The 57671-nt window shown below is 39.2% G+C and carries 51 protein-coding genes and 3 pseudogenes (1 of these 54 only partly in view); 24 read left to right on the forward strand and 30 right to left on the reverse strand.

What is annotated here, in order from left to right; all coding sequences use genetic code 11:
* Positions 1-238 precede the first annotated feature (238 nt).
* Positions 239-562, reverse strand: coding sequence for a hypothetical protein (locus PNIG_RS18065; RefSeq protein ID WP_089369175.1), 324 nt, complete (start codon positions 560-562; stop codon positions 239-241).
* A 323-nt stretch (positions 563-885) separates the two neighbouring features.
* On the reverse strand, positions 886-1884 hold the full coding sequence (locus tag PNIG_RS18070) for an AraC family transcriptional regulator (protein WP_089369176.1): 999 nt from the start codon (positions 1882-1884) through the stop codon (positions 886-888).
* A 104-nt stretch (positions 1885-1988) separates the two neighbouring features.
* On the opposite strand from PNIG_RS18070, the gene PNIG_RS18075 reads away from it, so the two are divergent.
* A complete protein-coding gene (locus tag PNIG_RS18075) occupies positions 1989-3590 on the forward strand; it encodes a GMC family oxidoreductase (protein ID WP_089369177.1) in 1602 nt (533 codons plus the stop codon).
* 8 nt (positions 3591-3598) lie between these two features.
* On the opposite strand, the gene PNIG_RS18080 is transcribed toward PNIG_RS18075, so the two are convergent.
* From PNIG_RS18080 to PNIG_RS18090, 3 genes are all read right to left on the reverse strand, one after another.
* Positions 3599-4402 carry a class I SAM-dependent methyltransferase gene (locus PNIG_RS18080; RefSeq protein WP_089369178.1) on the reverse strand — a complete coding sequence of 268 codons (804 nt, stop codon included), beginning with the start codon at positions 4400-4402 and terminating at the stop codon, positions 3599-3601.
* Between the two features lie 183 nt (positions 4403-4585).
* Complete coding sequence (locus tag PNIG_RS18085) at positions 4586-4990, reverse strand: hypothetical protein (RefSeq protein WP_011329893.1); 405 nt, start codon at positions 4988-4990, stop codon at positions 4586-4588.
* Between the two features lie 28 nt (positions 4991-5018).
* Positions 5019-5438 (reverse strand): DUF3429 domain-containing protein, encoded by a 420-nt coding sequence (locus tag PNIG_RS18090; RefSeq protein ID WP_011329894.1) that lies wholly within the window; start codon positions 5436-5438, stop codon positions 5019-5021.
* A 256-nt stretch (positions 5439-5694) separates the two neighbouring features.
* Here PNIG_RS18090 and ahpC point away from each other — a divergent pair, with 256 nt between their 5' ends.
* On the forward strand, positions 5695-6264 hold the full coding sequence (gene ahpC / locus PNIG_RS18095; RefSeq protein WP_011329895.1) for an alkyl hydroperoxide reductase subunit C: 570 nt from the start codon (positions 5695-5697) through the stop codon (positions 6262-6264).
* Between the two features lie 150 nt (positions 6265-6414).
* Positions 6415-7986: an alkyl hydroperoxide reductase subunit F gene (gene ahpF / locus PNIG_RS18100; RefSeq protein ID WP_089369179.1), complete on the forward strand. Its 1572-nt coding sequence runs from the start codon at positions 6415-6417 to the stop codon at positions 7984-7986.
* Positions 7987-8170: 184 nt separating this feature from the next.
* On the opposite strand, the gene PNIG_RS18105 is transcribed toward ahpF, so the two are convergent.
* The 7 genes from PNIG_RS18105 to PNIG_RS18135 form a co-directional block, all read right to left on the reverse strand.
* Complete coding sequence (locus tag PNIG_RS18105; RefSeq protein WP_011329897.1) at positions 8171-8362, reverse strand: DUF3185 family protein; 192 nt, start codon at positions 8360-8362, stop codon at positions 8171-8173.
* 93 nt (positions 8363-8455) lie between these two features.
* Positions 8456-8677, reverse strand: coding sequence for a hypothetical protein (locus tag PNIG_RS18110; RefSeq protein WP_011329898.1), 222 nt, complete (start codon positions 8675-8677; stop codon positions 8456-8458).
* Positions 8678-8699: 22 nt separating this feature from the next.
* Entirely contained in the window at positions 8700-9470 is a 771-nt protein-coding gene (locus tag PNIG_RS18115; protein WP_011329899.1) for an undecaprenyl-diphosphate phosphatase, read from the reverse strand.
* Positions 9471-9668: 198 nt separating this feature from the next.
* Positions 9669-10502 (reverse strand): patatin-like phospholipase family protein, encoded by an 834-nt coding sequence (locus tag PNIG_RS18120; protein ID WP_089369180.1) that lies wholly within the window; start codon positions 10500-10502, stop codon positions 9669-9671.
* Between the two features lie 171 nt (positions 10503-10673).
* Entirely contained in the window at positions 10674-11126 is a 453-nt protein-coding gene (locus PNIG_RS18125; RefSeq protein ID WP_011329901.1) for an NfeD family protein, read from the reverse strand.
* A 21-nt stretch (positions 11127-11147) separates the two neighbouring features.
* Positions 11148-12101: an SPFH domain-containing protein gene (locus tag PNIG_RS18130; protein WP_011329902.1), complete on the reverse strand. Its 954-nt coding sequence runs from the start codon at positions 12099-12101 to the stop codon at positions 11148-11150.
* Positions 12102-12491: 390 nt separating this feature from the next.
* Positions 12492-13931: a sensor domain-containing diguanylate cyclase gene (locus PNIG_RS18135; RefSeq protein WP_089369181.1), complete on the reverse strand. Its 1440-nt coding sequence runs from the start codon at positions 13929-13931 to the stop codon at positions 12492-12494.
* A 219-nt stretch (positions 13932-14150) separates the two neighbouring features.
* Between PNIG_RS18135 and PNIG_RS18140 the strand changes: the two genes are divergently transcribed.
* The 6 genes from PNIG_RS18140 to PNIG_RS18165 all read left to right on the forward strand — a co-directional run bounded on the left by PNIG_RS18140 (position 14151) and on the right by PNIG_RS18165 (position 23033).
* Entirely contained in the window at positions 14151-15041 is an 891-nt protein-coding gene (locus PNIG_RS18140; protein ID WP_011329904.1) for a cation diffusion facilitator family transporter, read from the forward strand.
* Between the two features lie 99 nt (positions 15042-15140).
* Positions 15141-17924: a response regulator gene (locus PNIG_RS18145; RefSeq protein WP_089369182.1), complete on the forward strand. Its 2784-nt coding sequence runs from the start codon at positions 15141-15143 to the stop codon at positions 17922-17924.
* Positions 17925-18021: 97 nt separating this feature from the next.
* Positions 18022-18576 carry an isochorismatase family protein gene (locus tag PNIG_RS18150; RefSeq protein ID WP_011329906.1) on the forward strand — a complete coding sequence of 185 codons (555 nt, stop codon included), beginning with the start codon at positions 18022-18024 and terminating at the stop codon, positions 18574-18576.
* A 217-nt stretch (positions 18577-18793) separates the two neighbouring features.
* Complete coding sequence (locus PNIG_RS18155) at positions 18794-20260, forward strand: methyl-accepting chemotaxis protein (protein WP_089369183.1); 1467 nt, start codon at positions 18794-18796, stop codon at positions 20258-20260.
* A complete protein-coding gene (locus PNIG_RS18160) occupies positions 20244-20765 on the forward strand; it encodes a DUF6436 domain-containing protein (RefSeq protein WP_011329908.1) in 522 nt (173 codons plus the stop codon). The genes PNIG_RS18155 and PNIG_RS18160 overlap by 17 nt, the downstream gene beginning before the upstream one ends.
* Positions 20766-20855: 90 nt before the next feature.
* On the forward strand, positions 20856-23033 hold the full coding sequence (locus PNIG_RS18165; protein ID WP_089369184.1) for a TonB-dependent siderophore receptor: 2178 nt from the start codon (positions 20856-20858) through the stop codon (positions 23031-23033).
* Positions 23034-23111: 78 nt separating this feature from the next.
* Here PNIG_RS18165 and PNIG_RS18170 read toward each other — a convergent pair whose 3' ends face one another.
* Complete coding sequence (locus PNIG_RS18170; RefSeq protein WP_086994541.1) at positions 23112-23669, reverse strand: TMEM165/GDT1 family protein; 558 nt, start codon at positions 23667-23669, stop codon at positions 23112-23114.
* A 570-nt stretch (positions 23670-24239) separates the two neighbouring features.
* Between PNIG_RS18170 and PNIG_RS18175 the strand changes: the two genes are divergently transcribed.
* Positions 24240-24434 (forward strand): (2Fe-2S)-binding protein, encoded by a 195-nt coding sequence (locus PNIG_RS18175; RefSeq protein WP_011329912.1) that lies wholly within the window; start codon positions 24240-24242, stop codon positions 24432-24434.
* Positions 24435-24514: 80 nt separating this feature from the next.
* Here PNIG_RS18175 and bfr (PNIG_RS18180) read toward each other — a convergent pair whose 3' ends face one another.
* The 5 genes from bfr (PNIG_RS18180) to PNIG_RS18200 all read right to left on the reverse strand — a co-directional run bounded on the left by bfr (PNIG_RS18180) (position 24515) and on the right by PNIG_RS18200 (position 29952).
* The gene (gene bfr / locus PNIG_RS18180) at positions 24515-24979 is read right to left on the reverse strand and encodes a bacterioferritin (protein ID WP_011329913.1); all 465 of its coding nucleotides are present in this window, start codon (positions 24977-24979) and stop codon (positions 24515-24517) included.
* A gap of 14 nt (positions 24980-24993) precedes the next feature.
* Positions 24994-25464 carry a bacterioferritin gene (bfr, locus tag PNIG_RS18185; protein ID WP_011329914.1) on the reverse strand — a complete coding sequence of 157 codons (471 nt, stop codon included), beginning with the start codon at positions 25462-25464 and terminating at the stop codon, positions 24994-24996.
* Between the two features lie 253 nt (positions 25465-25717).
* A complete protein-coding gene (locus PNIG_RS18190; protein WP_089369185.1) occupies positions 25718-27853 on the reverse strand; it encodes a TonB-dependent receptor in 2136 nt (711 codons plus the stop codon).
* A 72-nt stretch (positions 27854-27925) separates the two neighbouring features.
* A complete protein-coding gene (locus tag PNIG_RS18195) occupies positions 27926-28996 on the reverse strand; it encodes a PepSY-associated TM helix domain-containing protein (RefSeq protein ID WP_089369330.1) in 1071 nt (356 codons plus the stop codon).
* Positions 28997-29088: 92 nt separating this feature from the next.
* Positions 29089-29952: a cation diffusion facilitator family transporter gene (locus tag PNIG_RS18200; protein WP_089369186.1), complete on the reverse strand. Its 864-nt coding sequence runs from the start codon at positions 29950-29952 to the stop codon at positions 29089-29091.
* Positions 29953-30205: 253 nt separating this feature from the next.
* Between PNIG_RS18200 and PNIG_RS18205 the strand changes: the two genes are divergently transcribed.
* Together PNIG_RS18205 and PNIG_RS18210 are read left to right on the forward strand one after the other, a co-directional pair.
* Positions 30206-34963 (forward strand): PAS domain-containing protein, encoded by a 4758-nt coding sequence (locus tag PNIG_RS18205; protein ID WP_089369187.1) that lies wholly within the window; start codon positions 30206-30208, stop codon positions 34961-34963.
* A 12-nt stretch (positions 34964-34975) separates the two neighbouring features.
* Positions 34976-35191 (forward strand): annotated as a pseudogene (locus PNIG_RS18210) (GNAT family N-acetyltransferase); the annotation flags it as partial.
* 64 nt (positions 35192-35255) lie between these two features.
* Here the strand turns inward: PNIG_RS18210 and tnpA are convergent.
* A pseudogene (gene tnpA, locus PNIG_RS20430) lies at positions 35256-35650 on the reverse strand (IS200/IS605 family transposase).
* Positions 35651-35688: 38 nt separating this feature from the next.
* Here tnpA and PNIG_RS18220 point away from each other — a divergent pair.
* The 4 genes from PNIG_RS18220 (at position 35689) to PNIG_RS18235 (ending at position 39205) form a co-directional block, all read left to right on the forward strand.
* The gene (locus PNIG_RS18220) at positions 35689-36915 is read left to right on the forward strand and encodes an RNA-guided endonuclease InsQ/TnpB family protein (protein ID WP_089369188.1); all 1227 of its coding nucleotides are present in this window, start codon (positions 35689-35691) and stop codon (positions 36913-36915) included.
* Between the two features lie 106 nt (positions 36916-37021).
* Complete coding sequence (iscB, locus tag PNIG_RS18225) at positions 37022-38062, forward strand: RNA-guided endonuclease IscB (RefSeq protein ID WP_255319066.1); 1041 nt, start codon at positions 37022-37024, stop codon at positions 38060-38062.
* Positions 38062-38529: a methylated-DNA--[protein]-cysteine S-methyltransferase gene (locus tag PNIG_RS18230; protein ID WP_089369189.1), complete on the forward strand. Its 468-nt coding sequence runs from the start codon at positions 38062-38064 to the stop codon at positions 38527-38529. Before iscB ends, PNIG_RS18230 begins: the two co-directional genes overlap by 1 nt.
* 91 nt (positions 38530-38620) lie before the next feature.
* A complete protein-coding gene (locus PNIG_RS18235) occupies positions 38621-39205 on the forward strand; it encodes a thymidine kinase (protein WP_011329924.1) in 585 nt (194 codons plus the stop codon).
* Here the strand turns inward: PNIG_RS18235 and ltaE are convergent.
* On the reverse strand, positions 39188-40192 hold the full coding sequence (gene ltaE, locus PNIG_RS18240) for a low-specificity L-threonine aldolase (protein WP_086994525.1): 1005 nt from the start codon (positions 40190-40192) through the stop codon (positions 39188-39190). The two genes, PNIG_RS18235 and ltaE, sit on opposite strands and share 18 nt — an antisense overlap.
* Positions 40193-40214: 22 nt before the next feature.
* On the reverse strand, positions 40215-41147 hold the full coding sequence (rlmF, locus tag PNIG_RS18245) for a 23S rRNA (adenine(1618)-N(6))-methyltransferase RlmF (RefSeq protein WP_041454980.1): 933 nt from the start codon (positions 41145-41147) through the stop codon (positions 40215-40217).
* 130 nt (positions 41148-41277) lie between these two features.
* On the opposite strand from rlmF, the gene PNIG_RS18250 reads away from it, so the two are divergent.
* Positions 41278-42186 carry an alpha/beta fold hydrolase gene (locus PNIG_RS18250; RefSeq protein ID WP_011329927.1) on the forward strand — a complete coding sequence of 303 codons (909 nt, stop codon included), beginning with the start codon at positions 41278-41280 and terminating at the stop codon, positions 42184-42186.
* Here PNIG_RS18250 and PNIG_RS18255 read toward each other — a convergent pair.
* From PNIG_RS18255 to PNIG_RS18265, 3 genes and pseudogenes are all read right to left on the reverse strand, one after another.
* Complete coding sequence (locus tag PNIG_RS18255) at positions 42155-43597, reverse strand: tetratricopeptide repeat-containing sulfotransferase family protein (protein ID WP_089369190.1); 1443 nt, start codon at positions 43595-43597, stop codon at positions 42155-42157. The genes PNIG_RS18250 and PNIG_RS18255 overlap by 32 nt on opposite strands.
* Before the next feature lie 100 nt (positions 43598-43697).
* Positions 43698-46279: pseudogene (locus tag PNIG_RS18260) on the reverse strand (TonB-dependent receptor plug domain-containing protein).
* Between the two features lie 326 nt (positions 46280-46605).
* A complete protein-coding gene (locus tag PNIG_RS18265) occupies positions 46606-46767 on the reverse strand; it encodes an oxidoreductase-like domain-containing protein (protein ID WP_089369191.1) in 162 nt (53 codons plus the stop codon).
* Positions 46768-46870: 103 nt separating this feature from the next.
* Here PNIG_RS18265 and PNIG_RS18270 point away from each other — a divergent pair, with 103 nt between their 5' ends.
* Together PNIG_RS18270 and PNIG_RS18275 are read left to right on the forward strand one after the other, a co-directional pair.
* Positions 46871-47293, forward strand: coding sequence for a hypothetical protein (locus PNIG_RS18270; RefSeq protein ID WP_041454912.1), 423 nt, complete (start codon positions 46871-46873; stop codon positions 47291-47293).
* A gap of 83 nt (positions 47294-47376) precedes the next feature.
* Complete coding sequence (locus PNIG_RS18275) at positions 47377-48738, forward strand: leucyl aminopeptidase family protein (protein ID WP_089369331.1); 1362 nt, start codon at positions 47377-47379, stop codon at positions 48736-48738.
* 24 nt (positions 48739-48762) lie between these two features.
* Here PNIG_RS18275 and gloA2 read toward each other — a convergent pair whose 3' ends face one another.
* Positions 48763-49149, reverse strand: coding sequence for an SMU1112c/YaeR family gloxylase I-like metalloprotein (gene gloA2, locus PNIG_RS18280; RefSeq protein WP_089369192.1), 387 nt, complete (start codon positions 49147-49149; stop codon positions 48763-48765).
* An 87-nt stretch (positions 49150-49236) separates the two neighbouring features.
* Complete coding sequence (locus tag PNIG_RS18285; protein WP_011329933.1) at positions 49237-50316, reverse strand: ketoacyl-ACP synthase III; 1080 nt, start codon at positions 50314-50316, stop codon at positions 49237-49239.
* A gap of 186 nt (positions 50317-50502) precedes the next feature.
* On the opposite strand from PNIG_RS18285, the gene PNIG_RS18290 reads away from it, so the two are divergent.
* The 4 genes from PNIG_RS18290 (at position 50503) to PNIG_RS18305 (ending at position 54218) form a co-directional block, all read left to right on the forward strand.
* Positions 50503-51810: a metal-dependent hydrolase family protein gene (locus PNIG_RS18290; protein ID WP_089369193.1), complete on the forward strand. Its 1308-nt coding sequence runs from the start codon at positions 50503-50505 to the stop codon at positions 51808-51810.
* 189 nt (positions 51811-51999) lie between these two features.
* A complete protein-coding gene (locus PNIG_RS18295; RefSeq protein WP_089369194.1) occupies positions 52000-53259 on the forward strand; it encodes an ATP-binding protein in 1260 nt (419 codons plus the stop codon).
* Positions 53256-53783 carry a response regulator transcription factor gene (locus tag PNIG_RS18300; protein WP_011329936.1) on the forward strand — a complete coding sequence of 176 codons (528 nt, stop codon included), beginning with the start codon at positions 53256-53258 and terminating at the stop codon, positions 53781-53783. Before PNIG_RS18295 ends, PNIG_RS18300 begins: the two co-directional genes overlap by 4 nt.
* A 156-nt stretch (positions 53784-53939) precedes the next feature.
* A complete protein-coding gene (locus PNIG_RS18305) occupies positions 53940-54218 on the forward strand; it encodes a peptidylprolyl isomerase (RefSeq protein ID WP_011329937.1) in 279 nt (92 codons plus the stop codon).
* Positions 54219-54326: 108 nt separating this feature from the next.
* On the opposite strand, the gene PNIG_RS18310 is transcribed toward PNIG_RS18305, so the two are convergent.
* From PNIG_RS18310 to PNIG_RS18325, 4 genes are all read right to left on the reverse strand, one after another.
* Positions 54327-54989 (reverse strand): DsbA family oxidoreductase, encoded by a 663-nt coding sequence (locus PNIG_RS18310; RefSeq protein WP_086995654.1) that lies wholly within the window; start codon positions 54987-54989, stop codon positions 54327-54329.
* 123 nt (positions 54990-55112) lie between these two features.
* Positions 55113-55721, reverse strand: a complete 609-nt coding sequence (locus PNIG_RS18315; protein ID WP_089369195.1) for a flavin reductase family protein — start codon at positions 55719-55721, stop codon at positions 55113-55115.
* Between the two features lie 24 nt (positions 55722-55745).
* Positions 55746-56480, reverse strand: coding sequence for an SDR family oxidoreductase (locus PNIG_RS18320; RefSeq protein ID WP_089369196.1), 735 nt, complete (start codon positions 56478-56480; stop codon positions 55746-55748).
* The gene (locus tag PNIG_RS18325) at positions 56477-56875 is read right to left on the reverse strand and encodes a thiol-disulfide oxidoreductase DCC family protein (RefSeq protein WP_089369197.1); all 399 of its coding nucleotides are present in this window, start codon (positions 56873-56875) and stop codon (positions 56477-56479) included. The genes PNIG_RS18320 and PNIG_RS18325 overlap by 4 nt, the downstream gene beginning before the upstream one ends.
* 120 nt (positions 56876-56995) lie before the next feature.
* On the opposite strand from PNIG_RS18325, the gene ppc reads away from it, so the two are divergent.
* Positions 56996-57671, forward strand: partial view of a phosphoenolpyruvate carboxylase gene (ppc, locus tag PNIG_RS18330; RefSeq protein WP_089369198.1) — the beginning only. Its footprint extends 1970 nt past the window's final position; 676 of the gene's 2646 nt are visible here — the first part of the coding sequence; the start codon lies at positions 56996-56998; the stop codon falls past the right edge of the window.

Raw genomic sequence — 57671 nt, forward strand, 5'->3', positions numbered from 1 at the left:
AGTTATTCACTGTCTTTTCGCACCATTGTAGTGCATCACCTTGGCTTTCATAACCGTTACCAGAGGCGTTCCAGCATTGCTTTAAGTCATTATCTCTATTTGAGGCAAGTATTGCGTTGGATTGAGTTATCTTACAAGAAGAGTAAGTTGACTTACTTGACCCATCTGAATTTGAGCCACAACCAACAAGAGTTAATGTAAGTGCTAATAATATATACTTTTTCACTTTGATACTCCGTTAGTATTTGTTTTGGTAACGTTCGTTAATTACGACACGGCTTTGACAAGGAACTTCAAAAAAATCATGAACATTATTTTTAAATAATAATTCCAAGCTGTAATAAGAGTTACACTCAAACGAAACACCAGAAGCTGGAAGCACTGTAAATATTTCACCATAAATATCAACTTTAACAGTATCAATAGATAGATTTTGAATTGAGAGATAGTTAGAGTCAGTATGATAAACATCTACATTTTTAATTGGAGATGGTAGATCTCCAGCATTTGCAAGTGCTGAAAACAAAAGCCCTGCAGCTAAGGGGAACTTATAAAGTTTCATAGTCGTCCTTTATGACATTATGGATAATATACTACTAAATCGACATTAGGATGAATGTTGATATTAGAGGCTGTATTGATGTATGGACAGCATATGATAGGAGTATTGATAAGTTACTGCTTTAGCCATCCATAGCATAACAATATCTGTATTATAAATGCAATATAATAAATATCAATAACTAATTGTTTTTATAGATAAAAACTGAACTTAGAAGAAGTTAATTCAGAGTGCTTTTAAACAAATAAAATCATCTGTAATTAGTGCTAATAAATTAGATTAGGGATAGAGAAAATAAAGGGAAACTAAAATGAATTAGCAGATCATTTTTTACTGCGCATTACGCGAGGAGAACAGCCAAACCAGCGTTTAACACTGGTGCTTAATGTGGCTTGCTCTTGATAACCCAATAATTCTGATATGGTTGATATAGTAAGTTGCCCTTGTGTTAGGTAGTGCTGTGCAAGTGCACGGCGCGTGGTATCTTTGAGTTTTACAAAGCTGGTATTATGCTTAGCTAGTTTGCGATGCAAAGTACGTGGATGCATATTAAGCGCCGCAGCAATCGTGTGATTAGAGCACTGATAAATAGGCAGCATGGGGCGCATTAACGCGCTTACTTGAATGGGTAATGGGCTGTTGTATTGACTATTTTTAGCTAAAAAGTTTCGTGCAGCCTCTACGTTTGTCAGCTCCCCTTGTTCAAGTGCTATGCTTAAGTCTTGTTTCGCAATCACAATACCCGCGCTGTTACGGTGCTCTATTACTTTACAGTCAAAATAGCTGTTATAAGCATACTTACTGGTGGTGAGCTTTTGTGGTAAAAAAACCGTGATAGGTTTGCATTGGTTATTACTAAGCTTTTTAATCGCTCCCATTGCTAAGCCAATCGTTAGTTCGGTAGCTTGGTTAATGTTAGGTAGCGGGTTGAGGTTAATTTCGAACGATAAAAATAAGCTTTTATCGTCCTCTAATGGATGAGCCGTAAGCCGAAGAGCAGGGCTGTGCAAATGTAAGTATTTAACCACCCAATCGAGTGCATCACTTAAATAGGTACCGCTTTTAGCGGCAATAGAAATATAACCCAAAATATCAAAACTTTGTCGGCTGGCGAGCTTTAAGCCAAAGCTGGGGCAATTAAATTGTTGTGCGCAGTATTCTAATAATGCTGCATAGCAACGATAGCTTACATATTGGTTTTCGAGCTGAGTAAAATCAACGTTAATATTACACGCTTGCATAATGGCAGTTACATTTGCGCCAAATTCTAAAATTAGCGTATCAATACCTTGTAAAGACGTGGCTCTTATTAAGCTGCTCATAGTTAACCTTTGCTGTTGAGTGTCTAAAAATATCAAGTTTTTATGTTTTTATCTATGCAATATTATGGTTATGGGCAATTTGTGAAAATTATAAAAGGCATGCTATGAATACAACATTTGACTACATTGTAGTAGGCGCGGGCAGTGCAGGGTGTGTTATTGCCTCGCGGCTATCAGAAAATGCCAATGTAAGTGTGTGCTTAATTGAAGCAGGCTCTAGCGATAATACTGCTTTTGTACAAATGCCTGCAGGGGTTGCTGCAAGTGTGCCTTATGGTATTAATAGCTGGCATTACAATACAGTAGCGCAAAAAGAGCTGAATAATCGCTGTGGTTTTATGCCACGAGGTAAGGTATTGGGTGGCTCAAGCTCTATTAATGCCATGGTGTATATTAGAGGCAATAAATACGATTACGATCAGTGGGCGGCCAATGGCAATAGTGGCTGGGATTATGACAGTTTATTACCCTACTTTATAAAAGCCGAAAACAATAAAACATTTACCAATAGTGAGTTACATGGCACACAAGGGCCACTTCACGTACAAGAATTGAATGAGCCAAGCCCAGTAAATCAATGTTTTTTAAATGCCTGCGTTGAGCAAGGGGTGAGTTTAAATAACGATATAAATGCAACCGAGCAGCAAGGTGCTAGGCTTTCACAGGTTACGCAACATAATGGAGAGCGTTGCAGCGCAGCTAAAGCGTACTTAACTCCTCATTTAAAACGTGCAAACTTAACCGTATTAACCAATAGCCATGTAAATAAAGTAATAATAAACAATAATATGGCGCAAGGTGTACAAATTGAACGTAATAAACAGGTGGTTAATTTATACGCCAATAACGAAGTGATCCTCAGTGCCGGGGCAATTAATTCGCCGCAACTATTAATGCTTTCAGGAGTTGGCCCCAGCAACCATTTACACGCACATAATATTAAGGTGATAGTACCATTAGAAGGGGTGGGGGCTAACTTACACGACCACCTTACAGTGGTGCCTTTGTATAGAGCAAAAACCAGTAAAGGCACGTTTGGCTTGAGTATCCTAGGGGCTGCTAGGGTGTTAAAAGGCTGTATAGATTGGTTTAGTAAGCGCCAAGGGTGCTTAACTACTAACTTTGCAGAGTCGCATGCATTTATTAAGTTATTTGATGACTCCCCTGCGCCAGACGTACAGCTAGAGTTTGTGCTGGGTTTAGTGGATGATCACAGCCGAAAATTACACACCGGCCATGGTTACAGTATTCATAGTAGTATTATGCGCCCTAAAAGCCGCGGTGCTGTTAAGTTAGCCGATAGTGATCCGCGCAGCGCGCCGCTAATCGATCCTAATTATTTAAGCCATCCCGACGATATAAAAGTGATGTTACAGGGCCTTAAAAAAACACTACAAATAATGCAAAGCAGTGCATTTGATGCCATTCGTGGTGACATGGTTTACCCGCTTGATATAAATAACGATGAGCAATTGATTGAATTTATTCGTCAAACGGCCGATACCGAATACCATCCAGTAGGCACCTGTAAAATGGGTAATGATCCACTTGCAGTGGTTGACAATGAGCTGCGAGTTTACGCTATACAAGGGCTACGTGTAGTAGACGCCTCAATTATGCCCAGCATAATAACCGGTAACACCAATGCTGCGGTTATTGCTATTGCTGAAAAAGCGGCCGATTTAATTAAGCAGGCTAATCCTTAAATTAAGCGTTAAGCATAAAAGGCATTAAGCCATTGTTGCCAGTCGTGTTCTAGGCGCAGCATTTGCTGATGCTTTTTGGCATTTAAGTGTTTGTTTTCGTCCTCGGTTGCCATATAAGGGCCAACACGACAAAGTGGGCAGTGATTTGGGGTTAAATAATGCGGCAAAGTAAGATGACAGCTTAACTCGCTATGCTGTTTTGGGCTAAATACATAGGTAATACCGCTGGTGTCTTTTACGTGTTTATCACGGTCAACATTGCGAATTTTATAACCAGCAAAGCGGCTAATATCAAACGGCATTTGCCCTAAATACTCAGCGTTTAAATGTGCATTTAAACTGCCTTCTATATTCCACTCCCGATAAGGCTTTACGTCTTTTGAAGTGATATAGCACAGCATTGGGCCATTGGGGTTAAGTGCATACTCGTTAGCGTATTTTATAAATTGGTGCAGTAAAGCACGATTAAATACGTTCATACTGGTTTGTTGAGTATTGTTTTCAAACGCTTCGCGGCCCACAAAGGCAGGAACAAGCGGAAATTGAAAAATAACCACATCAAAGCTATGTAAGTTAACGTTTAGGTTTTGCCAGCAATGGGGTTTTGTAACATCAAAGCTATTAAGTACGGTTACTTTATTGGCTTTTAAAGTGCTTAGTGCATTGTCTTGGTATTTATACTCAATAGTTGCTGCGTCATCAAACGTAGAGGCAACCAACAAACTCGGCTTTAGGTGTTGATGCAGCGCGTTAGAAAACGATAAATCGCCATCGCCCACAGTGAGTATTTTCCATTTGGGATTTAGGTACATAAGTTATTTAATCTGGACTCTGGTTAAGAGATTTACTAACGTATTGAATCATATTTATATTTAATTTTATTTTCTCTAGCCAGAGGTTTTCAGTGAAAACAAGGCGAATTTACGCGTCAATAGCTGGCCTATTGCAAGAAAATTCAACGCAGTTAGCGCTGAAAATAGCTGCTTGAGATCAGGTTATTTAGTATTTTTATCGCTATTTGCAATGATAACGTCGGCGTTATTATTTAGCGCTTGTTGCTCATATAAACGCAGCATGGCTAAACGTGTTTTTAACCCTTCAATGGCCACTTGCTTAAGTATAAGGTTAAAGGTAATTAAAATTGCGAACATAATATGAATAGGGCCATGGGTAAAGCCAGCGTCTATGTCGTAAATAGATAAGCCAAACAAAACAAATAATACCACCATAAGTATTTCAATGAGTTGATTAGAATAAAAGCTCAGACGGCCTTCACTTTTATGATCTTTTTTTATACTAATGGCACAAAAAAATGGAATAACTTTAATTTTAAATACCGCTTTTTTTTCTACGTAGTTTTCGCCAAGCGTATTAAGTTGCTGGCGCAATTGGTCAATCATGGTGTGCCCTTAAGCGCAATAGTTTAAATTAGTTAGGGTAAATGCTCATACCAATAGTAAATATATGGCATACAAACACCACAGAGGTAAGTACAAAACGCATTTTTTGATAATCTTTATGGTAGCTTTGCCATTGCGGTGAGGCTTTTTCAAAAATAAGCACCAACCAAAAGCTTACCGCTAACCATGCAAGCGCCCATTCAACTGGTAAAAATGATAAAAACGGTACAGGTATAACTACAATAACTGCTTTTATAGCATTACTGTAACTTTGCTCACCAGCGCGCCATAAGTTACCCGCCATAAAGGCTAAAATAGCAATGCTGTAAAAAGTAAAAAACTCTAAGTTTACACTGTTACTGCCAAACATTAGTGGCCAACCAACACAGCCTAAAAATGGGAGTAAGCCCAAGTAGCCTAGTTGTATGTGGTTAATAAATTTTTCCATAACAGCACGCCTCGTTTATATGGTGAGTATTTAGCGCGGCTATTGTAACAGTATTACTAATAGCTACCTTAAAAAATTGCGTATAAAAGTAATTTGCCAAGCCACCATCTTAAAAACTGATTGAATCAATCTAAACAATCAATTTTATTTAAATCTTCATTAGCCTTATAGTATTAATCAAGCCAACGCAGAAGGTCGTTTAAAACGATAGCGTTGATTACTTTTTAAATACATTAAACATAAATGAGGAAATACCATGAGCACTTCATTAATCAACACAAAATTACAACCATTCAATGCAACCGCTTACCACAACGGCGACTTTGTAGAATTATCTGAAAAAGACGTACTTGGTAAATGGTCTATTTTCTTCTTTTACCCAGCTGATTTCACTTTTGTATGTCCAACTGAACTTGGCGACATGGCAGATTATTACGCACAATTACAAGAAATGGGCGTAGAAGTTTATTCAGTATCTACCGATACTCATTTTACTCACAAAGCATGGCACGACACGTCAGACACAATAGGTAAAATTACTTACCCTATGATTGGCGACCCAACAGGGCGTATTACACGTAGCTTTGGCGTAATGATCGAAGAAGAAGGCTTAGCACTTCGCGGAACATTTGTAATGAACCCAGAAGGCGAAATTAAAATTATCGAAACTCACGATTTAGGTATTGGCCGTAGCGCTAAAGAACTTGTTCGTAAAGTACAAGCTGCACAATACATTGCAACGCACGACGGTGAAGTTTGCCCTGCATCTTGGCAGCCAGGTGAAGACACACTTGCACCTTCACTAGACCTAGTTGGTAAAATCTAAGTACTCGATTTACCAAGTAAGGGCAGGTAACTGCCCTTAAATCAACGAACATCCGTTTGTTGGTGCCTCCTATATCAATATACTTGTTTAAGCACATGCATTATTTGGCATGGGAGGCTTGCTGTTTAAATTTTCTAAAAGGGTTAAGCCATGTTAGATAACAACATAAAAAATCAATTAAAAAGCCATTTTGAATCGCTTACTCAACCTGTTGAGCTGCTTATCGCCTTGGACGACAGCAAAAAATCAACAGAAGTAGCAAGCTTAGCAAATGATTTAGCCTCACTAAGCGATAAATTTACGGTAATAAACAACCCAGACACAAGCGCGCGTCGTCCGTCAATGGTTGTACATTCACCTATTAAAAACACCCATATTACGTTTGCGGGTGTACCTATGGGCCACGAATTCACTAGTTTAGTGTTAGCGCTATTGCACACTGGCGGACATGCCAGTAAAGCAAAAGCCGAGGACATTGAACAAATAAAGTCGCTCGACCAAGCGCTTAATTTTGAAGTGTATATAAGCTTAAGTTGTCAAACCTGCCCACAAGTAGTGCAGGCTTTAAATACAATGGCAGCAACGAATAATAAAATTAAAGCCACCATGATAGATGGCGCGTTATTTCAAGGCGAAGTAGAAGAGCGCAACATTTTAGCTGTACCGGCTGTTTATTTAAATGGCGAACCATTTAGCCAAGGTGCACTAAGCCTAACCGACATACTCAATAAAGTAGATAGCAAAGGTGCAATGCGCCAAGCTGAGTCGTTAAGTAAAAAAGAAAAGTTTGACGTGTTAGTTATTGGTGGTGGGCCTGCGGGTGCATCGGCTGCTATTTACTCAGCACGAAAAGGGTTAAACACCGGTATTGTTGCAGATAGGTTTGGCGGACAAGTAGCCGATACTTTAGCAATCGAAAACTTTATTTCGATTAAAGCCACCGAAGGGCCAAAACTGGTAGCGCAACTAGAAGAGCACGTAAAAGAATACGATGTAGATGTAATGCATAATCAACGCGCAGCTAGGCTTAGTCGCAATAATAATGGTTACGAAATTACTCTAGAAAACGGCGCGGTACTGAGTGCTAAGTCGCTGGTACTGGCAACAGGTGCACGCTGGCGCGAAATGAACGTGACTGGCGAGCAACAATATCGTGGCCACGGTGTGGCATATTGCCCACATTGCGATGGGCCCTTATTTAAAGGCAAACCAGTTGCGGTAATTGGTGGCGGTAATTCAGGTATAGAAGCCGCGATTGATTTAGCCAATATTGTAGAGCATGTAACGGTACTTGAATTTGCCGATACATTACGTGCCGACGAAGTACTTATTCGCAAAGCTAGCAGTATGGCTAATATTACTATTATTAAAAGTGCACAAACAACCGAAGTACTCGGCGATGGCAAAAAAGTAACCGGTTTAACTTACACCGACCGCGTAAGTGGCGACAGTAAGCAACTCACTCTTGCGGGCATATTTGTACAAATTGGTTTAATACCAAATACAGAATGGCTAAAAGACAGCGAGCTTGAACTGAGCAAATTTGGTGAGATTTTAATTGATGCCAAAGGCGCAACATCACTCCCAGGCGTTTATGGTGCGGGGGATGCAACCAATACGCCATTTAAGCAAATAATAATTGCTATGGGCAGTGGTGCAACAGCCAGTTTAGGTGCGTTTGATTACTTAATTCGCCACAGCGATGAAACAGAGCAAGCTTAATTTAGTTAATCTGCATCAGGTTAGTTAAAAAACGTCTCTTGATATAACAGCAAAAATACACCCATAGCTGTTTGTTCACCCAAGCCGCCCTTCTCCAAAGGCGGCTTTTTTTATATTTAATTTAGGGGTTAAATAAACACTGATTATTTTTGTTTTTTAACATGCAGCGTTTATAAGCTGTATGTTACTTAACCCTGGTAATGCCGACTATTATACACACAGCTCCACCGATCATACCGGCCCATGCTTCTATTGGCGTGTCGCCACTTAGCGCGCGGCTAACTTGTGAGCCAGCTGCTTCATAAACATCATACCCCCAAATAGCCAACGCAACGCCAATAATAATAAGCACAATACCAATCACTTTGTTATTCATAATAGATCCTTACTTTTTAGAGTGTTAGTTAAAAATACTTAGTAAATATACTAGTTAAATAATAGTAAATAAGCTAACGCAATTTATGATTATTTAATAGGTTGAATTTGGTGTGTACTCTGGATTTATATCGCCGCCTACTTCCTCAGGATCTACATCGTTTATGAGAAGTGTTTCGCGCACGGCTTCAATATGATCAAGTACGGTTTGATAACGCTCGCCGTACTCGTATTTAGTCACCTCGATTGCTTTAGGCATGTAGGTAAATGCTATTTTAAGTGCGTGGAGTGCTTCTTGATTTATTTTTTCGTTCATTATTTTCTCTCTTAAATATGTTTTAAACGTAAGCTATGGTTAATAAAATAACACCAAATACAATGCGGTAAATACCAAAACTTACAAAAGTAAAGTTTTCTAAAAAGCGGATAAATAATTTAATTGTAAAATAGGCCACTATAAAAGAGGTAACAAAGCCTACAGCAAGGGCGGTTAAATCGTCAAAAGTAAATAAGTCATAATGCTTTAGCAAATCATACCCAGACGCTGCAGCAAGTACAGGTAAACCAAGTAAAAATGAAAATTCAGCACTGGCTTTGCGGTTTAAGCCACACAACATAGCACCTACAATAGAGCTACCCGCACGGCTTGTACCAGGAATAAGTGCAAATACTTGGGCTATACCAATCCATATTGCTTGCTTATAAGTCACTTGAGTAACATCGGTAGTGGTGCAGTTTTGTTCTTTATAATTGCGCTCTAGCAGTAAAAAAATCACCCCACCAACAATAAACATTACTCCCACAACAGGTACGTTAAATAGTGCTTTTATTACGTCACTAAAAATGAAAGCAATAATGCCTAACGGAATAAATGCGATGGCTACTTTTATCCATAAGTTAAGATGTTTTGGAGTGAACTTATCTTTATAGTTGGCTAGTACCGCTAAAATGGCGGCTAATTGAATAATTACGCCGAATGCTTGATTAGTAGCCGTTGCTTCTATACCCAACCATTGCGCTGCTACAATAATATGCCCGGTTGACGAAATAGGTAAAAACTCAGTAATACCTTCAATAATACCTAAAATAATTGCGTTAAAAATGTCCACGTTCAATGTGTTCCTAAATACTTAATAAAAAATACAATGGGAGTTGCTAATGCTCATAATATTTCATGAGAAACAATACATAACTCACTTATCAAAATTCCGCCATAGGATAAGGGCTTATTAACAATATCTAAAGTGTTTTAATGTTTATTTAAAATAAAGGGCAGTAATTTTAAATAATACAAAGTTAGTTTTGAATTAAGCTAAAAATGCTTTTGCGGCGTCTACACCCATTTGGTAGCCAGTGTTAAGGGTTGCAAGCTTTTTAGTGGTACGGCCCACTTTAAAATTAACTGGTGGCGCTATAATATTTACCCGGCAATCAGCGGGTGGGTTATTAATAAAATCAATACTGTGGTTATAAACATCGGCTCTGGTGAGGGTTGTGTTAATAAGTGCCGGGTAGTTTTTATATATTTGTTTAGTTAACCATGGTGCTTTACTTGGCCTTTTACGATAACCCAAAGGCTGAGATAAAATAACGGTTATTTCACGTGCACCCATTTCATACGCTTTTATAACGGGAATAGAGTCGGCTACGCCGCCATCGGTCATGGCTATATTATTAATTATTGGATAGTCGCGATACGCAATAGGAATAGCACAAGACGCTTTTAATTGCTCGACCATATCGGTGCTGGTGGCTTTTAAGTAATGGGCTTTACCCGATTCGATAGCCGTAGTAACAATATAAAAGTCTGCCGGGTTTTGCGCAAACACTTCGGTGTTTAGCCGTATTTCACGAATGGTTTCTTGCCATAGCCAGTCTAAATCAAATAAATGGCCACCCTTTATAAAGCGCGCAAGATTAATAAACTCAGGACGACATGAATAGTCGGTGATCACTTTGTAATTGCGTATTGGTTGCTTGCATAAATAGGCGGCTACATTTGTAGCCCCTGCAGATACGCCAAAATAACGTGCAAATGGTTGATAGTTTTGTTTTAAAAACTCATCAAGTACACCGGCTGCAAAAATACCGCGCATTGCACCCCCTTCAACAACCAAAGTGTGTTTATGTTGATTTGTCATAACGATATATTCCTTACATCATTTTTTAATGCTATCAACTTAGTTAGCAAAGTGCGAGGGAGGAGGTAGGCGATTATTTATTATAAATACTCAACAAAATAAACGGGCAGTGTTTAATTGCCCGTTTATTGTTATTTTAACTGTTTAGAAAAATATAATTGCTGTAGGTTTTTAAATGCTTTGAACCCACATTACACCAACTTCTTTTTTAGTTACTTTAACTTGCGTACCGGCGCTAATGGGCTGTTTGCTTTTAAGTTGCCAGCTAATGCCAGAATACTGATGAGTACTTAACCCTTCAATAGTCACATCTTGGTTAAGTACAAAAGTCAGCTCTGCAAAGTCGCTATTAACTGGTTTACGCTCAACATTATTTTGCATCCGCTTTAGGGGCTTCCAAAGCAATATAGAAATTGCAGCTGTTATTAGAGTATTACTCCAAAGCGCAGTGGTCATAGAGTCGGCTAATATTCCCATACTCATGAGCAGCCCGGTTATAAATAACGATAAGCCAAAAAATAACAATATAAAGGTAGAGAGCCCCAATACGGCTACTTCTATGATCAGCGCAAGAACCCCAAGTACCATTAAGGTTTGTGGTAAATTTTGGGTAATAAATTCCATACCGACTCCTTTATTTAGTTATTAGCCTTGATGCTTTTTATTTAAGCTATTAATAATGGCCATACCTTGTGCAACCATTGAGCTTGCATCGGTGGCATTATCAGGAAGCAATACAATTGATGACTCTCTGGCAATGGCTTCTTTTGCAGCTATTGCTTTAGTTGCTAAATCAAGCTGAATTGCTTTTTGACCTTGCTCTGTATCGGCAGCTTCACCCACTTTACGCAGGGCTTCGGCTTGTGCTTCGGCAACTGCAATAATTGCTTTTGCTTCACCTTCTGCGCGTAAAATTTGTTCTGCCTTTTCACCTTCAGCACCTAATACCTGTGCTTGTTTACGCCCTTCGGCCACATTGATATTGGCTTGACGGTCACCTTCAGATTCAAGTATTTGTGCGCGTTTAACTCGCTCTGCTTTCATCTGTGCTTCCATCGCTTCCATTACAGATTGTGGTGGCACAATATCTTTTATTTCGTAACGTAATACTTGAATGCCCCAAGGCTCTGCCGCTTGGTTGATAGAAGTTACAATATTAGTGTTCAGTACGTCACGCTCTTCAAAAGTTTTATCTAATTCCATTTTACCAAGCTCAGAACGCATGGTTGTTTGCGAAAGCTGAGTTACAGCAAATATGTAATCATCAACGCCGTAGGTTGCTTTATATGGGTCAAGCACACGGAAATACAAAACACCATCTACAGTAAGCGAAATATTATCTTTAGTGATTGCCGACTGTGAAGGCACGTCTTGTGCTTGTTCTTTTAAACTGCGATCTGCAGCAATACGATCAATAAATGGGATGATAAAGTTTAGACCTGCTTCTTTAGTTGATTGATACTTACCAAAGCGTTCTATTAACCAAGCGCGGTTTTGTGGTACAAATTTGACACTACTTTTTAGCAGTACTAAAACAAAAATGAGTAAAAATGCTTCAACGGTAAATATTGTATTGAGCACTTGTGCAATCGGGTCCATGTAAATATTCCTTCTAATAATAAAGAGTTAACAAGTTGAATTGTTAGTGTTGTTTATAATTTCAACGTTGCTAGAGTAACATTACTGATGTGGTTTCACTATAAAATAGTCAGGGTCTGTTGATCTTTCAAGGTTAAATTTACAGCAGTGTGTTTGGTATTTAGGCAAGGCAGAGCCTATGTGGTGTGGTTATTCCCCATAAATAGGCGATAACGTAGCATCAATGCCAAACATGCGCTGCCCGAAGGGTTCTGCCTAGGGGCGATTGACTCTTTGTTACTCGGTTTTCACTTAGCCCACTAGGTTACAAACCTCGCGCCGTGATTAAATCGCCCCTAGTTTGAACAAATTTTAATCCGCAAGGGTCAACAGACCCTAGTAAGGTGATATTCAATTACTTTCAAAAAACTGACAAATTTTATTACGGCCCGTTTCTTTAGCTTCATATAAGGCTGCATCAGCATTATTAATAATTGTTTCGGGGCGGGTGTTTTTAGTTGGATATGTACTATAAAAGCCCACGCTAAGTGTGAGTGTTTTTGCAACACTAGAGTCGCTATGTACTATGTTTAGCAGCGCTATTTTTTGTTGTAATAATAATGCAAATTGATGGCACTCTGCTGCGTTAAGCGAAGGCAAAATAATTGCAAATTCCTCCCCACCATAACGCGCAGCTAAATCACCTTCGCGCCTGCAAAGTTTATTTAGTGTTTTAGCAACTTGCTTAAGTGCGTCATCGCCTTTTTGGTGGCCATAATTGTCGTTATAGCGTTTAAAAAAGTCTATATCGCACATAATTAAGCTAAGTGAATGCTTATTACGAGCACAACGTTGTATTTCACTTTTAAGTGTTTCATCAAAACAGCGGCGATTGGCAATATTAGTTAAACCATCGGTATTAACTAATAAACTTAATTTTTGATTAGCAGTAATAAGTTGTTGCTGGGCTAGTTGCAGCTTTTTTTTGTAATCTATATTTTTTAATGCGTTGGCAATTATTTCGCCCACTAATTTTATTCTGATCAGATCAATGTGTGTCCATGCGCGCTTAAAATTAACACAGTCACAGCCTATAAAACCAATAAGCTCTTTATCAAAAAGGAGCCCTATGCATAAAACAGATTGTATTTTTTGTATCTGAAACTCAACTTTTTCAGCGTTTGCTGCTTGAGGTAATTTTAAAACATCGTTTACCTGAAACAAATGCGTAGCGTTCATTACTTCAAAAAAGTAGGGTAGCTCGGTTTTTGGCACATTTTGTAATCTTTGTTTGAAAGCTTCAATGCCTTCATTCACCCATTCGTGGGTGTTAGTAATGGTTTCGTTGTCGGTATTAAATTCAAATAAATAACTACGATCGGCAGCAAATGCAGTGCCAATGGCTTTTAACGCAAAATTAATATGCAAATCTATATCATCATTTTGTATGTCGATTAAGTCTGTTGATATTTCAGAAATAACTCGATCAAAATTATAGAGCTCAATTACATCGCTTTTTAAAGGCTCTAAACACAACATAGAAACAGAATCAGATAATTGGGTAAGGGCGATATTTAACGGTATGCTTTGTTGTTGTTTTTTTAGCTGTATATTAGTGCTAGTTTTTGAATCGAATAATGACTCAATAGCAATATGTTTATTATTATGCACGCTCAGGAGGGTGACAGCATTAAATGCAGTGCTATCTAAATTGTCGCAATGCTTTAAATCAAATAAAATTTGCGCCGCAGTATTAACACAATAAGTATTATTTTTATTGTCGTATAATAAAATAGCTAAACTGAGTTTATTTAAAACCTGCCACAATTTTAGTATTGAGTCATCACTCACTTGTTTCTCCAAGCTAAACATTAAACGTTATTATTTTTATAATATATTGTTATTTTTATACCTTTTTAAATACTTTTAGTACAGAAGTTTCTATTTTCCCAATTTTTTAGTGCGTTTATTAGGTTTACGTATTATAATTGATACTGTATATCATTACGTATTCCCCGTTGAGCTTTTTCGAAGCTTACTTTGTTTTAAGTATAGGTACTTAAGTATTTCATGACCGAAATAACGACACATAAAGCTTCCCGTCGCCGTTTATTAATTGCTTTGGCGATCACCTGCTCTTTTATGGTTATTCAATTAATAGGCGCATATTACGCCAACTCACTAGCAGTATTAGCCGATGCAGGGCACTTGTTTGTTCATAACAGCTCTTTATTTATTGCTTTAATTGCCTCGAGCTTGGCGATTCACTTTGCTAAAACCTATAACGATGGCTATCAGCGTGCTGAGTTAGTAGGAGGCCTTATAAATGGCTTTTTATATTTAGCAATTAGCTTGGTTATATTGTATGAAGGTGGCGAGCGTTTTATGCACCATCATGAAGGCAACGAACTTGAAATAAATAGCTTTTTAATGTCGGCCATTGCCGCGCTTGGTTTTTTGTTTCATGGTGCCGCTGCTTGGGTGTTATATAAAGGCCGTAAAGCGAGTATTAATGTATATGCGGTGTTTTTACACTCGTTTTTTGACATTATATCTACTATTTCTACTTTTATAGCCGGAGTGTTAATTTACCTGACTGGTTGGGATATTATCGATATTTTATCGAGCATGTTAATTGCTTCATTCGTTTTATTCACCGGTATTAAGGTTATTATAAGTTGCGTTAAAGGGCTGTACATAAATAAAGATAAACTCCCTAAAGTAGCTAAAGTTGAGCAAGCAATTACCACAATTCAGCATGTAAAAAATGTGCATAATGTAACTGTAGTACGAAAAGATAAAACGGTAATAGTGGGTGCGCATATAGTGCTAAAAAAACACTGCACCATTGAAAAACACGATAAAGCATGTCGCTTAAAGGTCGAAAACCTGTTGCGTTCAAAATTTAATGTAACAAATAGTGTGTTACAAATTGAAAGTAGTTGCAGTAGTGTTAATTAAACTTGGCAAATTGCAGCATATGGCTTAGTTTAAGCTATATGTAAATAATAGCTGTTGTAGGAACAAATTGAATCAACAGCAATTTATTGGAATCTAATTATGCCTTTACTAGCAAGTAAGCATCACTACTTTAACTTTATTGTGTCGTGTTTATTTGGTATTACCGCTGCTTTTGTAAATACCCTACCAATCTTATTTATTAATAGTTCTGAGTTTTTATTAGGGCAATTTTTTGTTCTTTTAAGCTTATTATTATTTGGCTGGCGCTATTCGTTAGTTGTGTTTACTTTAAGCACCCTAGGCATATTTTATCGTTGGGGGCATGCTTGGCCTTCAATCGTTTTTGGTTTAGAAATACTATGGGTGTACTTTTTTTGTCTGCGCTATTCTAGGCCTTTATTTTTTAGAGGAATGTTGTTTTGGCTTGTAGTAGCAATGCCATTACTGTGGGGGTTTGGGCATTACTTTCTTAATATTAGCTTTTTACCTTTGGTTACTGCGCTTGCTAAATATTGTTTAAATGCCGCCATTTATTTATGCGTAATTGATTTATTTAGTTTCTTTTTTAATCGCCATTCTTGGTCTCGCCATTATGGTTCTTTGTATAAAATCCTTAATTATATTGTAACTTTGCTCGTTATTTTAGTGGTAGTGCTTACTTCAATTGTGCTTATTAATAACCATTACTCTAGGGTTGAATACGAAATAAACGCACAACTAAACGAAAAGTCCCAACAAATAGCGCAAAGCCTAGATTTATATTTAGAAAACCATCGCAAAGCAGTAATACTGACCGCACAAAATATTAGCGTAGGGCATAGCCCACAAAGTGCTATTGAGCTTTTAGGGAAGTTATATCCTGGGTTTATAACTGCTATAAGTACCGATGAACTTGCCAACGTAAATTACTTTTATCCCACAACGTCAAAAACACAGCAGTTAAAAGGTAAGGCTGTTGCTAATGTTGCTGATCGCGATTATTTTTACCAAGCAATTGATTCTCAAAATGGATTTATTTCTGGTATTTTTAAAGGAAGAGGGTTTGGACAGCAATCAATAGTGGCAATATCGGCCCCTGTTTATAATAACCAGCAATTTAAGGGGATAGTAGAAGGCTCATTGTTATTTGAAAACTTTAGTGATTTACAACCTACCTTATTTAAGCGCCAAGCCGACTTAATTATATTAGATAAAAGCAATCAGGTTGTATTTTCAACCTTAAATGACTTTAAGCAGATGCAAACCCTTAGCAAACAAGATGTAGTTGCGCTGCAAAGTCTTAAACAAACAAGCGCATTTACAGCAACAAACGCGCAGCAATATTACTCAAAAGACACTACATCGGCATTAAATCATTGGCGTATTTTCACATTAATGAATAAAAAGTATGCCAATAATGTTGCAGCCCAAGCGTGGGGGCAATCTCTGGTGTTGATCTTATTTATAATTGTACTAACCAGTGTTTTTATTACGCAGCTAAGTAAGTGGTTAGTAACGCCGATAATAAAGTTAACCGAGCAAATAGATAACTTCGAAACCGATGAACAAACAGTAGGGTTAGTTTCGCATACTAATACCTGGTACGAGGTTGAAAAGTTACAACAACAGTTTGCAAGTTTAGCCCTTAAGATGACTAATAACTTTAATAAGTTACGCACCGCAAACAGTAAAAATGAAGCGTTGAATAATCAGCTTAAAAACTTTAATTTAAAGCTTGAGCAACAAGTTAAAGATAAAACAGAAGAGCTAATTAAAGCTGTAGGGGTTGCTAATAAAGCAAATAAAACTAAGTCATTATTTTTGGCCAATATGAGCCACGAAATTCGCACTCCGCTTAATGGTATTTTGGGCATGACTCAGTTGCTAATAAAAAATTCTAAAATTGCTGCCGATGAACAAAATGAGCTGCAAATGATCCAACAAAGTGCCCATAACTTACTGCTTATTTTAAATGAGATACTCGACTTTTCTAAAATAGAAGCTAATGCGTTAAAGTTAGATGTGCAACCAACTGAAATTAAAAAACTAATACGCCAATTAGCCACTGTTTTTGATAACTCGGGATTAAGCGCTAACGTTACATTTAAGCTAACTATTGCTCCAGAATTACCGCCATTTATAGCGTTAGACTCACTACGCTTTTCTCAAGTTATCAACAATATACTCAGTAATGCGGGTAAATTTACTGACACTGGTTTAATTACTATGGATTGCTTTGTAGAGAATGATTGTTTGTTCATTAAAATTACCGATACTGGTATTGGTATTTCTGCGCTGCAACAACAAAATTTATTTATAGAATTTACACAAGCTGATGTTTCCACTACCCGAAAATATGGCGGCACTGGGCTTGGGCTAACAATTAGTAAACGATTAATTGAGCTGATGGGCGGCTCGCTTACCCTGCGCAGTGAAGAAGGGGTAGGAAGCTGTTTTAAAATAAAAATCCCACTCATTCTAAGCCAGGCTCCAGTTAAGGAGATAGCCGACAGTTCTGTTCCTGATTTAGCGGCAAAACGTATTTTAATCGTAGAGGATAATCCAATTAATCAAATAGTAATCACCAAAATGATGATTGCAACGGGATGCGAGATAAAAACGGCAAACGATGGACTTGAAGCGTTACATTGCTTAGAAAGCTACCCCGCAGATTTGATTTTAATGGATTGCCAAATGCCCAATATGGATGGCTACCAATGCACACAAAAAATACGCCAAATGCCAAATGATTGTAAAAACGTATTAATTTTAGCTATTACTGCCAATGCGTTTGCCGAAGATAAAGAAAAATGCTTAAACGCCGGTATGAATGACTTTATAGCCAAACCCATCAATAAAAATGAGTTGTATCAGTGTATTAATAACTTATTTAAGCCTAGTTGAACAATACTAACAGCGAGCAGAGTAGCTTTGTTTTGGTGTTCGTATTAGAGTGAGCTAGTTACAAGCAGTTAACACTAAACAGGACAGTGGAGGAAGTATGAGCAAAATGAGTAATGTGGATGCTTTACGCAGTGTGTTATTAATTATTGATATACAAACGAAACTTGAGCCAGCCATAGCTGACTTTAGCGCTATTTTAAAGTGCTCATTACAGTTATCGCAAGCCAGCTTAGTGCACAAAATACCGACCCTTATTACAGAGCAATATAAAAAAGGTTTGGGCGCAACCAATCAAACCTTACAGGATGCTTTGCCACAAGCAGATTATTTTCATAAAACCCACTTTAGTGCCTGTGCAGAGCCCGGGTTTTTAGCGCAACTCGCTAAGTATACTCGCCCGCAAGTCGTGGTTATTGGTACCGAAGCGCATGTTTGTGTGTTGCAAACATGCTTAGATTTATTGCAGTACGGCTATGAGGTGATCATTGCAGTTGATGCGATAGGTTCACGTAACGACAACCACAAAATAATTGCTACTGAGCAACTACGCCAAGCAGGTGCGATCATTTCCAGTACCGAGAGCATTATTTTTCAATGGACCAAGCAAGCAGCAACACCTAACTTTAAAAAAATATTACCTATTATTAAATAGCCGGCTTTGCTTGTACATAAACTTATTAGCTTGTTGGGTAAATAACAATTCAATTAGGTCAATATATTTAAATAATGTAATTAACTCGTCTACTTTGTTAAGTTAAGTGTAATATTTCAGCATTTTTTTGCTTGTTAGGGGTAACCGATGAACTTTTTTAAACTTTAATACGTATTACCTCGCTTAATTTTATTAAAAAACTTAATTTAAGGCTACTATGTCTAGTGTTGCGCGTTTATTTACGGTTATTTTTAGCCTTTTATTTATAGAATCAATAGGAGTTGGTTTATATTTTGGCACATTGAGCGAGGCCTTTATTGTTGGCTTACCGCTTTGCTTATTACCAATTTGGTTATTAAAAACCCAACCTAATAATGCTTTAACGCCCCACGTTGTCGCTGCAGCCATTATGATGTTTTCTTTTTTACATATTCAACAAACCTATGGTTTGATTGAAGTGCATTTTGAAATATTTATTTTAATGGCGGTGTTAATTATGTTTGTGCAATGGCGTGTTTTTATAACTGCTATTGTGTTTGTTGCTGTACATCACTTATCGTTTTATTACCTACAAACTCAAAACACAGGTTTTTACGTGTTTGATCCAGATAGGCTTGCCTTTACAACAGTGCTAATACACGCAGGTTATGCCATTGTTGAAGTGTTTGTTGCAGGCTATATTGCTAAAACATTGCAGCGCGAACGTAGTGCTGGGCTATCGTTAAGCTCAGCGACAGAGCAAATAATGCAAGACCCTAATCATATTAAACTTTCTTTACGTGCTGATGATCAAAAAAGCCAAGCGGTAGCCGGCTTTAATACCTTATTAGAGTATTTGTCAGATGTAATTAAACAAGTAAAAACTCAATCAGAGTCATTAAAGGTAAGCTCACAAGAGCTGATCCAAGTGCACGACGAGTTAACCGAAGGTGCAGATCAGCGCACCCAACAAACCGACGATATTGCAAGTTCTGGTGCGCAAGTTGCTCATGGCTTTAAACTTGTTGAGCAAGAAAGTGAAGTATTAAAACACCAAGTAGATAATATTACTCAAGCTGCGACCAATGCCTTGCAAGAAGTGTCACAAACAGACAGTAAAAGCAGAGAGCTATTAACACTACTTAATCATACGGAAGAGCAAATAAATCATCTTGTTGGCGCAGGCGACGTAATATCGGGTTTACTTAATGAAATATCGGGAATAGCAGATCAAACTAACTTACTGGCTTTAAATGCCGCAATTGAAGCCGCTAGAGCCGGAGAGCATGGTCGTGGCTTTGCTGTTGTCGCATCAGAAGTGCGCTCACTTGCTACTAATAGCCAAGCAACTACGGCTAAAATAGCCGCTACCTTAAAAGACTTGGTTAGCAATAGCCGCACATCTACTCAGTCTATGAGCCAATGTGTTGATTTTGTAGTCGACTTAACAAAAATAAGCACCACGATGAAAGAAAACATTTCATCTATGAGTGAACAAATTAAAGCGGTATCAAGCAGTACTAGCTCAGTGGCTCAAGTAGTTGCCGAGCAAGCGGGTAATACGGCGCAAATAGCACTAAGCACAGACAAAATGCGCCAAAACCAATACCAAGACACAAAAATAGTTAAGCAGTTAACAGCTAAAGTACAGTTAATTGACGTAAGTATTGATGTATTAGAGCAAAGTATTGCAAAATTTAAGTAAGTCGAATTACTTTATTGTAGGGGTTGTTGCCGCGTGGTTTATACTGGTTGTGACTGGGCTGGTGTACTTTCAGCTTGGGCAACTAAAGCCGTTTGATGAATCGCAAATGCTAAAGCAACAAAATTGGTTTGAGCAATTTAAACAACAGTTAGTGGTTAGTAATACCGTGGCATCGCTTGTTATTATTACAGAGCAAAATTGCGGTTGTACTAAGCAAGCACAAGCGCACATTACGACGTTGCAAGCATTTGCAAAAAGTAAAGGACTTGCCGTGCAAGAGTTGCAACTTACACAACAACTTAAGCAAGCCATTCCAGCAACCCCTGCTGCTGTAATTATTGATAAAAATGGGGACTTTGTTTATGCCGGGCCGCTATCCGAAGGACTAGCGTGCTCGCAAGGAAGCGGTTTTGTAGAAACTGTAATTAGTAACTTAACAGCTGGGTTTAATTCACAGTTATTAATTGCTGACACTAAAGGCTGCTATTGCGTTACGAGTACATAGGCAAAGCTTTTATTTATATAGAATAATCAATTGCAAATGAGAGTGGTTAGCATTAACATGCGTTCACTGTATTATTGTTAGTTATCTCTCATGAAATTTACTCTTTTATCTATCGCAATCTCATCAATTATATTTAATTCTGCCAGTGTATTTGCCGCCGAAGAAGCTGAACAATCAACAACAGCACCGCCCTCAACAATACCGCTCAATAGCGCAACGGCTCAGAATAATATTGAAAAAATAGAAGTAGTAGGCCGTGCTTTTTCGTTATATAGGCCAACCGAGTCAGCATTTGGTACCCGTACAGATACCCCCTTAGAAAAAATACCTCAATCGATTCAAATATTACCGCAAGCGTTAATTAGTGACCAAGCAGCACGTCAAATTACTGATTTATATAGTAACATTGCAGGCGTTAATGGCTTTAGCTATTCGGGCGTAACATTTAGAGGCTTTCGTCAAGACGAAATTTTATACGATGGTGTAAAAGGTGACCCTTTTAATGGTTTTGCCGTACCGCAGTTATTTAATATTGAGCAAGTAGCAGTGCTTAAAGGCCCAAGTGGCGCGGTTTATGGTAGTGGTAATCCAGGTGGCATTATTAACTACATGACTAAAAAACCACAATATATTGCTAAAACTACAGTAGAACTAGAGCTTGGCAATGATGACTTTTTTAGTGGTGCTTTTGAATCTACAGGCAGTGTAAACAACGAGCAAACACAAGCCTACAGAGTGGGCGTGTATAAAGAAAGCCAAAATCCGTTTAGGTATAACACCGGCGAAGACAACACCATTATCGATTTAGGTTATCGCTTTGACTTTGATAATGCGTCAAATTTAGTGCTGCAATACACTAATATAGATCAAGACTTAGCAGGAGCCCGTTTACGTGGCGTACCTGTAGATGATAACGGCGACTTTATTGCTAATCGTGAGTGGAACCATAACGAAGCAAGCGATTATCAAAAAGTGTCAGCTGATGTGTATCAGGCAACCTATAAAAATGAGTTAAATGATATATTTAGTACAGATGTAACAGCGCGTTACTTTACTAATACCGAACAGCAAAACTATCACGAACCGCGGGGCTTGTTAGATACCGATAATGACGGTGTAGTTGATTGGAGTGAACGTGAATTTAGAGATCAAGCGCGCGAAAACCAAGGTTTGAGTTTAACTGCTAGTTTAATAGCACAAACAACGATTGCGAATATGGAGCATGTGTTTTTAGTAGGCGCAGATTATTATGCTGCTAAATTTGATGCTATATACCGCACCGCCAAACAAGCAAGTAAAGGCGGACCAGTACCTGGACTATCGTTAATCAATCCGCAATATGGTTTAACATCGGGCGCCGATTACGACTTACAAAGTATAACCCCACGATTTGTTAGTACTGAATCTAAAAGGCTCGGGGTTTATTTGCAAGATCAACTAGATATTACCGAAAAGTGGAATATAACAGCGGGGCTACGCTACGATCACTTTGAAGATACTGATCAGATCAGCAATACAGAGTTTTCAGATAGTGATGTTACGGTGCGTATTGGCACCAGTTATAATATTAACGATACGTTTTTTCCATATGCGCTTTATGGTACAGGCTTTTTGCCGCAAGATGCGGCAAGCCAATCTGAGTTAGTAGGTGGGCCATTCTCCCCAGAAAATAGCTATATTACAGAGTTAGGCTTGCGCACTAAATTATTTGATGACTCCTTGGCGATTAATATCGCGACCTATCAAATTGTGCGTAAAAATATTTTGCAAACAAGCTTACTACAAAATGATTCGGGTATTGACCAGCTAGAATCGCTAGGTGAAGTGCAAAGCGATGGCTTTGAGCTAGAGGTGGTTGGCGACATAACCGATAGCTGGGTAGTAACGGCCAGTTACGCGTATAACGATACCCGTATAAACGAGCAAAGCGAAGGCTTTTCAGCGCAAGCTGCTGGTTCTGATAAGTTTGCCAATGCCCCCCAAAATACTGCCGGAGTATGGACTCGCTATGACCTACCCAGCATTAACTCATCTATTGCTGCTGGCCTTGATTATGTTGATCAGCAAGTAAGTTTAGATGGCACCCATGTAAAGCCCTATACTATTTACAATATGGCCTGGAAAACTCAGTTAGAAAACTGGACGTGGCAAGTATCAATTAAAAATGTGTTTGATAAAGAGTACGCATCAAGCGGCTTTATAAATCGCACTGGGCATTTTCCGGGTGAGCCAAGACGTGTTTACTTATCGGCTAAATATCAGTTTTAATACTTAAGCTGATGTGAAATTAAAAGCCCTCGTTTATGGATAATGAGCAGAGGGCTTTTAATAATAAAAGTATTGAGCCTAAATAGTTGCTATGCCATATAGCCCTAACAGCACAAAAACACTGGCTGCAATAATTCGTACTTTATTTAAAGGAATGCGTTTTAGTAGCGCATTACCTGCATAAATAACCGGTACGTTGGCAATTAACATGCCCACAGTTGTACCAATAGTAACCCACAATACTGATTGATATTGTGCGCCAAGTAGCACAGTGGCTATTTGTGTTTTATCGCCAATTTCAGCAATAAAAAACAATACAAAAGCGACTAAAAATGCGCCATAGCGATCGTATTTATGGCTCACGGCTTCATCTTTATCAGGGATCAGCAGCCAAAGGCCAACCACAATAAAACTAATATTCACAACCCAAGGTAGGTACTCAATAGCAAAATTACCACTAAGCCAATCTCCAAACCAAGCAGATAAGCCATGATTAATAATAGTTGCGACTAATACACCTAAAATGAGTGCAATTTTATTATGAAAACGAGCAGCGAGCAGTAACGATAAAAGCTGAGTTTTATCGCCTATTTCCGCAAGGGCAACAGTGACGGTTGAGGTTAAAAATATTTCCATTACAACTACTTACAGGCGGGAGCACTAAACCAAGGCAAATAGCTATCTCCCGCCTTGAGGATAGTTATCTACCTAGGTCTCGCCGATAATGCTTGCTACAACATTACAAACTTACCACGCACGTGAGGTGCAATTATGTTGATAAGTTTACTTGTCACACCAATAATATTAAAGCGTGGTTATTGTAGCGATATACAAGGCTATAATTACTCACTTTTCCAACACGATTGATATTACTAAGCGGGCTACTCCCCTAAGAGACGCGCATTATCCCACAAACCTTTTAGATAGTAAATCTTGAACCATAGATTAAGCGCTATAAGTAATTAAAACGAATAGCTTAAGCGTACAGGTGCTCAGTGGTTGTTTTAAAAATTGAATACAGGGCCTCAACGGACATACAATTTTGGAACATATACTTTTTTAAACAGTCGCTGATTATTTTAACCTGTGTAGCACTGCTTAAAATAAGATCAAAAAAAAACATAATTAACTGCAAAAGTGTTTGATAACCATTACCATTTAGATTAGTATGCACCTACTAAATGTAATTGAGAGTGGTTTGTATTCATGTATATTTGTCTATGTCACGGTGTGACCGATAAAAAAATTGAACAAACAATTGACGATGGTGCAACAACCATGCGTGAGTTAACTAAAGAGCTTAAAGTGGGCAGCCAATGCGGTAAGTGTTGTGGTTGTACTAAAAAGATCCTTAATCGTAAGCTTATTCAAATTGCCGATATAACGGATCAAGTGGCTTAATTTAGTTAAAAATTACATTACAAAATTTAGATATAAAAAAAGCAGCTTTAAGCTGCTTTTTTTATGCGTGTTAATTACTATTACAGCTGCGACTGTAGGTAGTTTTCTAAGCCGGTATTTTCAATCAGTAATTGCTGAGTTTCTAACCAATCAATTTGCTCTTCTTGTTCATTTAAAATGTGATCAAGGGCTTCACGAGTAATATAATCTTTTTTACTTTCAGCCAGTTTAACTGCGCTACGTAACTCATCAATTGTATCAAGTTCAAAGCTCATATTGGCAGCAATCATTTCTTCGCTGTTTTCACCAATACGTAAACGGCCTAGGTCTTGAAGATTTGGTAAGCCTTCTAAAAACAAAATACGTTCAATTAAACGATCCGCGTTTTTCATTTTTTGAATTGATACTTTGTAGTCTGCTTTATCTAATTTACTAAAGCCAAAATCTTTAAACATACGTGCGTGTAAAAAGTATTGGTTAATACCAACAAGCTCGTTAGCGAGTACTTTATTTAGTGCTGCAATAACGTCTTTATCGCCTTTCATACTATATACTCCTACTAAGCCATTTGTGCTTGATGATAATTTTGCGTTCCAATCTTATCAATTAAACCAAGTTGCTGTTCTAACCAGTAAACATGATCTTCTTCGGTATCAAATAATAGTTTTTCTAAAATGGCACGAGATTGATAGTCTTGTTGTTCTTCGCATATTGCGATTACGTCTTTTACGCTAGCTACTACTTCAAGCTCAAGTGTTAAGTCGTTTTGCATCATGCTTTTAACATCGGTGCCAATTAATAAATCACGACGTTTAGTCATGTTAGGCACACCTTCTAAAAATAGAATGCGTTTTATTAACCAGTCACAATGATCTTTCTCTTCTTCCATTTCGTGGTTAAGGCGCTCATAAAGTTTAGCTAATCCCCAGTCATCGTACATGCGCGAATGAATAAAATACTGGTCAATTGCTGCTAATTCGTTGGCTAGCAATGTATTAAATGCGTCGATTACTTTTTGATTACCTTTCATGATAGATCACCTTAACAAGTTCAATTGCGACCAGTGTAGTGCAAACTGCAGCTATTGCAAGTTTTTTCTATAAAAATCATAATGTTACTATTGGTTTTGATTCTTATTTAAGTTTGCGTTATTACTTGGTTTGTAAGCAGTTTTTAATTTTTATAATAGGTATTGTTAATTGAGCGAGATGAGAGTTAATACACATATTTTAATATAATTTAAAAAGGCATGCTTAACATGCCTTTAAAGTTACTTAAATCAGTTAGAATTGATATTTAGCACCGAGAGTTGCCGTAGTGCCTAGCCCTTTAATATTGTAGCCACCATAAGTATATGATTGCGCACGAGCAGGGTAGTAGTCGCTGTTAAATAAATTTTCGACCCCAAAATAGCTGCTCCATTGTGGAGTAATTTGATATTGACCACTCAAATTAACTATATCGTAACTACTTACAGGACCTTGATCGCCAACGTATTGGCCTTGTTCGTTTTTATCAAAGCGCTTTCTATCGCCAACGTATAAATAGCTAAATGTAAGAGCTATGTCGTCGCTGGCCTGCCACGCTAAATTGGCTGTCGCTTTTGGTGGGCTAATTTGTTTAGCACCTAAGTATTCATCGGCTTGGGTATCTTTACCTTCAACGTAGCTATATGTGGCAACTAATTTAAGTTGTGGGGTAATGGCATAATTTACTAAGCCTTCAAAGCCCCATATTTTTTGCGGCGCGCGTATTGGCTCATAAACGCCTGTTACATCGTTAAATTTATTGCTGGTTCCTAGCTCAGACGTGCTTTTATATGCTGCTAGTTCAAAGCGCAGGTCATCAAATTGTGAGGTGAAACCTACTTCGTAGTTATCTATAATTGATGCTTGTGTTTGAATAAGCGCTATATCGTTTACAGTAGCTGCGCGCAATAGTATGCCTATGTCTGATATATCAGAGCCCTGCGAGTAACTAAAAAATGGGCTAAAGGCAGGGCTTAAATTATATTTAATGCCAGCATTGTAAGTTGTTGCATCGTAATTTATGGTATCGCCGCGCACACTAAGTGGTACTGAACATTGCGTAGCGGTTCTGCATAGCTTTAATGTTTGATAGTCGGCTACCGTTAAATCTATGCTTTCTTTTCTTACACCGGCTTTTAAAATAATATCGTCGTTAATTACCCACTTTGTTTGTAAAAAACCAGCAACACTATCCATGTCCATTTCAGGAACCCATATACGGCCATCAACTAAAGGTTGTGAGGTTTTATCGTTTAGGGCATCAATACCATATATTAAGGTGGTTGTTAGATTATCAAAGTCAAATTGGCTATTAAATGTGGCTCTTGCGCCTAGTTTATCTGACTTTATAACAGATTGACCACCGCTATAACCATCATCAAGATTGGCTAAATTAGTTGAAAAGAAAAATACATTTTCTATATTTTGCTTGTACAGATCTAAGGTCATTTGGGTGTTATCGAATAAGGCGTAATCTAGGTATTTAAGAGTAATATTTACATTGCCTTCGGGGCCTTGCGGTTTACCTTGTTTTTGCAGCTCTTTGGGTACGTGAATCGCATAGGTTTTTTCACCTATGTTACCGTCGCCAGTAACATCCCCTAAATCAGTTTTTTGCTGTGAGCTATAAAAGTTATAACTAAACTCTAGTTGCTTATCATCATCAAAATCGTAGCTTAGTTTAGTAAAGTAGTTTTGTGTTTCTGAGTCTGACAAACCATATTGCAAGCCTAAAATATCACCCTCTGAATCACGTTGTACACCGTTTTGCTCGTAACTGGCGCTTATTAAATAGCTAAACTTATCTAAGCCACCATTTACAGCTGCCGATATTCTTGCACCGGCACTTTCATCAAGCTTAACAGCACTAAAGCGGCTAGAAATACTAATTTCGCCCTCAGGCTGGCCGTCACTTTTCGCTTGTTTTGTTATGTAGTTAATTATGCCGCCAGCAGCGCCATTACCATAAATAGAGGTTGCTCCTTTAATAACCTCTATGCGTGCAATGGCACTGGCATCTAGCGTTTTTATGCCCAATGAACCGTTACGCAGTGGAGTTGACTGTGGTACGCCGTCAATCATAACTAAAGGTGCGCGACCACGCAGTGTTTGGCCTGAGTTACTGGAGCTGCCGGTGCTAGGAGCCAATCCTGGTACCATTTGTGCGAGTAAGCTGCTTAGTTCTGGGTTTACTTTTAAGTGTTGTTGAATTTGCTGCTGATTTATAACAGTAATTGAAGCAGGAACTTCATCAATACTTTCAAATATACGACTACCCGACACAATAACGTGTTCTAACTGATCAGCAGAATATTTGTTTTTACTATTTTCATCGGCAATTGCGCAAGCACTAACAGCGACGCTAAGTAAGCAAAGTGAGGTTTTTAACATGGTAACTCAGATAAATAATTAATTTTGGTAATGATAACTATTAACAATAGCAGTCACAAGTGTTAATGATAATTATTTTCGATTGCGTCTTTTTAACCAAAAGTAAACACCCGTTACAATAAAAAAGCTCAGTGATAGGGTTATTAGTAGCCATAAAAACTGTACAACTGGCCCAGCAAAATTACCAATATGAAAGGCATATTTAAAGTTCCATGCTTGCGTGGTGAAATTGGTGCTATTTGCATCGAACGAGTTGACTACTTTTGCAGTATAAGGATTGACCCATACCCAGCTATAGGCATGGCTTTCTCCTGGGTTTTGTATTCTTAAAGCAATCGCGTCATCCGCTTTTTTAGGTAGGTATACCCTATATGGCTCACCTTTAGGAAATATGGCTTGAGCATTATTAATTGCTAAATTGTATTGTAATTCGGTTTTTTTAAGTACAGGTATTTTGGGAGGCGCAGGTCTGTTTGTTACTTTATTTTGTGTTACCAATTCTAAAACAGACTGCGTTTGCGTTTTCCAATTAAACGCCATACCCGTAAAGGCAATCAGTATTAATGGCACAAAAAAGTAAACTCCCAACACAGTATGCAGCTGATACAGCAGTACTCTTAGTTTTGCTTTAGGTTTTATAGCTAAACGTTTTATCCGGTTTTTAGGTTTTACCCATAAATAAAAGCCTATTAATACGTTTATTAACAGCAGTAATGCACATACCGACATCCAATTTTTAAATGGTTTATTACCGTCACTGCTCTCAAATAATAACCAGCGATGCAAAGCAAGCGTAAAACCATAAATTGTATCTGTACTTTGGTAAGTATAAATAACATTGCTGGTGTAGGGGTTTACGCTCGCGTAGTGATTATTAGCTAATCTAAACTGCCATGCCATAGTAGGGTTTTGTTCAGGCATTAAAAAAACAGTTTTTTGTTGGGTTTGAGTTTGCACACTATTTATTAAAGTGTCGAAATTTAGCGGTTTTTCTGCAGGCGTTACTAGCCATTTTTCGGGCTGGGTAAGGTGTTGTAGATCTTTTGCGTAAATTAACACCGCTCCGCTGAGGCTCACTATTAATAAAAACAACCCGCTGAGTAGGGCAAGTGTTAAATGAATTTTACGTAACCAAAGTTTCAAAAACGGCATCTCAATTGTGAGCTAAGAACCCTAATTGTAAATGATAATGAGAGCAGTTTTCAATTGAAAGTTTGTTTATAAAGCTATTTTTATTATAAATTATTGTGCTTTTCTATTATGCAGTTTTCAATATTAAAATTATGCTGTAAAAAGTGTTTAACGGCTGCTAAATCAAGTGAGTTATGAGCGTTAATCAGCAGTTCGCAATGACTGGTTTTATCATCTAATTGCCATACTTTTATAGCTATTACTTGCTCTATATTAAAGTTTTTGGTGAGAGCGCATGTAACAGCTTGGGTATCAAAGTTATTAGGCGCAGCTTGCATTAAAATGCGACAGCTTTGTTTAAGCAGTAACACGCCATGGTAAATAACATAAAAAGAAATTAAAATTGTCGCAATTAAATCAACTATATACCACTGGTACAAAATAATTAAAGTACCTGCAACAATAACCACAACAGACGCCATCGCATCAGATACATTATGAATAAAAGCAGCTCTTATATTCATACTGCTATTTGCGCCAGCTCGGTAAGTTAAAAGTGCAGTGATTAAATCTATTAGCAGGGCAAATGCAGCCACCCACACTATGATCCAACCATCAATTGGCTGCGGGTTTAAATAACTGCTCATAGCTTCAAAAATTAAATACACACCTATCAGTATTAATGTACTGCTATTGAACAAAGTAGCTAAAATTTCGGCGCGCTTGTAGCCAAAGTGATGTGTGTTATCGGCAGGTTTGTTACCAATTTTACGCGCAACAAGGGCAATAAATATAGCGGCTGCATCACTAAGATTATGCAGTGCGTCTGCCATGAGTGACAAACTGCCAGAAAATATTCCGCCAATAACTTGCGCAACAGTAAGCAGAACATTAATGGCAACAGCTAGCGCGAGTTGCTTGTTACTTTGGCTGTCGTCTACATGGCTGTGTGCATGGTCATGACCCATAATATCCCCAAGTAACTACTTATATTAAGATTGTTATATCACGAGCAGCTAAAAACAGCTACACGGGGCTTGATGAAACTTAGCTAACTCATTGTGTATACTTAGGCGTATATCTAGTTAAAATCCAGGTAGCAGTACTGTTTGTAAAACACATAAAAATTCATGGGCTTATTAGCGCAAAACTTGCGTCTTAGGCTTTTTAATGCATTAATACATAGTATTAAAATGGGTAAAATTACTAGGTAATTCAGGTATGAATAAAGGTTTGAGCTTCACAAAGCTAGCAGGTAAAGGACAGTCTGTACAAAGTAAGCTAACTATAGCCTTTGTAGTTATTGCATTAATACCTTTGTGTTTGTTTTCTTGGCTGAGCTTTAAGCGAATAAATAATACATCAGAACAACACGCCCAAACTGAATTACAACAGGTAACAAATATTGCTCAGCAGTTTAGTCGCTTTTGGCTGGCTGATTATATTAAAGATTTTAAGTTACTTAAAAACCAGTTAACGACTAACTCTGTGCAACAACAAAGTGCAATAACTGAGTTTGTTAACGTATACGAATTTGTAAATAATGTAGAGCTAATAGATAGCGCAGCTTTGCTTGCTACACCTACATCTTCTTTTATTAGCAAAATAGCTCCTCAATCGTTAACTAATATCCATACTAGCTTGAGTGAGCATGCAACGCCTTCATTTCAATCATTTTTAATTGAAAAACAACCACATTTTATTATTGCGCTTGGTATATATAATACGGAGCAACAATTAAGCCGTATTCTTTTAGCCGATATAAACCCCCAGTGGCTAATGAATCAATTAAATGCAATGTATACTAAAAACAGCGAGCTTAGTTTTAGTTTATTGCCAAGTAATAGTTTGCCTTTATTAAACCAACAGCCATCAACAGAGCAAACATTATTAAATAAAACACAATTAATGCAAAAAACGTTTACCTATAACAACGAAAATAATGATGTAATGTATGGCTTTGTTAGTCAGCTGAATTTTTTGGGTGATCAAAGCTGGCTGCTATTAGTGTCTAAGCCGAATGTTCAGGGGCTAACAAATACTTATTCTATTAAGTATTTTGCTTTGGCAACACTGCTTATGTTGTTGGCTGTTTTAGCGTGCTCTTGGTGGTTTGGTCGAGTATTGTTTCATCCATTAAGGCGCTTAACAGCCCTTGTTGATAAAATTACCAAGGGGAAAAGCACCCAAGTACCTATTTTACCCGACAGCCAAGAGTTTAATTTGTTATCGAGTAAGCTGTGTAAATTGGCCGAAAATAAACAGCAACAACTAACAGAGTTTTATAAACAAGGGACTGAACTACAGGTTGTGCTAAGGCACTTAGCAGAGCAAAAAAGTGCACTTGATGAGCACACGATTGTGGCTGCAACAGATTTAAAAGGCACTATCACTTTTGTTAATAAAAAGTTTTGTGAAATAAGTGGTTATGACGAACACGAGTTAATAGGTAAAAACCACCGTATTCTTAATTCGGGCACTCACCCAAAACAGTTTTTTAAAGAAATGTACCAAACCCTAAAACAGGGAAAAGTATGGCATGGGAAAATATGTAATAAAGCCAAGCAAGGTAATTTATATTGGGTAGATACCACCATAGCGCCATTTTTAGATGAAAATGCTAAGCCACAAAGCTATATAGCCATTCGAACAGATTTAACCGCATTAAAGTTACAAGAAATAGAGCTAGAAGAGCATAAAGCACAACTACAGTTGGTAATAGATACTACCGCTGTGGGAATTTGGGATTGGTACATTGACACAGGTAAAGTCACTTTTAATCACCGTTGGGCTGAAATAATTGGCTATACCTTAGATGAGTTAGGCCCAGCAGTAATAGGCACTTGGTATAAGTATGCCCACCCAGACGATTTAATCGTTTCGGAGCAAAAATTAAACGCTCATTTTTCTGGTGAAACAGACTATTACGTTAATGAAGCACGTATGAAACATAAACAAGGTCATTGGGTATGGATACTAGACACTGCAAAAGTGGTTGAATGGAATGATGATGGCTCACCAAAGCGGATGATAGGTACCCATTTGGATATTACAGAACAAAAAGCAACAGAGCTAGAATTACAAAATAGTCGTGACCAATTTGCCTCGTTAGTAGGCAATATTCCAGGCATTATTTACCGCTGTAAGTACGATAAAGTGTGGACTATGCTTTATATGAGTAAGCAAACTAAAGAGCTTACGGGTTATGACGCTGAGGCAATATTAGAGAATAAGCAGTTAAGTTATTTAGAAATAATTTACTCGGACGATCGTGACGATATTGAAAAAACGATTATTAAGTGCATTGACGAGCACACGCCTTGGTCTGTTGAATACCGGATCATAACGCAAGGTAATGAAGTACGTTGGGTAAATGAAAAAGGCCAAGCCATTTATGACACTGACGGAAACGTATTATATTTAGATGGTTTTATACTCGATATTACAGAGCGTTATCAGGCGCAATTAAAAATAACACGTCAGCAAAGCCTGCTTGAATCTATGAGTAAACAGGGGCAAATAGGTGCGTGGGAAATAGACTTAAAAGCGCAAACGCTTTATTGGTCAGACGAAGTACGCGCAATTCACGAAGTGCCACAGAGTTACTCTCCAGATATAGCCACCGCAATAAATCATTATAAAGAAGGCTATCACAGAGATAAAATTAATGCCCTTTTTGAAAGTGCAATAAGTAGTGGGAAAAGCTGGAATATTGAGCTTATTATTGTTACTTACACTGGCCAAGAACGTTGGGTTAAGTCAATAGGGCAAAGTGAGTTTGAAAACGGCCAGTGCATTCGTGTTTTTGGCTCTTTTCAAAGTATTGATGCGCATAAGCGACTTGAACTCGAAAGCGAAAAAGCCAATCGTTATAACAAAAGCTTAGCCATGCTTACTGTTGCACCTGAAGTGCAAAGCAGTGATGTGGCAGAGGTAAAAAAATTAGCCGTTAAGTCTATGTGTGAAGTGCTTGATGTACAGCGCGCTTCTATTTGGATTTTTAACGAACAACGCGATTTAATGATTTGCCATAGTTTAAATATACAAGGGCAAGGTGTTGATTGCTGTAATGCACAGCTCAGTGCAGAGGATTACCCTGCCTACTACGAAGCTATTTATAAACAAAACTTAATAGCTATTGACGATGTTTATAATCATCCCGCTACCGTTGATTTTATTGAGCATTATGCAAAACCTAATAATATAAAATCTATGCTAGATGCCGTTATTACAACCGGTGACGGAAATTTAGGTATTTTATGCGCAGAAACCGTTGGGGAGTTTCGCCAATGGACGCAAAGTGAAGAAACCTACTTACGCTCTTTAGCAACTTTAGTAGGCAGTACCTTAGTGTCACAACGCCGTAAACAAACCGCTGAGGAATTAAAAATAGCTTTGGTTTTGGCAAAAGAAGCCGGTGTAGCAAAAAGTCAGTTTTTAGCAACTATGAGCCATGAAATACGTACGCCAATGAATGGTGTTTTAGGCATGCTTGAGCTTATTCAGTTAGAGCAACTGCCCAAGCCTATTGAAACTAAAGTAGCAATTGCTAAAACCAGTGCGCAATCATTACTGGGTGTAATAAACGACATTTTAGATTTTTCAAAAGTAGAAGCAGGTAAAATTGAGCTAGAGAGTATTAATTTTAATGCCCGCGATTTAATTGGGGAAGTAGCCGCTGGGCAAGCATTAACAGCTCAAAATAAAGGCATAGAAATAATTTTAGATTTGGTTGCCTTAGAGCCATCGCAGTTAAGTGGCGATCCAGGGAGAATACGCCAAGTATTAACTAATTTATTAAGTAATGCCGTTAAGTTTACAAACGAAGGCGAAGTGGTGGTTAGCGCATCTATTGAGCGTATTGAGGCCCAGCTAATGCTGCAAGTTAGCGTAAAAGATTCTGGTATTGGCATTAGCAAAGAAAAACAACAACAGTTATTTGCACCCTTTATGCAAGTAGATGCGTCTACTACTCGAGAATATGGAGGCACTGGCCTTGGTCTTGCTATTAGTAAGCAGTTATGTGAACTAATGGGAGGCGCTATTGCAATTAAAAGTAATGCTGGCCAAGGGAGTGAGTTTATCGTCACCATGGAGGTGCTAAAGGGCGATCAACAAGAGCGCTATATGCCAAAGGCTAATATTAATGGGTTAAGTATATTGGTAGTTGATGATAACGAAACAAATCGTTTGGTTATTTCAGAGCAGCTCAAGCACTGGGGAGCTAATGTTGAGCTGGCAAATAATGCCGAACATGCGCTGCTAATTTGTGAAAATAGAGTTAAAAACAATCAGGGCATGTATGACATAGCTGTATTAGACATGCAAATGCCCGGCATGGATGGCATAGAGTTATGTAAAGTATTAAAAGCGCATGCAGATTACAAACATATGCCATTAGTAATGATGACCAGTATTGCAGGCTTAGAGGGGGCTCAGCGCTATTCTGACGCAGGCTTTCAGGCTTACTTTCCAAAGCCAGTAACAACCGCCGATTTAATTTCTGCGCTTTCGGTTATTACTAATAGCGAGCAGCACGAAGCACTGCCATTGGTAACATCTGGGTATATTTCATCGTTGCGCAAAGCCAAAACCATTGAGCCTGCTAAAATATTATTGGTTGAAGATAATCCAATAAACCAGCAAGTATCTACTTTAATGCTTAAAAAGCTCAATTGCGAAACAGTCTTAGCCGAAAATGGTCAACGTGCTTTAGAGGAACTTGCAAAACATGAAGCAGGTTACTTTCAAGTTGTACTAATGGATTGCCAAATGCCGGTTATGGATGGTTATGATGCCACTATTGCAATACGTAAAGGTGAGGCTGGCGAGCAGCATAAAGCAATTAAAATTATAGCATTAACAGCCAATGCCATGGATTCAGACAAAGAGCGGTGTATTGCAGCTGGCATGAATGATTATTTAAGCAAGCCAATTGAACTTGATATTTTAAAAGATAAATTAGAGCAATATTTTTAAGGTTAAAGCAGTATGACAAACACAATAGACATTCGTGATGCGCAAGCAAGTGATGCAAAAACCATTTTGCACTTTATTAATGAGCTCGCTATTTATGAAAAAGAGCCACAAGCAGTTAAAACCAATGAACAAGCCATTTTAGATACCCTTTTTAGTGAAGGCGCAACAGCGCATAGCATTATATGCTTTGATGGCGACGAGCCCATTGGCTTTGCTGTTTATTTTTATCGAAATTTTCCGAGAAAACCCATTGATCGACGCGAAGCGGTGTCGATGGGATGAATCGGAATAGTTAGCCCTGCTCTTGAATGTATTTTTGAATTGTATCAGCAGCCGCATTCCCAACAGAGCAAACAAAATATCCGTCAGACCAAAATGTTTTTTAACCCAGAATTGCTTTTTAAACCATTTAAATCTCGACCATAGACTTTGCGTTGTAGATTGTTTAATTCTCCTAACGTAACTCGCAACACTGATATTGGGAGAGATCGTTAGCAATATGTGTATATGATCTTTGTCCACCTCGATCTCTTCGATATTAAATTCTGAGCGCTCTGCAATTTCAGTGATTTTTTGTTTTACAAAATCACCTACATCACCTTTTAACAATTGTTTTCTATATTTAACCACAAGTATTAAATGTAGCGCTATTAAATATTTACATTGAGATTTAGTGTCATATTCCATCTTGACAACTCATTTCCATACAGTAGTCTATACAGTATATGAAAAAGACGCTTAGATACAACTACAGGCTAAATCCTACGCCAGAGCAAGAAGCTAAACTCGTTGAGTTTGGCGCGACAGCGCGTGGCATTTGGAACTTATTGTTGTCTGAGAACATGCGTCGATACGAGCACGATAAAACGTTTTTGTTTTACAAAGACATGGCCTCACTACTTAAAGATATCAAGACGTTCGAAGAGTTTAACTGGATCAAAGCATTCGATTCTGCGGCAGCTCAACAAGTTGCCCGCGACCTGGAATTAGCGCTCAAGAATGTTTTTACTAAAGGTCGCTTGCAACGCTTTCCAAAGCACAAGATCTCATATAAAAAGAAAAAACGTCACAACGATAGTTTTCGAGCGGTCAATAACTCGCACTGTATCCGCATTGAAAATGGCGCTATCAGTATCCCAAAGGTAGGCAAGATACCCATTATCTTGCATCGCAAACTAGCAAGTAAAATCAAGACTGTAACTATCCAGTATCACCACGGAAAATGGGGATGCAGCATCACTCAGGAAGTTGAGTGCAAAACAGCTAAACAAGTTTTAAAAACAATCACAGGTTTTGACATTAACTCAAAGCAAACTGTTGTTGGCTCAGATGGTTTTGTGGTCGATAACCCCAAGTTTTTAAAGCAGTCAAAAACAAAGTTAAATCAATTGCAACGCCAGCTTGCACGCCGAACTAAAGGTTCAAATCGCTGGCAAAAAACCAAACAACGCATCAACAAATTACACGGCAAAATCTCACGGCAAAGGCTCGACTTTGCACACAAAATTTCACGCCAGATAACCAATGAAAATGACATTTTAGTGTTCGAAGATTTAAACGTAAAAGGGATGCAAAAGTTCAATGGCAGCATGGTTGCCGACAATGTGATGGGCTTAATTACTCAGCTTTCAAAATACAAAACTGAGCTTGAAGGTAAACTCTATCACGAGATTGGCAGGTTTGAAAAATCCACTGGGGTTTGTTCTGAATGCGGCCAACATCATGTTTTAACATTGAACGACAGAAATTTCACATGTACGGCTTGTGAAACTAACCAAAGCCGAGACTTGTCAGCGGCTAAAAGCATAGCAAAAACAGGTGAATTAGATTTGATTGCGGCTGGGATCGTCGCAAGGGTTCCCCCCACATCTCAGCAGAAATCAGCCATTAAAACGAAAGTCTTCGAGCTATCGAAGTTTGCTGTTGGAACTGAGAAAAAAGAAGCAGCCTAGTCTCTAAGTCAAGGCTGTAGAAGCCCATTGATCGACACGGAGTGGCGTCGATGGGTAGTTCACAATTACTCTACCTGGCTTGGTAAAAACGGCCTCTACCTAGAGGATTTATCAAAGCGAGGTGGCTTTGCGCACTGACGTATCTAAAAAGATGCAGCAACGTGCAATGTATCGAAGGACTCGCAGAAACCGTAAGCTACGCTACCGCCCTGCACGTTGGTTGAACCGTGCCTCAATGCGTAAAGAGGGGCGCTTAGCACCGTCTCTAAAAAGCAAGCTTGATTCACACTTGCGTGAGAAAAAGCAGGTTGAAGCTATCTTACCAATTTCACATTGGAAGGTTGAAACTGCTAGCTTCGATATACACAAGATAACTAACCCAACTGTGACTGGTGCCGGCTACCAGCAAGGCGCACAGCTGGGCTACTACAACGTTAAAGCCTACGTATTGCAACGTGACAATTATAAATGTCAAAGTGGACGTAAAACGAAGCACAGCGCCAAGCTGCACGTACACCACAAAGTATTTCGTTCTCAGGGCGGCACTGATGCACCCAGTAACCTAATAACGCTATGCGAGACGTGCCATAATGATTTACACGCAGGAAAGTTTGAGCTAAAAGTGAAGCGCTCAAAGACAAAACATGCGACTGAAATAGGTATAGTCAAAGTCCAGTTAAAACAGTGCTGGGATTTTGAAGAAACGTTTGGCTACGTGACCAAATTTAAGCGCGAGCAAGTATTGGGCTTACCGAAAACTCATTACTATGATGCCGTGTCAATTTGTTGTGAAAATGGCGAGCTTGTACAACAAGCCAAACATGTTTTACGTAAACGTCATGTGGCTTCTGGTGACTACCAACAGACAAAGGGGGTTCGCTCCGAAAAGTGGATACCAGTCGGCAAGCTATTTGGCCTAAAAAAACACGACTTTGTACAAACACCACAAGGTACTGGTTTTGTTAAAGGCAAGCGTAGCTCAGGCTACTTTGCCCTAGAGACTATTTTAGGTAATAAGGTTCACGCCTGCGCCAACATTAAGAAAAACACGGTTCGGATTTCTGCTCGAACCACTACGTTAACTCAACCAATGGAGGCGGCAAGGATACTCGTCACTAAAGTACCGAGTATCCTTGCCGTAAACTGATGATAATTCAAACCTTACTACCGAGTCCTATCGACGATATTATTATTCAAGGCAGCGAAAACGGCGTGAGCTATGTGGGTTTTTATCCACCTAAAAATTACCCCATTACAGCGCTTAGCGAAGTGACTAATGACGCTATTTTATGCGCCGCAGCGCAGCTTAATGAGTATTTTGCTAAGCAGCGCACTACCTTTACAGTACCTTTAGATACCCAAGGAACCGTGTTTCAACAAAGTGTATGGCAGGCATTACTTAACGTTCCCTATGGGGAACTTAAAACGTATGGCGATATTGCTAAGGTATTAAACAACCCCAAAGCGGTGCGCGCTGTTGGCGCTGCTAATGGCAAAAACCCAATAAGTATTATTGTACCGTGCCACCGTATTATTGGCGCAAACGCAAAATTAACAGGTTACGCGGGTGGACTTGCAAGAAAACAATGGTTATTGCAGCACGAAACCGGTTGATCAGTTCTTAATGCATAAAATGCATAAACCAAATTGGTATTAACGCTCATTTGAGGTAGCATAAGCGCACTTTTTATCTGAAGGCACAGCAATGGCGCAATTATACTTTTATTATTCTGCAATGAATGCGGGTAAATCAACCACTTTATTACAATCTGCATTTAATTACCAAGAGCGTGGTATGGAGCCGGTGATCCTCACAGCTGCAATTGATGATAGAGCGGGAGTAGGCAAGGTATCTTCGCGAATTGGGCTGCAAGCCGATGCGCATATTTTTGATGAAAACAAAGATGTGTTTGCGCTTATACAGTCACTAAATCAAGATAAAAAACGCCATTGTGTACTAGTTGACGAATGCCAGTTTTTATCTAAAGAGCAAGTGATGCAGTTAACCGATGTGGTTGATGAACTGGGTATTCCGGTACTATGTTACGGCTTGCGTAACGACTTTAGAGGTGAGCTATTTACCGGGTCGCAGTATTTACTTGCTTGGGCTGATAAGCTAGTAGAGCTTAAAACTGTGTGTCATTGTGGCCGCAAAGCCAACCACGTATTGCGTACCGATGAAAATGGCGATGCAATAGCCGATGGTAACCAAGTAGAAATAGGCGGCAACAACCGGTATGAATCGGTGTGCCGCAAACATTATAAAGCCGCGTTAAATATGGGCCGCTAATGCCTTTATAAAGGTGTCTATATCTGCTTTAGTTATGTCTAAGTGAGTTACTAACCTAAGTTGCTTACTTGGACTAAACAGTATTCCTTGCGCTTTTAAATTAGCTGCTAGCTGCTGTATATTTATATTAGGCTCGCAGCTGGCATAAACCATGTTGGTGGTGTTTTTCATGTTAACGTTAAAGCCATTAAGTGTACTTAATTGCTGCGCTAGGTAGCGCGCATTAGCATGATCATCGCTTAAGCGTTTGACATTATGCTCAAGTGCGTATTGCCCTGCTGCTGCTAACATTCCTGCTTGGCGCATACCGCCGCCAAGTACTTTTCGCCAGCGTCTTGCCTTGCTAATCAGCGCTTTTGAACCTAGCAATAACGATCCAACTGGCGCACCTAACCCTTTAGATAAACAAATCGAAACAGAATCAAAGTGCTGAGTAATGGCAGTTATATCCACATTAAGATCGGCTGCTGCATTAAACGCACGCGCACCATCTAGGTGTAGCGATAAGCTGTGCTGGTTTACAAACTTGCGCGCTGCAGCAAGATAGTCAAGAGCAAGTACTTTACCGCCTATGGTGTTTTCAAGGCTTAATAAGCGAGTGTTGGCAAAATGATTATCATCAGGCTTTATTGCCGCCGCTATTTTATTAAAGCAAAGTGTACCGTCTGCTTCGTTTTCAATTGGCTGGGGTTGTATTGAGCCTAAAACGGCTGCGCCGCCGCCTTCAAATTTATAGTTATGGGCACTTTGGCCGCAAATGTATTCGTCTCCGCGCTCACAATGTGCCATTAACGCCAATAAGTTAGCTTGAGTACCTGAGCTACAAAAAAGTGCCTCCGCAAATTCAAAGCGCTCACATGCATATGCTTCTAGTTGGTTAACACTTTCATCATCGCCATATACGTCATCGCCTACAGGGGCGTTATACATTATATCGCGCATAGCTTTAGAGGGTTTAGTTACCGTATCTGAGCGAAAATCTATCATAGGGTTAATCCTTACTATATTATTATTCGAGTTCTTCGCAAATTTGCTCACGTGTAGCTTTATCAAAATAACTCCAAGCAATAAAACGGCTAACTTTTTGCCCTTGTGCCATATCAACTATTTTATATTGGGCTATAGGGTGTTGTTTTAATTCTTGCTCTAAAGCCGCAATATTATCTTTTTTCGACACCAAAGAGGTAAACCACATTACTTGCTCTGCAACGGCTGCACTTTCTTTAATCATATTAGAGATAAATTGCACTTCACCGCCTTCGCACCATAGCTCGTTATTTTGGCCACCAAAGTTAAGTGTGCTGCTAGGTGCTTTGCCAAGGTTTTTCCATTTACGTTCGCTACCTTTAACAGCGTCTTCGCTGCTGGCATGAAACGGCGGGTTACACAGCGTTAAGTGGTACAGATCTTTACTGTTTATAACTCCTTTGAATATATTTGCGGCATTTTTTTGCTGTTTTAAGGTTATTTTTAAATTATTAAATTGCGCAATTTGTTTTGCTACTTTAATGGCTGCAGGGTCAATATCGGTGCCAGTAAAATGCCAGTTATATTCATGCCCACCTGTGAGCGGGTAAACTAAATTAGCGCCGGTGCCAATATCTAATACTTTAACTTGACGGCCAGTGGGAATTTGCGTTTGGTTATCGTCAGCTAATAAGTCGGCCAAATAATGAATATAGTCTACTCGTCCCGGAATAGGTGGGCATAAGTTATGCTGTGGAATATCCCAAAAATCTACATTGTAATGGGCTTTTAAAAGGGCTTGATTAAGGGTTTTTACCGCTTTGTTATCGCTAAAATCAATACTTTTTGTACCTGCAGGTGTTGTAATAATAAAAGCAGAAAGTGCAGGATGCTGCTCAGTTAATAGGTCAAGATCGTAGCCATTTAAATGTTGATTACGAGGGTGTAGTTTTGCGCGTGAGGTGCTTGCTTTCATGATGATTATTTTTACAACAGGAATAAAAGTTAATTGTAACAAATACCGAGATAAAAACGTGATAATTTTCCCTATGGCTACGAGGTTGTTACTGGTAGGATGAGCTGTTAGCAATTAAAAAGGACTCACTGTGGCAATCACTCAGCAATCAGTATTTATAACATTAGCCGATCAGCAAACACTGCATTTACGTCGTATTAGTAGCGATAAGCCAAATGGCGCAGTGGCGTTTTTTATGCATGGCGCGGTAGAAAACGGTAAAATATTTTATACCCATAGCAACAAAGGCTTAGCGCCTTTTTTAGCCGAGCAAGGGTTTGTGTGTTATGTGGCTGATTTACGTGGTCGTGGTGAAAGTAAACCGGTTATAGACAAGCATGCTCGTTATGGTCAAACCGAAGCTATTTTAGAAGATATTCCTGCATTTATAGATAAAATAGAGCAGTTAGAGGGGAAAAAACCAGATTATTGGCTGGCTCACTCTTGGGGTGGGGTGTTAATGAATAGCGCATTTGCACGATTCCCAAATTATATTAACGACGTAAAAGCCTGTGCTTACTTTGGCACTAAGCGCTCGTTATTTAATAATCACCCTAAAAAGTTACTTCAAGCTAATTTCATTTGGTATTTTATGGCGCCGTTAATGGCTAAAAAGCATGGGTACTTACCGGCTAAACGCTTAAAGTGGGGCAGTGACGATGAAACACAAAAGTCGCATTGGCAAAGTATGCAGTGGGCTAAAAAAACACCTTGGATAGACAGTGACGATAACTTTGATTACGCTAAAGCCGTTGCACAATTAACCTTGCCGCCAACGCTGCATATTGCAGGCGCAAAAGATAAAGCCCTCGCACAACCAATAGATATTCAAAAGTTTATGGAAGAGTCGGGTCCTGGGGTACAAAAAATGCAAATTTATGGACGTCGTTATGGCCATAAAATAGATTACGACCATATTAATATGTTAACCCATCCGCATGCGCGCAATGAGCAGTTTAAAGATGTACTTAATTGGTTTGCGACTGCGCCAAAAGCTTAAGTAATGGCGTTTTGTAGCGTTGCCACTTATCAACATTGTGCAGATTAACCGGTTCACGTATAGCGTGTTTGCTGAGTGTGGTAACCGCGATTTTTTGTTTATAAAATGCCAAGCAATTTTCTTCAAACGAGCAACCTATAAACCTAAGTAGTGCAGTGAGTTGGCCTTTGGGGTCCGTTACTAATTGCTCATAACTTAGGTTATATATTTGCAGTGCCGGAAACGCCTGCCAATGCGCCATTAACTTTTCGTACAAGCTATGGTATTGCTTAAACTCGGTTAACGAGCAAAAGTAAGGCTCGTTTTCGGCAAAATAATTACTAAATACCGAAAATGCCGTGGCATTAAAATCGCGGGTTAAATTAATAAATTTTGCATTTGGAAATAGCATATAAATAAGCCCAATAGCTTGATAGTTGCTTGGCAGTTTATTAATAACAAAGGGGCGAGAAGGGCTTGCTGTTTTTAATTTTGCTATATAAAGGTCGCGGGCCTTATTAATTAACTCATGTGTTAAATGATCTAAACAGTGTGGATAGCTAAAACCGGTTTTTTGTTCTAAAAAAGCCATCACATCACTACTTATACTAATACTTTCACCCATGCTTGAGCACTGGCTATGATTTACCAACATTTGTTCAAGTAGGGTTGAGCCGCTGCGTGGCATGCCAATTATGAATAAGGGGGTAAGGCCACCTTTCACACTTTTATTCGCTGAGCTTAAAAGAGCAGCTGTATTGTATTTTATTATGTCGTCGTAAAAAGCAGTAAGAACTTGGGTATCAAATTCGCTTAGTTTTCGTTGTAATTGGTTAGCTAATACAAAGTAGTTAAACGCCTGATCAGTATCCTCTAGTTTGTCGTAACTTTTTGCCAAAGCGTAATAGCACACCATTTTAAGGCGTAAATTATTAGTTTGCGTTAGCAAGTGATGCAAGTTACTGAGGTAGTTATGTTCTTTGTCAAAACGCCCCAATTGTACCAACTCTAACAAAATATAAGCTGTAACAGGGTAAACGCCTAAGCTCAGTGCATGCGAAAAAGTAGTATGGGCTTTATTTAGCTCACCATACGTTAAATAGTGCTGGGCTAAATAGTAATGTGGGTCGGGGTTATTACTGGCTAAGTTTTTTGCGTACTCAAGCACTTTTAGCGCATCATTTGGTGAATTTACATTATTAAATGCATCAGCAAGTGCGTGTAGAGGTTCAAGCATATAAGGCAGGCGTTCACAGGCTTTTTGTAATAAATATACAGCATCATCATTACGCTCTAGGCGCAGTGCAATTCGGCCTAAACCAAACAGGGCTTCGCCGTTATCAGCATCGGCTTTAAGTATTGTTTTGTAGTAAAACTCAGCATCTTTAAGTTTGTTTTCTGCCAGTAACTGATTCGCTTTTTTAAGTAGCATTGTAACTTTAACATTCCTGTTGATTCTGTCTTGACTATCTATACAGCGAAAAAGGCGAAATGTCTTTCACATTTCGCCTTCACCTTATGACCAATAAGGATTAAAAAGTATAAGTTGCTTTAACGTAATAATAACCACCGTTAATACCAAATGGTGATGTTTCGTAGTATTGACCACCCCAATTATTATTAGGGATAAAGTCGCTAGCGCCACTAAAATCAAGTTTTTCAGCTTCTTGGTCAAGTAAGTTTTGTGCACCTACAGAAAAGCTCATTGATTCGTTTAAAAAATAAGTAATTTCAGCATCTAAGGTAACCGCAGCATCTGCCATTTTAGCTGTTTCGTCATAATCTACATGCACACCTTGGTATTCACCAAAGTAGTTTACGCGGGTAAACGCAGAGAAGCTTTCCCATTGTTGTGCCCAGCTTAGAGTTGCACGATGATTAGATAAGTCATTCTCAAGACGGCTTACTTTAAACGGCCCTGTAATAATGGTTGAGCGGGTAACTTCGGTTTCATTCCAGTTGTACGCTAAGCTAAATGTTGAGCTGCCATTAAGTAACTCAGTTGAGTAGTTAGCCACTAAATCAACACCTTGTGTAGTGGTGTCAAAGTCATTAGTAAAAAAGCTTACCTGTGCTAGGTTTTGTACGTTAGGAATGCCCGAGGCAGTAAGTTTGTCTTTGTCTGCTTGGCTAAGTTCAATTTTATCAGATTGACTAATGCGCTCATCAACTTTAATATTGTAATAATCTACCGTTAAAAATAAATCGCCTAGCGTGTACACAGCGCCAAAAGTATAGCTTTGTGATTCTTCAGGCTCTAATTCTTGCCCGCCAAGTTGTATCGCAATTGGGTTAGTAGGTGGTAATAATGCTGAATCTACTAATACACCGCTGCTAAGGTTTGTTTGTACGTTACTCACATTAGCTTGGCCAACCGTTGGCGCTCTAAAACCTGTGCTGATTGAACCACGAATATTTAAATCTTCAGTTAAGTGATACTGAGCCATTAATTTGTAGTTAGTTGTCGTGCCAAAGGTATCGTAATCTTCAAAACGAACGGCTAGACCCATTAAAAACTCTTCAGTAAAGGGCGCTTCTATATCAACATAAGCGGCGTAGTTACGACGGCTATATTCACCGGCATCAGAGGGTTTAAACCCCGGGAAGCCATTTGAACCAATACCAAAGCCTTGATCGGTAAGTGGCCCTGCAATAAACGAGGCTTCATCGCCAGAGATCACAGTAAAGGTTTCTTCATGCCATTCTAGGCCTGATGCTATGTTTACATCGTATGCTAGGCCAAAATCAAAACCTTTAGATAGATCAAAGTTAAAGTTTTTCTCTAATTGTTCGTATTTACCTGGGCTAAAGTCACGTGGGCTTTCTGGGCCTAAAGACGCATTGATCGTGTCGTAAATAAAGTAGCGAGATTCATTATAACCAACCGTGCCGCTTAAGTCGTAATATACATCCTTTAAAAAGCCATCAGTAAACTGACCTTTAGTACCAATAGTGAGTGACGCATCGGTAATATTACCGCCAAAGTTTGGTGTAAAACCACCCGGCAGCATTTCATTAAATGCAAAACAATCTGGGTTATTTGCCACCCCATTAATATAATCTGGATTATCAAGCACGTTATCATCAATGGCAATAGTTGGGCAGTTGCCACTCATATCACCGGTTAAATCGCCAACGAGTAAAGTATCGCCGCCATCGTTTGAATAAGCACCCGGGCGAGTGTGAGGGTTACGGTAATAAAAACCACCTCTTACATCGCGCTCAGAGTAGTTACCAAACATGTAAAACTCTGAGTTATTGGTTAGCTCTAAACCTACATTACCAAAAATTGAAATGTCGTCGTTAACCTCAGGTGCGCCCCATACTTGAGTAATAGGTGCTATGTCGGGCACGCCGGCATCATTAAGTGCTTTAGCATCAAAGCGTTGTACTGAGCGGCTGGTTGCATCTGCGGTTTTATATTGAAAGCTTAAATTTGCAAAGCCATTGTCGGTAAATGGAAGACCAATATTGCCCGAAACTTGAGTGGTGTCGCCATCACCTTCGTAATACTCGCCCTTACGCACTTCAAGAGAGCCACCTTCAGAGGCATCTTTTAATACAAAGTTTATAACCCCTGCAATAGCGTCAGAGCCATATTGTGCAGCAGCACCGTCACGCAGTACTTCTACTTGCTTAAGGGCAATACTTGGAATAACCGAAATATCGGCACCTTGAGCACCATCGTTAATACCACCACCTAAAAAGGCGATAACAGAAGCGCGGTGTCGGCGTTTACCATTTAATAAAATAAGTGTGCTGTCTGATGGTAAGCCCCGAAGGTTAGCTGGGCGCACTAATGACGCTGCGTCACTAATTGGCATAGAGTGTACGTTTAATGAAGGTATAGCGCCCTTTAATAGCTCTAGCATGTCGGTGTTACCTGACTTGCTTAGCTCTTCACCACCAATAATATCAATAGGAACCGGTGAGTCACCAATAGAGTGAGGTGCTGAGCGTGTACCAACAACAGCAATTTTTTCTAGATTTTTATTAACTTTGGTTGTTGTTTGCGCGTCGGCTGCAATAGCAGAGCCAGATATAAATAATCCGGCTGTAGGGTGGCTAAGGCAAATTTAACTGCCTGGTTTAGCACATTGCTTTTTAATTTTATTCTAAATATCCCCAGTTAGAATAGTTTTGTTAATCATGTTTGTGTAACACGAGTTATTTTTGTAGCGGACTAGTCACATTTCATGGGGAGTAAGGTAATACTTGCTGACTCCTTAAAGCTTAATAAATTAAGCCCACTTCCTGTGAGTCCAGCTTATAGACTATAGAGAAAAAACAAGTAGAGAAATTAATAATTAACTATTATTTAACAATGAGGGTGTTTTGTATGAAATTGCAACAATACAGTGTGTGCTGCTTGTAATGCGCAGTTTGATTAAGGAAACGGTTAAATTAAGGGGAGTTTGAATGAGGGTTTAAGTGTTTTTGTTACTTTATTGTTATTGCGCGTTGCTCATTTTCACGCTTCCAAATAGCGAGCTGCTTTTTATATTCATCCCATACGCATGGGCAACAACTTCCACCACCACAGCACTCGTCCGGCTTAGGTTTTTCTGGTTTTGCGACTGCAGGTAGTATATTTAATTGCATATTAAGATTTTTTAAATACTAAAAAGGCTGTAAATAATAAAGTATTGACCTTGGCATGTAAATTATTCTTTGTGAACTTGAATCCCTGTGTGAGAATACGCCAATGCGATTATATAAAGTCATACACCGCGCACCATGGCGGGTTGTTAAAATTAGTTCCAAGCGCCAGCAATTGCGTTTTCGTCGTGCTATGGTTGCGCTTAAAATTGCGCTTGCGCAAGAAAGACAAGAAACAAAAGAAATGCTTTCAATTTATAAACGCTACACACAAGGGCAAACAAATAAAGCCGAATTAAAGCGTGCAAACGAGCAATTTGTAGATATTTTAAAGGGTTTGGGTTTAGGGGTATTTGCCATATTACCGTTTGCGCCTTTAACTATTCCCTTAGTGGTTAAACTGGGCCGCTTAGTTGGCGTTGATGTTTTGCCTAGCTCCTTCAATATGAATCGTTCAGTTAAAGAGCTTGATCGTGAAATAGCTCAAGAAAATCAAAAACAAGACCCACAAAACTCATTAAAAAAGTAATCTATAATTGGCAAAATTAGCGATACCTTTTGCGTCTCCTTATTGTTATGCTTAGTGACCATTTATATTTTGTGAGTCATTTAATGAGTGCATTACTTCGTCATACTTCTTCTGGAATTCCTTTATCTTTTATCCTTAAAAACGAATTAACAGATTGGCTTACGCAGCAACCTACATTTGTACAAAACTGGTTAGCAAATAGTGGTTTTGAAAAGCATGGGCTAGCATTAGTACCAAACCCTGAAACGGGTGAGCTTAACCATGTTTATTGCATAATACGCAGCAGTGATGACTTTTGGGCTGCAGGCGACTTAGCCACCAAGTTACCGGTAGGTTGTTATCAAATTCAAGGTGAAAAACACCTAATAGAGCAGCTTGCTTTAGGCTTTGTATTGGGTGGTTATGAATTTAGTGAGTACAAAGAAAAAGTCACCGCAAAAGCGCAGTTAGGTATTGCTGACAAAACACTTTACGAGCAAATAAAACAACAAGCCGACGCAATTGGTTTAGCCCGCGATTTAGTTAATACCCCGGCTGCCGATATGATGCCGCAACATTTAGCACAAGTCATGAGTGATTTAGCCGACACCTTTGATGGAGACTTTACTCAGTGGATTGGAGATGAGCTGTTAGAGCAAAACTACCCAACAATTCATATGGTTGGTCGTGCGAGTGAAAATAAGCCGCGTTTACTCGACTTAAAATGGGGCGCAAAAGACGCACCATTAATTACTTTGGTTGGTAAAGGTGTATGTTTTGACTCAGGCGGGCTTGACTTAAAACCGAGTGCCGGTATGCGTAACATGAAAAAAGACATGGGCGGCGCAGCGCATGTTATTGCGCTTGCTCAGCTTATAATGGCTGCTAATTTACCAATTAGATTACGCGTGTTAGTACCTGCGGTTGAAAACGCGGTTTCGCGTAACGCATTTCGCCCTGGCGATGTAGTAAAAACCCGTAAAGGCATTATGGTTGAAATTGACAATACCGATGCCGAAGGACGTTTAGTATTATGTGACGCGCTTAGCGAAGCCCAAAACGACGAGCCTGAGCTTATCATTGACTTTGCTACCTTAACAGGTGCGTGTCGAGTTGCTTTGGGCACTGAACTACCAGGGTTTTTCTGTACTGAGCGTACTATTGCTAATAGTATTATGGACGCAGGGTTGAGTGTAAGCGATCCGGTATGGCAACTGCCGTTATTTGATCAATATAAGTCATTTTTAAACAGTGATGTTGCCGATATGGCAAACTGTGCAAGCACCCCATTTGGCGGTGCAATTACCGCTGCACTGTATTTAAAAGAATTTATTGAGCCAACTACGCCTTGGGTACATTTTGATGTAATGGCATGGAACTTACGTGCTCTACCAGGTCGCCCAGTAGGCGGAGAAGCGTTAGGTATTCGTGCTGTATTTAATTACCTGCAAAACCGTTTTAACTAATAATCGAGTATTTAGTATGAGGTGTTAAACCTCATACAACTCAAGCGGTAAATTATCCGGATCGGAAAAAAAAGTAAACTTTTTGCCGGTGATTTCATCTTCTCTTATGTCCTCTACATTAACCCCTTGTGACTCTAAATACGCTTTAGCCACGTGCACATCACTTACTTTAAATGCTAAATGCCTTAACCCTTGTGCTTCAGGGTAACTTGGGCGCTCTGGTGCGCCAGTAAACGAAAATAACTCAATTTGACCGCCATCAGGCAAAGCTAAATCTAATTTATAAGAATGTCGTGCTTCCCTAAAGTGCTCATTAATAATTTTAAGCTTTAATATTTTGCTATAAAAATGCTTAGCGCGAGGGTAGTCGCTGCAAATAATAGCGGCATGATGAATGCCAAGTAGTTTCATAACGCGCTCTCTAAATTGTGTAATTAAATACAAACACTAAAAACAAAAAACGCACAATTAAGTGCGTTTCAATAAGTAGCTGCCTATTTAGGTTGGCTCTGCTTCTTTACATGCTTTTACCGCTGGAGCAACTAACTCTAAGCCGGTTTTATCGCAAGGAGGAAGTTGTGCATCACTTACACTAATAGGTGTTACACGCTCGCCCCATTTAATATAACTAGCAGCCCACGTAAGGCCAGCGCCAAAGGCTGCCGACATAATATTTGAGTGTGGTTTAATTAAACCTTGCTCCACCGCCTCGCAAAGTGCAATGGCAATTGTCGCTGCCGATGTATTACCGTACTGGCCAATATTAACCATTACTTTTTCATCTGGCACTTTTAAACGGTGCTGAATGGCCTGAATAATACGTAAGTTAGCTTGATGCGGCACTAATACGTTTATATCGTCTAGGCTTAAATTTGCTTGGGCTAGTACGTCGTCGCATGCTTCACTCATGCCTTTTACAGCGCGCTTAAATATTTCACGGCCTTCGAATAGTAAATTAGATGGGCCAATCGGCTCATATTTATTTAAGTCACTACCAAAGTTTTCGATATGTAAAATATCACGATCTGTACTGTCACAACCGGTTTTAGTCGCAAGTAAACCTGCAGGTGTATCGGCAGCTTCGAGTACTACGGCACCCGCGCCATCGCCAAATAATACCGCACTGTCACGGCGCGACCAGTTTACATACCAAGTCATGCGCTCTGCAGCAATAACCACAGCCTTTTTAATCATACCGGCTTGTATTTGCGCTGTTGCTGCTTGTAGAGCATATAAAAACCCTGAACAAGCTGCGTTAGTGTCCATAGCGGCAGCGCCTACAGCGCCAATATTCTTTTGCACTAACGACGCAGTATTTGCCACCATAGTTGATGGCGTACAGGTGGCTAAAATAACTAAATCAATATCTTTAGCGTCAATACCGGCACAAGCAATAGCATGCTTAGCCGCAACAGTAGCAAGCTCTGCAGTACTTACATGGCTAACTCTGCGAGATTTAATACCTGTTCGTGATGTTATCCACTCGTCTGTGGTATCCACTATTTTGCTAATTTCGTCGTTACTAATGCTTGCTGGTGGAATGCATTTACCCCAACCAGTGATGTGTGCGTAAGGCATAGTGTGTTCTCTTAAAAAGTGGTCTGACATGTATTACTAATGAATAAGTTATACCAAAAAATGGCTTTTAACACTAGTAAATACCCAAGGAGATAAAAAATGATAGCTTATTAAAAGGGTTTTTGTAGCGTAAATGTAGCAATTTATAGTTAATTGGGTTAAAGGTAGAGCTTAAAAGGAGCAAGTATGAAAACTACACTAATAACTACATTTACTGCAATCACTTTAGCGTTAACAACAAATATGGCATTAGCACAACAACATAAAATTATTTATGCGGGCAGTGTAATGCTAGGTACAGAGCAAACGGTTAAAACTGAGCAAACACTGGTAATAGCCGATGATAAAATTTCAGCAATTAAAAGCGGCTATGTAAGTAAAGATGCACTGGGTTTGCCCGGCGCGCAAGTAATAGACCTTAAAAATCACTTTGTAATGCCTGGGCTAATAGACATGCACGTGCATGTTACTTTTGAGCGCGATGCCAATGTTAGCAGGCATCGCTGGACTACCGAATACGAAGCAGATAACGCGCTGCGTTCAATTAAATATTTACAGCGTACTTTAAATGCAGGCTTTACCTCAGTGCGAGACTTAGGCAGTAACTATCAGGTTATTTTTCCGCTAAAGCGCGCCATTGAGCGTAATGATATTAATGGTCCGCGCATTTTTGCCGCAGGCAATACAGTATCGCCCACTGGTGGGCACGCCGATTTACATGGCTATCGTAAAGATATAAGTGACGGTGTTGGTGCATCATTAGGTATTTGTAACGGCGCAGACGATTGCCGCAGAGCCACGCGCGAAGTGATTAAAAGTGGTGCCGATGTTATAAAAATTACCGCCACCGGTGGCGTATTAAGTAATACCGCCGCAGGCGTTAATCAACAATTAAGCGACGCAGAGCTTAGTGCAATTGTAGATACCGCGCATCATTTAGGGCGTAAAGTAGCCGCTCATGCACATGGCACGCAAGGCATAAAAGCCGCGCTTAAAGCGGGTGTAAACTCAATAGAGCATGGCTCGTATTTAGATAAAGAGGCTATAGCATTGTTTAAAAAAACCGGAGCTTACTTAGTTCCTACTTTGCTGGCTGGTGCCACAGTGAGCGAAGAAGCAATTAGTAATCCAAACATGCCAATAGCTATTGCAGATAAAGTGCGCGAAGTAACACCTAAAATGCAGGCATCGTTTAAATTAGCGCTAAAAAATGAGGTAAATATTGCCTTTGGCACTGACTCCGGCGTATCGCGCCATGGCCTTAATGCTAACGAGTTTAGCTTACTGGTAAGTAATGGTATGAGTGAAGCACAGGCAATTAAATCGGCAACCGTGAGTGCAGCTAAACTGCTTGGCCAAGATACCCAATTAGGCGATTTGAGTGTGGGTAAACAAGCCGATATTATTAGTGTTAATGCCTCGCCGCTAAAAAATATTGCAGAGCTTAAAAATGTGCAGTTTGTAATGAAAGCAGGGCTAATTTATAAGCAATAGCCACACTTGCTGTTAAGGCACTGGGGTTAATATGGGCTCAATAAATATTGAGCTTAATAATTATTAACCCTAGTGCCGTGGCCTTTTAATACTTCACTTTGTACCTAGTTACAATGTCGATGAATGATGACTAAGTATTGCATAAGTATTAAAATAGCTTTTCTTAAAATTCAATAGGTAACATGTGTTTTGTTAATTCGCACCGATCCGGCTATTAGCCGCCTTTTAATGTTACGCAGTGGTGCCATAGCTGTGCAGCTTATTGCTGTGCTTATAGTGTACTTTTTATTAGATCATCAAATAGCATTAATGCCCTTACTGTTAGTGATTGCTCTAGAAGCGGGGTTTCAGTTAATGAGTGTGCTGGCTTATCGTAATGTAAGCCAAGCAAAACCGCTGGGCATGCTGATGCAATTAACCGCCGACGTATTGTTTTTAACTATTTTGTTATCACTCAGTGGTGGCGCAACCAATGCATTTGTGTCGTTATTATTGCTGCCAATAATGATTGCAGCGGTAACGCTAAGTGGCAAAGGGCTTGCTTATATCGCGGTATTAGCCATTGCGGCGTATAGTGTATTACTGATAAAAATGCCCGAACATAACATGCACCAAATGAACATGAGCGGCCATTTTATTAGCATGTGGATTAACTTTGTTTTGAGTGCCAGTGTAATAGCGTTAGTGATTGGTGCAATGAACCGCGCCTTAAAAGAGCGCGAACGCACTATTGCTCAAGTGCGCGAACAACAATTACGCAGTGAACAGTTAGTAACGCTGGATGGCGCAGCAGCGCAAATAACGCATCAGCTTGCTACACCAATTGCTAACTTACAGTTACTATTTGAAGAGTTATTAGAGGGTCATCCAAATAACCTTGTAGTGCAACAAATGCAAACTCCACTACAACAATGCGCTACACAATTAGATAGTTTTAGAAAGCTCTCAGCTGCGCTGCGCCTTAATAACACCCAACAACACATTACAACGGCGCAATTACAACAGCAAATTACCGATACGCTATTGCTGCAATATCCCGATCAACAAATAAAGTGGATTATAAAAAACCAAACGGGTGGCATTAATACCGCCATATTAAACAGTGATGCTATGTTGCTACCTGCTATTTTAAATTTACTCCAAAATGCAGCCACCGCTAATCAGCAGCAAGGTCAAAATGTGCTTGAGCTTACTTGGCTGCAAGAGGAGCATTGCGGCGAATATGTTTACTTGCTTATTCGCGATTTTGGGAATGGCTTTTCAGCAACCCAGCTCAGCAATTTAGGTGGGCAATTAATGCCTAGCGACCATGGTATGGGGCTGGCTGTGCTGCTTTCTAATGTGACCTTTGAGCGTTTAAATGGCTCGCTAACTTTATATAATCACCCCCAGTGTGGTGCAATTGCCAAAGTTAAATTAGCAACTGTTTTTAGCGAGCAAAGTGAATGAAAATATTAATTATTGAAGACGATATAAACCTTGCTAGTACCTTGGCAAGGCGGCTAACTAAATACGGTTTTAACTGCGAAATAGCGCATAACCAAAGTGAGGCACTCCTTAGTGCAAGGCGGTTTTTGCCCGCTACTATTTTGTTAGATATGAAGTTAGGTAACGACAATGGCTTAGCGTTAATAAAACCACTGCGCAGCTTGCTCACACACGCGCATATTGTATTACTCACGGGCTTTGCCAGTATTGCCACCGCAGTTGAAGCAATGCGCTTAGGAGCCAACGATTACCTTACCAAACCTGTTGATATGGCAACCTTACTAAAAGCACTTAACCAAGAGCGCGATACAGCAATAACCTTAGATGTTGCAACCACAGTTATGTCGCCAGAGCGTTTAGAGTGGGAGCATATTCAGCAAGTGCTACACAGTAATAATGGTAATGTGTCGAGCACCGCAAGGCAGCTCAATATGCATAGACGTACATTACAGCGCAAATTACAAAAAAAGCCAGTACAGCACTAATAACGCTAGTGATTAAATATAATTTTAGGCTAAAGCGATGCTGGTTTTTTTTCAGCGCACTCAACACATTAATGAAGCACTATAGTAGCTGCCTGATTTAACTAGCTGTGCTAAAATCGCGGCGTTTAAATTTAACCGATATTACAAGGCTTTCACATGGCAAATACAGCGCACGCACTGCATATACTGGTAAAACATAAAGAAATTGCAGAAGATATTATTACGCAATTAGGTAAAGGTGCAAAATTTCAAACCTTAGCTAAAAAGTATTCGTCGTGTCCGTCGGGTAAAAAAGGTGGCGATTTAGGTGAATTTAGACGTGGACAAATGGTGCCACAGTTCGACAAAATTGCGTTTAATGGCGCTATTTTAGAGCCGCATTTAGTTAAAACTAAATTTGGCTGGCATGTGATCAAAGTGCTTTACCGTACTTAATATTCTTTAAGTGCATGTATTAAATGCAGTTTAACAGGCTTAATACTTTAAATTAAAAGAAAAGGCTGCACATTGCAGCCTTTTTAAATTCTTTAATTCAGAGTTTAATTACTCAGCGTTTTGCTGTGCTTCTTCTTCAGTTATTTGCTTAAAGGCTTGCACAAATGCAGCGCTAGGTTGTCCGCCGGTAAGGGCGTATTGCTCATTTATGATAAAAGTAGGCACTGTGGTAATACCCATTTGCTGTATGTCACTTTGCTGGCTGCGTACTTCTTGAAAAAACTCACCACCGGCTAAAATTTCTTGAGCACGGTCTGTATCAAGGCCAACACTTGCAACAATATCAAGCAAAGCGGGTTGCTCGTTTAAATTCACTAAGTCAGAAAAGTGGGCTTTAAATAAAGCCAGTTTTAGCTCGGTCTGCTTATTTGAAGTGGCAGCCCATGCTAATAAACGATGGCAATCGAAGCTATTTATTATCATTCGCTTATCGTCAAAGTTAAACGTGAAGTCGGCGTCTTTTCCGGCGTCTATTAAACGTTGGCGGTTATCTTTGCTTTGCTCTGGTGTTAAGCCGTACTTTTGCGTTAAATGTTCATTTAAGTCTTGGCCTTCAGGCGGCATATTTGGGTTAAGCTCAAACGGTTTCCAGCTAATTTCTGCGTTTATTTCACCGTGTAATTCACTGAGTGCTTTTTCAAGGTTTTTATAACCAATAATGCACCATGGGCACATTACATCCGATACAATATCAATTTTAAGCGTTTTCATTATTTTCCCTTAGGGCAAAGCGGTAAAGCGAATATAATGAGTATATTGGGATTAATTGCAGTTTATCAATCATGATTACTCTACAGTGTATTAAAAGCTACAAATAATGTATTTGCAGCCTGGTTACTTTTTAGCATAAGGCAGGCGCATTAGTTTGTTAGTGCTGTGGTAGCTATCGAGCCCGCTTATGGCTACCGTATCTATGGCCTGTAAGTCTAAAAAGCCATCGCTTTGCAGTGCCGCTTCATCTAAATATACGTCCATTATTTCGCCAATCACAAGCTCAGTACCATTGACTGCTAAATGCTGATGTTCAATGTATTTTACCGCATATTTTAAGCGGCTTTGTTGTACAAAAGGGGCAGTAAATTCATTTAAATACTCAGCTGTTAAACCAGTGGCAGCAAACTCTGATTCGTTTTTATCATAACGCGCCGAGGTTTGATGTGCTTGCTGATAAATAGCACTATTAACATGATTAATAGTATAAACACCGGTTGCTAAAATATTTTCGAAAGTGTGACGGGGAACGCTATGGGGGCGTATTATCATACCAATTAATGGCGGGTGCGCGCCTAAATGAATAACAGAGCTAACAATCGATAAGTTAGTATTGCCTTGGCTGTCTTGAGTGCCAATTAAGTTAGCGCTTTTAAAGCCTGACAACGAGTTTATAAAGTGGGTACGCGTGTGTTTTTCAAGTGCTGCAATGCGCGCTTTAGTAAAATGCATTAAAAAATCCTTACCATGAAATACCTACCATGAAATAGCAGTGCCTTGCCAATCTAGGTAGGCGGGTTCACCGTTAAGTTCTAAATTAGGGTTGTTGTTAGTCAGTTCAAATAATTGCTGCGCTACAAACGCAGGAGTAAAAAGCGTGTTTGGCGGTACATTTTTTTGAAAAGGCTTAGACAGCTCAGTGTCGGTAGTACCGGGATGAAATAAAATGAGCTTAGTGTTTTTAGCGCGCCTTGCCAGCTCTACGGCAGCAGTTTTAAATAACATATTAAGCGCCGCTTTTGATGCGCGATAGGTATACCAGCCGCCAAGTTTATTGTCGTTTATGCTGCCAACCCGGGCGCTTAATGCGGTAATAGTGCAGTGGGTTTTAGGTGTTAATAATGGTAATACACTTTGCAGGCATAGCAGGGGTGTAAGCGCATTAACTTGCAATAGTTGATTAAAATAATCGCTGTTAATGTCCTCTAGTTTTTTTTCTGGCATGTGTTGCTGATTATGTAAAAGGCCATTAAAAATAATTACCTGATGTAAATCAGCCTGCTGGTTTTGTAGTGTAGTGGTAACATTGTTTAAGCTTTGTTTTGAATAATCGCTTTGCAGTTGCGTTATATTATTTAGGTTATTGTACTGTGCATTGCGCGAGCCCGCGCTTACGCAAACAATATGGTACTGGGTTACTTGGTTATTTAAATGCGCTATATAAGCTTGTGCAATTGCGCTACTTGCGCCAAATAAAACAATAGTTTTCATTTATCACCTGCACTTTTGGTTTTACATTGATTATTTTTACACTGTGAGTTTGGCATTAAAAAACGACTTATAGGCTGGCGATACTTAGCAAAAAAAGTGTATGCGCAATCGGCAAAAAAACGAATTATGGGCAAGCGAATAATCTTCAACCAAGGATATTTATCTACTGTTTTCCATGCTTGGTAGGTTACATCAAGGCCATAGATCATTATTCCAGATGGCATTCTTGCGTGTAATAACGCCATAGCTATACTTTTATCTACATTAGGAAAACGCGTATTAAAGTCAGTGGCATTAAGGTCCTCTAATATTATTTTATTATTAATGTCAGCACGCTTTAAATGTTGCATTTCGGCGTTACACAATGGGCAGTTAGCATCGTAAAAAATGATCATGTTATTGCTTTGTAATTATTTTACATATGCTTTTTTACGACACGCCATTGCAAATGGATCTATTAAATAACCGCGCATAGTGATATTAATAGTGCTCCATGAAACAAAGGAGACTGAGAAATGAGTGAACAATATGCCGCCTTGCGAGGCAATGTAAATTTACTAGGCCAATTATTAGGGCAAACAATTAAAGATGCCCAAGGCCAAGCAATTTTAGATAAAGTAGAAGAAATAAGGGCTTTATCAAAGTCATCTCGCAGTGGCAACGAAAACGACCGTAAAACACTAATAAAAGTATTACATGCGCTCAGCGATGAAGAGCTGTTACCGGTTGCCCGTTCATTTAATCATTTTTTAAACCTTGCCAATGTTGCCGAGCAGTTTCATACCGTTTCGCGTTTTAATGATGTTGGTTTTTGCCAGCTAAATCCTCTCACTCAAACATTAAAAACGTTAGCAACAAAAGCAAATAATGGCCAACTTAATCACAATCATTTGGCCGACACACTCTCAAAACTCCACATAAACTTGGTGCTAACCGCGCACCCTACAGAAGTAACACGCCGCACAATTATTAATAAGCACGTTGAGTTAAGTGATTGCTTAGCTTCATTGGAGCGAACTGATAACTTAGCACAAGAGCGCGAGGCTATTTTAAATCGTATTGCGCAGTTAATTAGCCAAGCATGGCACACCGACGATATTCGTCGCTCGCGACCTACCCCTGTTGATGAAGCAAAGTGGGGCTACGCGGTGATTGAAAATAGCTTGTGGCATGCGGTGCCGCGTTTTTTAC

Source organism: Pseudoalteromonas nigrifaciens (assembly GCF_002221505.1).
Taxonomy (GTDB): domain Bacteria; phylum Pseudomonadota; class Gammaproteobacteria; order Enterobacterales; family Alteromonadaceae; genus Pseudoalteromonas; species Pseudoalteromonas nigrifaciens.

Bases quoted from the DNA above. Each gene is read 5' to 3' on its own strand.
- PNIG_RS18065 (WP_089369175.1), bottom strand. From the start codon at position 562: ATGAAACTTTATAAGTTCCCCTTAGCTGCAGGGCTTTTGTTTTCAGCA.
- PNIG_RS18070 (WP_089369176.1), bottom strand. From the start codon at position 1,884: ATGAGCAGCTTAATAAGAGCCACGTCTTTACAAGGTATTGATACGCTA.
- PNIG_RS18075 (WP_089369177.1), top strand. From the start codon at position 1,989: ATGAATACAACATTTGACTACATTGTAGTAGGCGCGGGCAGTGCAGGG.
- PNIG_RS18080 (WP_089369178.1), bottom strand. From the start codon at position 4,402: ATGTACCTAAATCCCAAATGGAAAATACTCACTGTGGGCGATGGCGAT.
- PNIG_RS18085 (WP_011329893.1), bottom strand. From the start codon at position 4,990: ATGATTGACCAATTGCGCCAGCAACTTAATACGCTTGGCGAAAACTAC.
- PNIG_RS18090 (WP_011329894.1), bottom strand. From the start codon at position 5,438: ATGGAAAAATTTATTAACCACATACAACTAGGCTACTTGGGCTTACTC.
- ahpC (WP_011329895.1), top strand. From the start codon at position 5,695: ATGAGCACTTCATTAATCAACACAAAATTACAACCATTCAATGCAACC.
- ahpF (WP_089369179.1), top strand. From the start codon at position 6,415: ATGTTAGATAACAACATAAAAAATCAATTAAAAAGCCATTTTGAATCG.
- PNIG_RS18105 (WP_011329897.1), bottom strand. From the start codon at position 8,362: ATGAATAACAAAGTGATTGGTATTGTGCTTATTATTATTGGCGTTGCG.
- PNIG_RS18110 (WP_011329898.1), bottom strand. From the start codon at position 8,677: ATGAACGAAAAAATAAATCAAGAAGCACTCCACGCACTTAAAATAGCA.
- PNIG_RS18120 (WP_089369180.1), bottom strand. From the start codon at position 10,502: ATGACAAATCAACATAAACACACTTTGGTTGTTGAAGGGGGTGCAATG.
- PNIG_RS18125 (WP_011329901.1), bottom strand. From the start codon at position 11,126: ATGGAATTTATTACCCAAAATTTACCACAAACCTTAATGGTACTTGGG.
- PNIG_RS18130 (WP_011329902.1), bottom strand. From the start codon at position 12,101: ATGGACCCGATTGCACAAGTGCTCAATACAATATTTACCGTTGAAGCA.
- PNIG_RS18140 (WP_011329904.1), top strand. From the start codon at position 14,151: ATGACCGAAATAACGACACATAAAGCTTCCCGTCGCCGTTTATTAATT.
- PNIG_RS18145 (WP_089369182.1), top strand. From the start codon at position 15,141: ATGCCTTTACTAGCAAGTAAGCATCACTACTTTAACTTTATTGTGTCG.
- PNIG_RS18150 (WP_011329906.1), top strand. From the start codon at position 18,022: ATGAGCAAAATGAGTAATGTGGATGCTTTACGCAGTGTGTTATTAATT.
- PNIG_RS18155 (WP_089369183.1), top strand. From the start codon at position 18,794: ATGTCTAGTGTTGCGCGTTTATTTACGGTTATTTTTAGCCTTTTATTT.
- PNIG_RS18165 (WP_089369184.1), top strand. From the start codon at position 20,856: ATGAAATTTACTCTTTTATCTATCGCAATCTCATCAATTATATTTAAT.
- PNIG_RS18170 (WP_086994541.1), bottom strand. From the start codon at position 23,669: ATGGAAATATTTTTAACCTCAACCGTCACTGTTGCCCTTGCGGAAATA.
- PNIG_RS18175 (WP_011329912.1), top strand. From the start codon at position 24,240: ATGTATATTTGTCTATGTCACGGTGTGACCGATAAAAAAATTGAACAA.
- bfr (WP_011329913.1), bottom strand. From the start codon at position 24,979: ATGAAAGGCGATAAAGACGTTATTGCAGCACTAAATAAAGTACTCGCT.
- bfr (WP_011329914.1), bottom strand. From the start codon at position 25,464: ATGAAAGGTAATCAAAAAGTAATCGACGCATTTAATACATTGCTAGCC.
- PNIG_RS18190 (WP_089369185.1), bottom strand. From the start codon at position 27,853: ATGTTAAAAACCTCACTTTGCTTACTTAGCGTCGCTGTTAGTGCTTGC.
- PNIG_RS18200 (WP_089369186.1), bottom strand. From the start codon at position 29,952: ATGGGTCATGACCATGCACACAGCCATGTAGACGACAGCCAAAGTAAC.
- PNIG_RS18205 (WP_089369187.1), top strand. From the start codon at position 30,206: ATGAATAAAGGTTTGAGCTTCACAAAGCTAGCAGGTAAAGGACAGTCT.
- PNIG_RS18220 (WP_089369188.1), top strand. From the start codon at position 35,689: ATGAAAAAGACGCTTAGATACAACTACAGGCTAAATCCTACGCCAGAG.
- PNIG_RS18230 (WP_089369189.1), top strand. From the start codon at position 38,062: ATGATAATTCAAACCTTACTACCGAGTCCTATCGACGATATTATTATT.
- PNIG_RS18235 (WP_011329924.1), top strand. From the start codon at position 38,621: ATGGCGCAATTATACTTTTATTATTCTGCAATGAATGCGGGTAAATCA.
- ltaE (WP_086994525.1), bottom strand. From the start codon at position 40,192: ATGATAGATTTTCGCTCAGATACGGTAACTAAACCCTCTAAAGCTATG.
- rlmF (WP_041454980.1), bottom strand. From the start codon at position 41,147: ATGAAAGCAAGCACCTCACGCGCAAAACTACACCCTCGTAATCAACAT.
- PNIG_RS18255 (WP_089369190.1), bottom strand. From the start codon at position 43,597: ATGCTACTTAAAAAAGCGAATCAGTTACTGGCAGAAAACAAACTTAAA.
- PNIG_RS18265 (WP_089369191.1), bottom strand. From the start codon at position 46,767: ATGCAATTAAATATACTACCTGCAGTCGCAAAACCAGAAAAACCTAAG.
- PNIG_RS18270 (WP_041454912.1), top strand. From the start codon at position 46,871: ATGCGATTATATAAAGTCATACACCGCGCACCATGGCGGGTTGTTAAA.
- PNIG_RS18275 (WP_089369331.1), top strand. From the start codon at position 47,377: ATGAGTGCATTACTTCGTCATACTTCTTCTGGAATTCCTTTATCTTTT.
- gloA2 (WP_089369192.1), bottom strand. From the start codon at position 49,149: ATGAAACTACTTGGCATTCATCATGCCGCTATTATTTGCAGCGACTAC.
- PNIG_RS18285 (WP_011329933.1), bottom strand. From the start codon at position 50,316: ATGCCTTACGCACACATCACTGGTTGGGGTAAATGCATTCCACCAGCA.
- PNIG_RS18290 (WP_089369193.1), top strand. From the start codon at position 50,503: ATGAAAACTACACTAATAACTACATTTACTGCAATCACTTTAGCGTTA.
- PNIG_RS18300 (WP_011329936.1), top strand. From the start codon at position 53,256: ATGAAAATATTAATTATTGAAGACGATATAAACCTTGCTAGTACCTTG.
- PNIG_RS18305 (WP_011329937.1), top strand. From the start codon at position 53,940: ATGGCAAATACAGCGCACGCACTGCATATACTGGTAAAACATAAAGAA.
- PNIG_RS18310 (WP_086995654.1), bottom strand. From the start codon at position 54,989: ATGAAAACGCTTAAAATTGATATTGTATCGGATGTAATGTGCCCATGG.
- PNIG_RS18315 (WP_089369195.1), bottom strand. From the start codon at position 55,721: ATGCATTTTACTAAAGCGCGCATTGCAGCACTTGAAAAACACACGCGT.
- PNIG_RS18320 (WP_089369196.1), bottom strand. From the start codon at position 56,480: ATGAAAACTATTGTTTTATTTGGCGCAAGTAGCGCAATTGCACAAGCT.
- PNIG_RS18325 (WP_089369197.1), bottom strand. From the start codon at position 56,875: ATGATCATTTTTTACGATGCTAACTGCCCATTGTGTAACGCCGAAATG.